Source organism: Cellulosimicrobium funkei (assembly GCF_004519295.1).
Classification (GTDB): Bacteria; Actinomycetota; Actinomycetes; order Actinomycetales; family Cellulomonadaceae; genus Cellulosimicrobium; species Cellulosimicrobium funkei.
In genome coordinates this window covers 396,924-454,468 of the sequence record NZ_SOZH01000005.1, presented here as the reverse complement: position 1 = coordinate 454,468, position 57,545 = coordinate 396,924, and the positions used below count along the sequence as shown (strand labels likewise).

General features: G+C 74.3%; 50 protein-coding genes and 4 tRNA genes (2 of these 54 cut by a window edge). 34 read left to right on the top strand and 20 right to left on the bottom strand.

The features are described 5' to 3' along the window. From E1O70_RS20120 to htpX, 8 genes are all read left to right on the top strand, one after another. A protein-coding gene (locus E1O70_RS20120) for an FHA domain-containing protein (protein WP_061268518.1) crosses the window boundary here: on the top strand, positions 1–537 show its end. Its footprint begins 1,173 nt before the window's first position; 537 of the gene's 1,710 nt are visible here — the last part of the coding sequence; its start codon lies beyond the left edge, outside the window; the stop codon is at positions 535–537. Then, positions 534–2,327 carry a serine/threonine-protein kinase gene (locus E1O70_RS10690; protein ID WP_061268517.1) on the top strand — a complete coding sequence of 598 codons (1,794 nt, stop codon included), beginning with the start codon at positions 534–536 and terminating at the stop codon, positions 2,325–2,327. The genes E1O70_RS20120 and E1O70_RS10690 overlap by 4 nt, the downstream gene beginning before the upstream one ends. Continuing rightward, entirely contained in the window at positions 2,324–3,025 is a 702-nt protein-coding gene (locus E1O70_RS10685; protein ID WP_043654136.1) for a hypothetical protein, read from the top strand. The genes E1O70_RS10690 and E1O70_RS10685 overlap by 4 nt, the downstream gene beginning before the upstream one ends. 103 nt (positions 3,026–3,128) lie before the next feature. Further along, positions 3,129–7,607 (top strand): FtsK/SpoIIIE domain-containing protein, encoded by a 4,479-nt coding sequence (locus E1O70_RS10680; RefSeq protein ID WP_061268516.1) that lies wholly within the window; start codon positions 3,129–3,131, stop codon positions 7,605–7,607. Between the two features lie 135 nt (positions 7,608–7,742). Further along, entirely contained in the window at positions 7,743–8,015 is a 273-nt protein-coding gene (locus E1O70_RS10675; RefSeq protein WP_021482523.1) for a WXG100 family type VII secretion target, read from the top strand. 131 nt (positions 8,016–8,146) lie between these two features. Further along, complete coding sequence (locus E1O70_RS10670; RefSeq protein WP_051876672.1) at positions 8,147–8,620, top strand: LpqN/LpqT family lipoprotein; 474 nt, start codon at positions 8,147–8,149, stop codon at positions 8,618–8,620. 217 nt (positions 8,621–8,837) lie between these two features. After that, positions 8,838–10,250, top strand: a complete 1,413-nt coding sequence (locus tag E1O70_RS10665; RefSeq protein ID WP_034653179.1) for an FAD-dependent oxidoreductase — start codon at positions 8,838–8,840, stop codon at positions 10,248–10,250. Positions 10,251–10,483: 233 nt separating this feature from the next. After that, the gene (htpX, locus tag E1O70_RS10660; RefSeq protein ID WP_021483666.1) at positions 10,484–11,368 is read left to right on the top strand and encodes a zinc metalloprotease HtpX; all 885 of its coding nucleotides are present in this window, start codon (positions 10,484–10,486) and stop codon (positions 11,366–11,368) included. 44 nt (positions 11,369–11,412) lie between these two features. Here htpX and E1O70_RS10655 read toward each other — a convergent pair whose 3' ends face one another. The 3 genes from E1O70_RS10655 to rarD are packed head-to-tail and all read right to left on the bottom strand — an operon-like array spanning position 11,413 to position 13,978. After that, positions 11,413–12,384, bottom strand: coding sequence for an HAD family hydrolase (locus E1O70_RS10655; RefSeq protein ID WP_306303328.1), 972 nt, complete (start codon positions 12,382–12,384; stop codon positions 11,413–11,415). 5 nt (positions 12,385–12,389) lie between these two features. Continuing rightward, complete coding sequence (locus E1O70_RS10650; protein ID WP_061268515.1) at positions 12,390–12,884, bottom strand: YajQ family cyclic di-GMP-binding protein; 495 nt, start codon at positions 12,882–12,884, stop codon at positions 12,390–12,392. A 56-nt stretch (positions 12,885–12,940) separates the two neighbouring features. After that, positions 12,941–13,978, bottom strand: a complete 1,038-nt coding sequence (rarD, locus tag E1O70_RS10645) for an EamA family transporter RarD (protein ID WP_082774647.1) — start codon at positions 13,976–13,978, stop codon at positions 12,941–12,943. 130 nt (positions 13,979–14,108) lie between these two features. On the opposite strand from rarD, the gene E1O70_RS10640 reads away from it, so the two are divergent. From E1O70_RS10640 to E1O70_RS10615, 6 genes are all read left to right on the top strand, one after another. Beyond that, positions 14,109–14,190 (top strand) — tRNA-Tyr (locus E1O70_RS10640). Between the two features lie 167 nt (positions 14,191–14,357). Further along, positions 14,358–14,430 (top strand) — tRNA-Thr (locus tag E1O70_RS10635). 61 nt (positions 14,431–14,491) lie between these two features. Continuing rightward, positions 14,492–14,568 (top strand) — tRNA-Met (locus tag E1O70_RS10630). Positions 14,569–14,654: 86 nt separating this feature from the next. Next, positions 14,655–14,825: a 50S ribosomal protein L33 gene (rpmG, locus tag E1O70_RS19895; protein ID WP_021482899.1), complete on the top strand. Its 171-nt coding sequence runs from the start codon at positions 14,655–14,657 to the stop codon at positions 14,823–14,825. Between the two features lie 28 nt (positions 14,826–14,853). After that, positions 14,854–15,312, top strand: a complete 459-nt coding sequence (locus E1O70_RS10620; protein ID WP_061268514.1) for an FAS1-like dehydratase domain-containing protein — start codon at positions 14,854–14,856, stop codon at positions 15,310–15,312. Further along, the gene (locus E1O70_RS10615; protein WP_021482901.1) at positions 15,309–15,743 is read left to right on the top strand and encodes a MaoC family dehydratase; all 435 of its coding nucleotides are present in this window, start codon (positions 15,309–15,311) and stop codon (positions 15,741–15,743) included. Before E1O70_RS10620 ends, E1O70_RS10615 begins: the two co-directional genes overlap by 4 nt. A gap of 88 nt (positions 15,744–15,831) precedes the next feature. Here the strand turns inward: E1O70_RS10615 and E1O70_RS10610 are convergent, their stop codons facing one another. Next, positions 15,832–16,863 carry a hypothetical protein gene (locus tag E1O70_RS10610; protein WP_061268513.1) on the bottom strand — a complete coding sequence of 344 codons (1,032 nt, stop codon included), beginning with the start codon at positions 16,861–16,863 and terminating at the stop codon, positions 15,832–15,834. Further along, on the bottom strand, positions 16,860–17,474 hold the full coding sequence (locus tag E1O70_RS10605; protein WP_370670917.1) for a SigE family RNA polymerase sigma factor: 615 nt from the start codon (positions 17,472–17,474) through the stop codon (positions 16,860–16,862). The genes E1O70_RS10610 and E1O70_RS10605 overlap by 4 nt, the downstream gene beginning before the upstream one ends. Positions 17,475–17,635: 161 nt before the next feature. Here E1O70_RS10605 and E1O70_RS10600 point away from each other — a divergent pair, with 161 nt between their 5' ends. Further along, entirely contained in the window at positions 17,636–19,165 is a 1,530-nt protein-coding gene (locus E1O70_RS10600; RefSeq protein WP_061268512.1) for a YyaL domain-containing protein, read from the top strand. A gap of 9 nt (positions 19,166–19,174) precedes the next feature. Here the strand turns inward: E1O70_RS10600 and E1O70_RS10595 are convergent, their stop codons facing one another. Further along, positions 19,175–20,317 (bottom strand): LacI family DNA-binding transcriptional regulator, encoded by a 1,143-nt coding sequence (locus E1O70_RS10595; protein WP_061268511.1) that lies wholly within the window; start codon positions 20,315–20,317, stop codon positions 19,175–19,177. Between the two features lie 192 nt (positions 20,318–20,509). Here E1O70_RS10595 and E1O70_RS10590 point away from each other — a divergent pair, with 192 nt between their 5' ends. From E1O70_RS10590 to E1O70_RS10580, 3 genes are all read left to right on the top strand, one after another. Beyond that, positions 20,510–21,994, top strand: a complete 1,485-nt coding sequence (locus E1O70_RS10590) for an MFS transporter (RefSeq protein ID WP_240696661.1) — start codon at positions 20,510–20,512, stop codon at positions 21,992–21,994. Next, entirely contained in the window at positions 21,991–23,304 is a 1,314-nt protein-coding gene (locus E1O70_RS10585) for an MFS transporter (protein ID WP_061268524.1), read from the top strand. Before E1O70_RS10590 ends, E1O70_RS10585 begins: the two co-directional genes overlap by 4 nt. Positions 23,305–23,366: 62 nt before the next feature. Beyond that, on the top strand, positions 23,367–24,584 hold the full coding sequence (locus tag E1O70_RS10580; RefSeq protein ID WP_061268523.1) for a UDP-N-acetylmuramate dehydrogenase: 1,218 nt from the start codon (positions 23,367–23,369) through the stop codon (positions 24,582–24,584). A gap of 87 nt (positions 24,585–24,671) precedes the next feature. Here E1O70_RS10580 and E1O70_RS10575 read toward each other — a convergent pair whose 3' ends face one another. The 3 genes from E1O70_RS10575 to E1O70_RS10565 form a co-directional block, all read right to left on the bottom strand. Beyond that, on the bottom strand, positions 24,672–25,658 hold the full coding sequence (locus tag E1O70_RS10575) for a L,D-transpeptidase family protein (protein ID WP_240696660.1): 987 nt from the start codon (positions 25,656–25,658) through the stop codon (positions 24,672–24,674). 156 nt (positions 25,659–25,814) lie between these two features. Further along, positions 25,815–26,210: a GntR family transcriptional regulator gene (locus tag E1O70_RS10570; protein WP_061268510.1), complete on the bottom strand. Its 396-nt coding sequence runs from the start codon at positions 26,208–26,210 to the stop codon at positions 25,815–25,817. Beyond that, on the bottom strand, positions 26,203–27,171 hold the full coding sequence (locus E1O70_RS10565) for a hypothetical protein (RefSeq protein ID WP_128957548.1): 969 nt from the start codon (positions 27,169–27,171) through the stop codon (positions 26,203–26,205). Before E1O70_RS10565 ends, E1O70_RS10570 begins: the two co-directional genes overlap by 8 nt. 123 nt (positions 27,172–27,294) lie before the next feature. Here E1O70_RS10565 and E1O70_RS10560 point away from each other — a divergent pair, with 123 nt between their 5' ends. Together E1O70_RS10560 and E1O70_RS19890 are read left to right on the top strand one after the other, a co-directional pair. Next, positions 27,295–28,623 (top strand): protein kinase family protein, encoded by a 1,329-nt coding sequence (locus tag E1O70_RS10560; protein ID WP_061268508.1) that lies wholly within the window; start codon positions 27,295–27,297, stop codon positions 28,621–28,623. Positions 28,624–28,687: 64 nt separating this feature from the next. Further along, on the top strand, positions 28,688–29,080 hold the full coding sequence (locus E1O70_RS19890; protein WP_009861934.1) for a hypothetical protein: 393 nt from the start codon (positions 28,688–28,690) through the stop codon (positions 29,078–29,080). A 72-nt stretch (positions 29,081–29,152) separates the two neighbouring features. Here the strand turns inward: E1O70_RS19890 and E1O70_RS10555 are convergent, their stop codons facing one another. Genes E1O70_RS10555 through E1O70_RS10545 form a run of 3 tightly spaced genes read right to left on the bottom strand, consistent with a single transcriptional unit; the run spans position 29,153 to position 31,820 of the window. Further along, positions 29,153–29,827: a response regulator transcription factor gene (locus tag E1O70_RS10555; protein WP_061268507.1), complete on the bottom strand. Its 675-nt coding sequence runs from the start codon at positions 29,825–29,827 to the stop codon at positions 29,153–29,155. Next, the gene (locus tag E1O70_RS10550) at positions 29,824–31,452 is read right to left on the bottom strand and encodes a sensor histidine kinase (protein ID WP_082774645.1); all 1,629 of its coding nucleotides are present in this window, start codon (positions 31,450–31,452) and stop codon (positions 29,824–29,826) included. Before E1O70_RS10550 ends, E1O70_RS10555 begins: the two co-directional genes overlap by 4 nt. 41 nt (positions 31,453–31,493) lie before the next feature. Next, positions 31,494–31,820: a hypothetical protein gene (locus E1O70_RS10545; protein WP_061268506.1), complete on the bottom strand. Its 327-nt coding sequence runs from the start codon at positions 31,818–31,820 to the stop codon at positions 31,494–31,496. Between the two features lie 122 nt (positions 31,821–31,942). Between E1O70_RS10545 and E1O70_RS10540 the strand changes: the two genes are divergently transcribed. Next, the gene (locus E1O70_RS10540) at positions 31,943–32,713 is read left to right on the top strand and encodes a methyltransferase domain-containing protein (protein ID WP_061268505.1); all 771 of its coding nucleotides are present in this window, start codon (positions 31,943–31,945) and stop codon (positions 32,711–32,713) included. A 49-nt stretch (positions 32,714–32,762) separates the two neighbouring features. On the opposite strand, the gene E1O70_RS10535 is transcribed toward E1O70_RS10540, so the two are convergent. From E1O70_RS10535 to E1O70_RS10515, 5 genes are all read right to left on the bottom strand, one after another. Further along, positions 32,763–33,782, bottom strand: coding sequence for an adenosine deaminase (locus E1O70_RS10535; protein ID WP_061268504.1), 1,020 nt, complete (start codon positions 33,780–33,782; stop codon positions 32,763–32,765). A gap of 102 nt (positions 33,783–33,884) precedes the next feature. Next, positions 33,885–34,550 carry a response regulator gene (locus tag E1O70_RS10530; protein ID WP_082774644.1) on the bottom strand — a complete coding sequence of 222 codons (666 nt, stop codon included), beginning with the start codon at positions 34,548–34,550 and terminating at the stop codon, positions 33,885–33,887. Continuing rightward, entirely contained in the window at positions 34,547–35,869 is a 1,323-nt protein-coding gene (locus E1O70_RS10525) for a sensor histidine kinase (protein WP_082774643.1), read from the bottom strand. The genes E1O70_RS10530 and E1O70_RS10525 overlap by 4 nt, the downstream gene beginning before the upstream one ends. Beyond that, on the bottom strand, positions 35,856–36,713 hold the full coding sequence (locus E1O70_RS10520; RefSeq protein WP_061268503.1) for an ABC transporter permease: 858 nt from the start codon (positions 36,711–36,713) through the stop codon (positions 35,856–35,858). The genes E1O70_RS10525 and E1O70_RS10520 overlap by 14 nt, the downstream gene beginning before the upstream one ends. Then, positions 36,710–37,720 carry an ABC transporter ATP-binding protein gene (locus E1O70_RS10515; protein WP_082774642.1) on the bottom strand — a complete coding sequence of 337 codons (1,011 nt, stop codon included), beginning with the start codon at positions 37,718–37,720 and terminating at the stop codon, positions 36,710–36,712. The genes E1O70_RS10520 and E1O70_RS10515 overlap by 4 nt, the downstream gene beginning before the upstream one ends. 205 nt (positions 37,721–37,925) lie before the next feature. On the opposite strand from E1O70_RS10515, the gene E1O70_RS10510 reads away from it, so the two are divergent. The 5 genes from E1O70_RS10510 to rplA all read left to right on the top strand — a co-directional run bounded on the left by E1O70_RS10510 (position 37,926) and on the right by rplA (position 40,787). Further along, positions 37,926–37,998: transfer RNA gene (locus E1O70_RS10510), tRNA-Trp, on the top strand. A 160-nt stretch (positions 37,999–38,158) separates the two neighbouring features. Next, positions 38,159–38,386: a preprotein translocase subunit SecE gene (gene secE / locus E1O70_RS10505; protein WP_034653782.1), complete on the top strand. Its 228-nt coding sequence runs from the start codon at positions 38,159–38,161 to the stop codon at positions 38,384–38,386. 114 nt (positions 38,387–38,500) lie between these two features. Next, positions 38,501–39,358, top strand: coding sequence for a transcription termination/antitermination protein NusG (gene nusG, locus E1O70_RS10500; protein WP_061268502.1), 858 nt, complete (start codon positions 38,501–38,503; stop codon positions 39,356–39,358). A gap of 96 nt (positions 39,359–39,454) precedes the next feature. Continuing rightward, positions 39,455–39,886: a 50S ribosomal protein L11 gene (rplK, locus tag E1O70_RS10495; RefSeq protein WP_021482529.1), complete on the top strand. Its 432-nt coding sequence runs from the start codon at positions 39,455–39,457 to the stop codon at positions 39,884–39,886. Between the two features lie 184 nt (positions 39,887–40,070). After that, on the top strand, positions 40,071–40,787 hold the full coding sequence (gene rplA / locus E1O70_RS10490) for a 50S ribosomal protein L1 (protein ID WP_034653773.1): 717 nt from the start codon (positions 40,071–40,073) through the stop codon (positions 40,785–40,787). A 116-nt stretch (positions 40,788–40,903) separates the two neighbouring features. Here the strand turns inward: rplA and E1O70_RS10485 are convergent, their stop codons facing one another. The 3 genes from E1O70_RS10485 to E1O70_RS10475 form a co-directional block, all read right to left on the bottom strand. Beyond that, positions 40,904–42,199 carry a glycosyl hydrolase family 18 protein gene (locus E1O70_RS10485; RefSeq protein ID WP_061268501.1) on the bottom strand — a complete coding sequence of 432 codons (1,296 nt, stop codon included), beginning with the start codon at positions 42,197–42,199 and terminating at the stop codon, positions 40,904–40,906. Positions 42,200–42,409: 210 nt separating this feature from the next. Continuing rightward, on the bottom strand, positions 42,410–42,964 hold the full coding sequence (locus E1O70_RS10480) for a hypothetical protein (RefSeq protein WP_061268500.1): 555 nt from the start codon (positions 42,962–42,964) through the stop codon (positions 42,410–42,412). After that, positions 42,961–43,368, bottom strand: coding sequence for a DUF4383 domain-containing protein (locus tag E1O70_RS10475; protein WP_021483202.1), 408 nt, complete (start codon positions 43,366–43,368; stop codon positions 42,961–42,963). The genes E1O70_RS10480 and E1O70_RS10475 overlap by 4 nt, the downstream gene beginning before the upstream one ends. A 354-nt stretch (positions 43,369–43,722) precedes the next feature. Between E1O70_RS10475 and E1O70_RS10470 the strand changes: the two genes are divergently transcribed. The 8 genes from E1O70_RS10470 to E1O70_RS10435 all read left to right on the top strand — a co-directional run. After that, complete coding sequence (locus tag E1O70_RS10470) at positions 43,723–44,358, top strand: RNA polymerase sigma factor (protein ID WP_034653623.1); 636 nt, start codon at positions 43,723–43,725, stop codon at positions 44,356–44,358. Next, a complete protein-coding gene (locus E1O70_RS10465) occupies positions 44,355–44,852 on the top strand; it encodes a hypothetical protein (RefSeq protein WP_034653625.1) in 498 nt (165 codons plus the stop codon). Before E1O70_RS10470 ends, E1O70_RS10465 begins: the two co-directional genes overlap by 4 nt. Positions 44,853–44,996: 144 nt before the next feature. Beyond that, positions 44,997–46,784, top strand: coding sequence for a S8/S53 family peptidase (locus E1O70_RS10460; protein WP_061268499.1), 1,788 nt, complete (start codon positions 44,997–44,999; stop codon positions 46,782–46,784). A gap of 11 nt (positions 46,785–46,795) precedes the next feature. Beyond that, positions 46,796–49,366, top strand: a complete 2,571-nt coding sequence (locus E1O70_RS10455; protein ID WP_061268498.1) for a CHAT domain-containing protein — start codon at positions 46,796–46,798, stop codon at positions 49,364–49,366. Positions 49,367–49,634: 268 nt separating this feature from the next. Beyond that, positions 49,635–50,165, top strand: a complete 531-nt coding sequence (rplJ, locus tag E1O70_RS10450) for a 50S ribosomal protein L10 (protein WP_021483443.1) — start codon at positions 49,635–49,637, stop codon at positions 50,163–50,165. 114 nt (positions 50,166–50,279) lie between these two features. Continuing rightward, the gene (rplL, locus tag E1O70_RS10445; RefSeq protein ID WP_021483444.1) at positions 50,280–50,669 is read left to right on the top strand and encodes a 50S ribosomal protein L7/L12; all 390 of its coding nucleotides are present in this window, start codon (positions 50,280–50,282) and stop codon (positions 50,667–50,669) included. A 535-nt stretch (positions 50,670–51,204) separates the two neighbouring features. Continuing rightward, entirely contained in the window at positions 51,205–54,717 is a 3,513-nt protein-coding gene (gene rpoB, locus E1O70_RS10440; protein WP_061268497.1) for a DNA-directed RNA polymerase subunit beta, read from the top strand. Positions 54,718–54,833: 116 nt separating this feature from the next. Continuing rightward, positions 54,834–57,545, top strand: partial view of a DNA-directed RNA polymerase subunit beta' gene (locus tag E1O70_RS10435; protein ID WP_061268496.1) — the 5' portion only. It continues 1,170 nt past the right edge of the window; only the first 2,712 of its 3,882 coding nucleotides appear in the window; its start codon is at positions 54,834–54,836; its stop codon lies beyond the right edge, outside the window.

The window sequence follows — 57,545 nt, the reverse complement described above, 5'->3', positions numbered from 1 at the left end:
GCGGCCCAGGAGCCGGCGGTCGAGGACGCGCCCGTGCCGCCCCCGGTCCCGTCCTTCAGCCCGCCGCCCGCACCGGGGCAGCAGCAGATCCTCGCGCGCACGTGCCCCGAGGGGCACGCGAACCCGCCGTCGCGCGACACGTGCGCCGTGTGCGACGCGCCGCTCGACGGCGACGCCGAGCTCGCCGTGCGCCCGCCGCTCGGCCGGGTCGTGGTCTCCACGGGGCAGACGCTCGAGCTCGACCGGCCCGTCGTCGTGGGCCGTCGCCCGCGCTCGCCGCGCACGCAGGCCGCGGAGCTCCCGCGCCTCGTCACGGTGCCGAGCCCGCAGCAGGACATCTCGCGCTCGCACCTGGAGATCACGCTCGAGGGCTGGCACGTGCTCGTGAGCGACATGGCGACGACGAACGGGACCACGCTCCTGCGCGGCGGCCAGCCGCCGCGGCGCCTGCACCCGTCCGAGCCGGTCCTCGTGGTGGACGGCGACGTCGCCGACCTGGGCGACGGCGTGACCCTGCGCTTCGAGGGGATCCGGTGAGCAGCAAGCGCGCACCGTCCCCTCCACCGGAGATCCGCGGCTTCGAGTACGTCTCGCTCATCGGTTCGGGCGGGTTCTCGGACGTCTTCCTGTACCAGCAGCAGCGCCCGCGCCGCCGCGTCGCGGTGAAGGTGCTGCTGCACGAGTGGTCGAGCCACTCGCAGCGCGCGGCGTTCGACGCCGAGGCCGACCTCATGGCGACGCTCTCGACGCACCCGTCGATCGTCACGATGTACGAGGCGGACATCGCGGACGACGGCCGCCCGTACCTCGCGATGGAGTACTGCTCGCGGCCCAACCTCGGCGCGCGCTACCGCACCGAGCGGCTCCCCGTCGCCGAGGCGCTGCGCACGGCCGTCCAGATCGCCGGTGCCGTCGAGACGGCGCACCGCGCCGGGATCCTGCACCGCGACATCAAGCCCGCGAACATCCTCGTCACCGAGTACGGGCACCCCGCGCTCACGGACTTCGGCATCTCGTCCACGGTCGACGACGCGGCGCGCGCCGAGGGCATGTCCATCCCGTGGTCGCCGCCGGAGTCGTTCGCGGAGCCCCCGCGCAGCGGCATCGCGACGGACGTCTGGGCGCTCGCCGCGACGACGTACACCCTGCTCGCCGGGCGCACGCCGTTCGAGGTGCCCGGCGGGTCGAACTCGAGCGCGAACCTCATCTCGCGCATCGAGGGCTCGCCCCTGCCGCCCACGGGCCGCACCGACGTCCCGGCCTCGCTCGAGCGCGTGCTCGCGACGGCGATGGCGAAGAACCCGGCGTCGCGCTACCCGACGGTCCTCGCGTTCGCGCGCGCCCTCCAGCAGGTCCAGAACGAGCTGTCGTACGCGGTGACGCCGATCGACCTGCTCGACGACTCGGGCCACGTCCAGGAGGAGGAGCCGGACGACGACGCCGGGACGCGCCTGCGCCAGGTCGTCTCGATCGACCCGTCCGGGACCGGGACGTCCGCGGGGCCCGTGGCACCCGGCCGCCCGACGCAGCCGACGACCCCGCTGCACACCGCCCCGCCCGGTGCGTGGCCCGGGCAGACCGTCGCCCCGGGCACCGCGCCCGGGCAGCCGGCGCCGTACCGCCCCCAGGTGCCGTACGCGCCCGCCGCGTGGGACCAGGGGCCCTCGGCGGGGACGTCCGGCACGGTGCCGACGACCGCCGTCGGGCAGGGCGGCGCGCCCGTCGCGGAGCTCACGGACCCCTCGCGGCTGTACCCCGGCCCGCGGCGTCCCGGTGGCTGGGGGACCCCGCCCGTCGAGGACACCGTGCACCGGACCGCCGGGCCGGACCAGGCGCCCGACGACGCGTCCCCGCAGGAGCAGCGCTCCGGCCGCGGTGCGCTCTGGGCGACGGTCGCGGGCGTCGTCGGCGTCGCGGTCGCCGTCGGGGGCTTCTTCCTCCTGCGGCCCGACGCGACGCCGGACGACACGGAGACCACCGCGGGCGGCGAGAGCTCGGCCGCGCCCGACGACGACTTCGTCCCGTCCGACAACCTCGGCGACCTCGTGCCCCCGGTGAACGACCTCGTCGGCACCTACGACCCGGCGCGCGAGGTCGCGACGTTCACGTGGGCCTACGACTCGGACAAGGCGCTCGAGGACGACTCCTTCTGGTGGCGCAAGATCGACCCGATCGAGGAGACGCCGTTCAAGGAGAACTTCGACAAGACGTCGGTCGAGCTCCGGGCCAAGCCCGGCGAGCAGGTCTGCGTCGAGGTCATCGTCGACCGGGACGGCAAGGTCTCGGCCTCGCCGCAGAAGGCTTGCGTCACGGGGGAGGCGGCATGAGCGAGCTGGCGGTCGAGTTCTGCGGCGAGTGGTTCCGCCCGTCCACCGACGGCGACCCGTTCGACATCGGGCGCGACGGGGACCTCGCGATCGAGGACAACCCGTACCTGCACCGGCGCTTCCTGCGCATCGCGCACGAGGGCGGCATCTGGTGGCTCGCCAACGTGGGGTCGCTCATCTCCGCGACGGTGTGCGACTCCGGCGGCGGCGTCCAGTCGTGGCTCTCCCCGGGCAACCGCCTGCCGATCGTCTTCCCGACGACGTCGATCGTGTTCACCGCGGGGCCGACGACGTACGAGATCACCGCGCAGCTGCGCGGCGCGCCCTACCAGGAGATCCGCTCGGAGGACCCGGAGGCGGGCGGCGCGACGACGATCGGCATGATCACGTTCACGACGAGCCAGAAGCAGCTCATCGTGGCGCTCGCCGAGCCGATGCTGCGGCGCGACGGCACGGGCCTGTCGGAGATCCCGTCGTCCGCCGCGGCGGCGGCCCGGCTCGGCTGGGCGACGACGCGCTTCAACCGCAAGCTCGACAACGTGTGCGACAAGCTCGACCGGATCGGCGTCAAGGGCCTGCGCGGCGGGCCCGGCGCGCTCGCGACGAACCGCCGCGCGCGCCTCGTCGAGTACGCCGTGGCGTCGCGCCTCGTGACGGCGGCCGACCTGCCCCTGCTCGACCTGACCGACGACGGCTGAGCCCGCCCGCTCCTGCGAGCGCGCGCCGCGCGCTCCGGTCGGTCGCGCCCGTCGACCGCTCGCCGTCCGCCGCTGACCACCCGGACCCGAACGAGGAACTCCCGTGCGAATCAAGCTCACGCTGCACCGCCCCGACGCCAGCACGACGAACGTCGCCGTCACGGCCGACGCGACGGCGTCGGTGCGCGACGTCGCCGAGGCGCTGTTCGCGGGCGACCCGACGCGCGCGGGCACCGCCGTGCCGGACCGGCTCACGCTGCAGGTCGGTACGTCGCCGTCGGGCAGCGGCCAGGGCCGCGTGCTGTCGCCGACGAGCGACCTCGTCGAGGCGGGCCTGCGGTCCGGCTCGACCGTCTCGATCGTGCGGGTGTCCGAGCAGTTCGACTCGCCGGGCCAGGACCGCGGGGCCGCCGTCGCCGTGCTGCGCGTGCTCGAGGGCCCGGACGCGGGGCGCGAGTTCTCGCTGCCCGTCGGCACGAGCTACCTCGGGCGCGACCGCAACATGGACATCCGCCTGAGCGACCCGCAGGTGTCGAAGCGGCACGCGCGCATCACGGTCGGCGAGACGATCGAGATCACGGACACGAACTCCGCGAACGGCCTGGTCATGGGCGGCCAGCGGATGCTGCGCTCGACGCTCACGTCCGCGGACACCGTGACGATCGGCTCGACCGTGGTCTCGGTCGTCGCGCTGCACCGCACGACGAGCCTCGCGCCGACGAGCCCGGTCGTGGAGTTCAACCGGTCCCCGCGCGTCGTGGCCCGCTTCGGCGAGCGCAAGCTGCGCGCGCCCAAGCCGCCGCAGCCGCCCGAGCCGCAGCGGTTCCCCTACCTCGCGATGGTCGCGCCGCTCCTCATGGGCGTGATCCTCTACTCCGTCACGCGCAACGTCCTGTCGATCGTCTTCATCGGGCTCAGCCCGATCCTCATGCTCGGCAACTACCTCGACCAGAAGGTGCAGGCGCGGCGCAAGCTCAAGGCGCAGCGCGAGCAGTTCGAGGCCGCCGTCGTCGCGATGCGCGACACGATCGACCGCACGCACGCGGTCGAGCGCGCGGTGCGGCTCTCCGAGGCGCCCTCGGTGGCCGACACGGTCGACGCGGTGCGGCGCCTCGGCGGCCTGCTGTGGACGCACCGCCCGGAGCACGACGCGTTCCTCTCCGTCCGGATCGGTCTCGGCTCCGCGCCCGCGCGCACGCAGCTCGAGCAGCCGAACGAGAACAACACGCTGCCGGAGTACTGGAACGAGCTCGAGAAGCTGCACGCGCAGTGCGCCACGATCTCCGGCGTCCCGGTCGTCGCGCGGCTGCGGACCGACGGCGCGCTCGGGGTCGCGGGGGCGGGCGCCGCGGTCGACGCCGTCGCGCGCGGCGTGCTGGTCCAGCTCGCGGGCCTGCACTCGCCGTCGGAGCTCGTGCTCGCGGCCGTGACGTCGCAGCGCTCGCGCGCGGACTGGGAATGGCTCGAGTGGCTCCCGCACACCGGGTCGGCCCACAGCCCGCTGGGCGGCGAGCACCTCGCCGACAACCCGGGGGCCGCGCAGTCGCTCCTGTCCCGGCTCGAGGACCTCGTCGAGCTGCGCGGCGCCGACCTCGGCACGCACGCCGAGCTGCGCGGGCCGATCGACCCCGAGGAGGGGGAGGACACCCCCAAGCCGGTCCTGCCGACCGTCGTGGTGCTCGTCGAGGACGACGCCCCGGTCGACCGCTCGCGTCTCACGCGCCTCGTCGAGCGCGGCGCGGACGCGGGCGTGCACGTCGTGTGGGTCGCGCCGTCCGTCGAGCAGCTCCCGGCCGCGTGCCGCACGTTCGTGCTCGTGGACACCGTCGACACCGCCGACACCCCGGGCGGCTCCGCCGGCGCGACGAGCGGCGAGGTCCGCGTCGGGCGCCTGACCTTCCCCGTCGCGTGCGAGACGGTGGACCTCGCGACGGCGCACGAGGTCGCGCGCATCCTGGCCCCGGTGGTCGACGTCGGCGCGCCCGTCGACGACGACTCGGACCTCCCGCGCTCGGTCTCCTACCTCGCGCTCGCGGGCACGGCGCTCGCGGAGGACCCGAGCCGGCTCATCGACGCGTGGCGCGAGAACGGGTCGCTCACGCCGCGCGACGGCTCCCCGCCGGTACGGCGCTCGGCGCCGACCAACCTGCGCGGGCTCGTCGGCCACTCCGGCACGGAGCCCCTGTACCTCGACCTGCGCACGCAGGGCCCGCACGCGCTCGTGGGCGGGACGACGGGTGCGGGCAAGTCCGAGTTCCTCCAGTCCTGGGTGCTCGGCATGGCCGCCGCGCACAGCCCGGACCGCGTGACGTTCCTGTTCGTCGACTACAAGGGCGGCGCCGCGTTCGCGGACTGCGTGAACCTGCCGCACACCGTCGGGCTCGTCACGGACCTCTCGCCCCACCTCGTGCGCCGCGCGCTCACGTCGCTGCGGGCCGAGCTGCGCTACCGCGAGCACCTGCTCAACCGGAAGAAGGCCAAGGACCTGGCGTCCCTCGAGCGCACGGGCGACCCGGACGCGCCGCCGAGCCTGCTCATCGTCGTCGACGAGTTCGCGGCCCTGGTCAACGAGGTCCCCGAGTTCGTGGACGGCGTCGTGGACGTCGCCCAGCGCGGCCGGTCCCTCGGGCTGCACCTCATCCTCGCCACGCAGCGTCCCGCGGGCGTCATCAAGGACAACCTGCGCGCCAACACGAACCTGCGCGTCGCGCTGCGCATGGCCGACGAGGACGACTCGACGGACATCCTCGGCATCCCCATGGCCGCGCACTTCGACCCGTCGATCCCGGGTCGCGGCGCCGTGAAGACCGGCCCCGGCCGGATCACGCCGTTCCAGACCGGCTACGCCGGCGGCTGGACGACGTCGCGCCCCGAGCGTCCCCGGATCGACGTGCAGGAGATGTCGTTCGGCACCGGGGTGCGCTGGGAGCTCCCGGAGCCCGAGGTCGAGGAGGTCACGGACCCCGGCCCCAACGACATCGCGCGCGTCGTCGCGACGATCTCGCGGGCCGCGACCGAGGCCGCCGTCCCGATGCCGCGCAAGCCGTGGCTCGCCGAGCTCGCGCCGACGTACGATCTCGCGCGCCTGCCCAACCCGCGCACGGACACGATGCTGCTGCTCGGCGTGGAGGACGACCCGAAGTCGCAGGCCCAGCCGACGGTGTTCTACGAGCCCGACCGCGACGGCAACATGGCGATCTACGGCACGGGCGGCTCGGGCAAGAGCGCGACGCTGCGGACGATCGCGGTCTCGGCCGCCATCACCGCGCGCGGCGGCCCCGTCCAGGTGTACGCGATCGACGCGGGCGCGAGCGGCCTGCGGATGCTCGAGGACCTGCCGCACGTCGGCGCCGTCATCTCGGGCGACGACGAGGAGCGCGTCCAGCGCCTGCTGCGCACCCTGCGCGACCTCGTGGACGAGCGGTCCGCCCGCTACGCCGCCGTCCGCGCGGGCAGCCTCGACGAGTACCGCCGGCTCGCCGGCGCGCCCGACGAGCCGCGCATCCTGCTCCTGGTCGACGGCATCGGCGCGTTCCGCGAGTCGTACGAGTTCCGGCCCGCGCACGCGTTCCCCGTGTGGGGCGCGTTCACGGCCGTCGCGACCGACGGGCGCCAGGTCGGCGTCCACGTCGTCGTCGCGGGCGACCGCGCGGCGTCGGTCCCGACGTCGCTCGGCTCGACGATCCAGAAGCGGCTCGTGCTGCGCCTCGCGAGCGAGGACGACTACCTGACGCTCGGCGTCCCGAAGGACGTGCTGTCGCTGACGTCCCCGCCCGGGCGCGGCGTCCTCGACGAGAACGAGGTCCAGGTCGCGGTGCTGGGTGGCGACCCGAACGTCGCGCTCCAGGCGCGCGAGCTCGGCAAGCTTCGCGACGCGATGACGCGGCTCGGCATCCCGCAGGCGCCGGGCGTCGAGCGGCTGCCGGACGGTTTCGCGCTCGAGTCGCTGCCCGAGGTCACGGGCGGGCGCCCGACGATCGGCCTCGACGACCTCGACATCGCGCCCGTAGGGCTCCCCGCGCGCGGCACGTTCATGCTCTCCGGCCCTCCCGGGGGCGGCCGCACGACGGCGCTCGTCACCATCGCGCAGGCCGTGCGCCGGGCGCGCGCGGGTCGGGTCGTGTACCTCTCGCCGCGCCGCACGAGCATCTCCGCGCTCGACGCGTGGGACACCGTCGCGACGTCGCCCGAGGAGGTCGTGACGCTCCTCGAGACGCTCACCCAGGCGATCGAGGGCGGGTCGCTGCGTCCTGGCACGCTCACGGTGCTGGTCGAGTCGGTGACCGAGTTCACCGGCACCCCGGCCGAGCAGCCGCTCGTCGCGTTCGTGCGGGCCGCCACGCGGGCCGAGCAGCTCGTCGTGGGCGAGGCGGAGTCCTCGACGTGGGGCCAGGCGTGGGCGATCGCGCAGCCGTTCAAGGCGGGCCGCACCGGTCTGCTCCTGACGCCCGGCGACCTCGACGGCGACACGCTGCTCGGGACGGGGCTGGGCCGCATCCGCCGCGCGGACTTCCCGCCGGGACGCGGTTTCCTCGTGGTCTCGGGGAGGGCACGCAAGCTGCACGTCGCGCTCCCGCGGTAGCGACGTGACGACCACGGGCACCTCATGGGGACACCTCCCCATCGACGGCGCTCGTGGCCCGATGGTTGAGTACTGCCATCGACAACGGGACGACGTCCACGCAGGGTGGGGGTCGAGACACAGAAGGAGAACACCATGGCTGGTGGCATGTGGGGCGCGAACGTCGAGGAGCTCCGTGGGCTCGGTCAGACGCTGCAGCAGAAGGCGGACGAGATCCGGACGACGATGCAGAACCTGAACTCCCAGATCCAGAGCGTGCCGTGGGAGGGCCCCGACGCCCAGCAGTTCAAGGGCAGCGACTGGCCGGCCGCGCAGACGCAGCTGAACAACGTCGCGCAGACGCTGACGGACGCGGGCCAGAAGGCCACGCAGAACGCGCAGCAGCAGGAGCAGGCTTCGAACAGCTGATCCGGCTGAGCTCCGCCGAGGGCGCGGGACCCCGAGAGGGTCCCGCGCCCTCGGCGTACGCGCGCCCGGGCTCGGGTGCGAGACTGCTGACGCGCCCGGTGGCGCCCACCCCCGACGAGAGGACCTGACGCATGACCGAGCTGCGCTACCCGAGCGACGACTTCCCCGCGCCCGTGGGGGTGCGCGTGGTCGCGCCGGAGAGGTGGGTCCCGCTCCCGCACGTGGGCCTGCCGCTCGCGCTCGGCCGCGAGGTCGACCCGGGGGAGTTCAACCCGAACGTCATCGTCACGGTGTCGCGGATCCGGGCGGAGCAGACGCTCGACGACGCGCACGCCGAGGTGCTCCGCAAGCTCCGGCCGATGCCGCGCCTGCGCGAGCTCGACGGCGGCGAGGTGGACGTCGACGGCCTGCCGGGGCGCTGGCTGGAGGCGTCGTTCAAGGGGGGCGGGGGCACGGTCCTCGTGCAGGCGGTGCGCACCGTCGTGGTCCCGCGCGGCCCCGTGGCCGACCTCGTGCAGACGACGGGGACGTGCACGCTGACGCAGCACCCGTGGGCCGCGGCGGAGATCCGCGCGGTCCAGGAGAGCCTCCGCGTCGACCGCTGACCCCCGGCGTTACATTCGCCCGGACCGCAAGACGGGGTATCCAGCAGGCGAGACCGGTGTCAGGCTGGTCACGGAGGAGAGGGTCCGAGTGAGGCAACCCTCACCCCAGTCGTACAATCGAGAGGTCTCCTGCGGCCGGTACCCACCGGTCGACGCGGAACGGCCCGTCGGCCGCGCGGGAGAGACCCCCGTCCTCGACCGGAAGGCGCCCTGTCCTGTGAGCAGCATCCGTCCACTGCGCGTCGCGATCGTCGGCGCTGGTCCCGCCGGGATCTACGCCGCGGACATCCTGTCCAAGACCGACCTCGACGTGAGCATCGACCTGTTCGAGCGCCTGCCCGCGCCGTTCGGGCTCGTGCGCTACGGCGTCGCGCCGGACCACCCGCGCATCAAGCAGATCATCGTCGCGCTCCACAAGGTGCTGAGCCGCGGCGACATCCGCCTGCTCGCGAACGTGGACTACGGCGTCGACCTCAAGCTGGACGACCTGCGCCAGTACTACGACGCGGTGATCTTCTCGACCGGCTCGATCCGTGACGCGGCGCTCCCGATCGAGGGCATCGACCTCCCGGGCTCCTACGGCGCGGCGGACTTCGTGTCCTGGTACGACGGCCACCCCGACGTCCCGCGCACGTGGCCGCTCGAGGCCCAGCAGGTCGCGGTCCTCGGTGCCGGCAACGTCGCGCTCGACGTCGCGCGCGTGCTCGCCAAGCACGCGGACGACCTGCTGCCGACCGAGGTCCCGCAGAACGTCTACGAGGCGCTCAAGGCGTCGCCGGTCACCGACGTGCACGTCTTCGCGCGCCGCGGCCCGGCGCAGGCCAAGTTCTCGCCGCTCGAGCTGCGCGAGCTGGGCCACGTCCCGGACGTCGACGTCATCGTCTACCCGGAGGACTTCGAGTTCGACGAGGGCTCGATGGCCGCCATCAGCTCCTCGAACCAGACGAAGCAGGTCGTCAAGACCCTCACCGACTGGACGCTCAAGGACCCGAGCGAGAACACGGCGTCGCGCCGCCTGCACCTGCACTTCCTCCACGCGCCGTCGGCCGTCCTCGGCGACGGCAAGGTCGAGGCGCTGCGGACCGAGCGCACGCGTCTCAACGGCGACGGCACGGTGTCCGGGACGGGCGAGTTCCACGAGTGGCCCGTCCAGGCCGTGTACCGCGCGGTCGGCTACTTCGGCTCGCCGCTCCCGGAGATCCCCTTCGACGAGCTCAAGGGCGTCATCCCCAACCGCGAGGGCCGCGTCGTCGACATCGATGGCGAGCACCTCCCCGGCGTCTACGCGACGGGCTGGATCAAGCGCGGTCCCGTGGGCCTCATCGGGCACACGAAGTCCGACGCGTCCGAGACCGTCCGGCACCTCGTCGAGGACGTCACGGGCGCGGGCGACGGCGGCGACGTCGCGGCGGCCGACCTCACGGCGGGCCGCGTCGCGCCGCTCGGCGAGCCCGAGGCCGTCCTGGACTTCCTGCGCGAGCGCGGCGTCGACCCGATCGAGTGGTCGGGCTGGGAGCTCCTGGACGCGTACGAGCGCTCGCTCGGCGAGCCGCACGGGCGCGAGCGCATCAAGGTCGTGCCGCGCGAGGACATGATCCGCGTCGCGCGCGGCCAGTCGCAGGCCGGCTGACCCGGCCCCGGCCGCACGCCCGACGGCGCCCCACCCGCACCCGGGTGGGGCGCCGTCGTCGTCCCGGGCGTGGTCCGGGACCTCCCTCGTCGCGGGTGCCCGACGCCGTCGCCCCGCCCGGGAACGGGACGGTCGCCTCGGGCGTTCATCCAGGTGGGCGTCGGCAGGGTCGGCGCCCGTCGGGCGCCCGGCACACCGCGCGGGCGGGCCCGGGGCGCGGAAGGGAGCACAGCGTGGGGCGTCAGCACTTCAACGGTCTCAAGACGGCGGGCCTGTTCGGCGTCATGTGGGCCATCGTCCTGGGCCTGTGGGCCCTGTTCGGCGCGCGCGCGAACCTGCTGTGGGTGTTCGTCGGCATCGGCCTCGTCACGACGTTCTACGGCTACTGGAACTCCGACAAGATCGCGATCCGCGCGATGCACGCGCGCCCGGTGAGCGAGCTCGAGCAGCCCGCCATGTACCGGATCGTGCGCGAGCTCTCGACCGAGGCGCGCCAGCCGATGCCGCGCCTGTACGTCTCGCCCACCCAGGCGCCCAACGCGTTCGCGACGGGTCGCAACCCGAAGAACGCCGCCGTGTGCTGCACCGAGGGCATCCTGCGCCTGCTCGACGAGCGCGAGCTGCGCGGCGTCCTCGGGCACGAGCTCATGCACGTGTACAACCGCGACATCCTCACGTCGTCGGTCGCGGGCGCGCTCGCCGGGGTCATCACGTCGCTCGCGCAGTTCCTGCTGATCTTCGGCGGCGACCGCGACCGCGGCGGCAACCCGCTCGCGGCGATCGCCATGGTGGTCCTCGCGCCGATCGCGGCGATGCTCGTGCAGCTCGCGATCTCGCGCACGCGCGAGTACGACGCGGACGAGGACGGCGCGAAGCTCACCGGGGACCCCCTCGCGCTCGCGTCCGCGCTGCGCAAGCTCGACGCCGGGACGCAGCGCGCCCCGCTGCCGCAGAACCGCGACCTCGTCGACGTCTCGCACCTCATGATCGCCAACCCGTTCCGCGGCGCGGGCGTCGGCAAGATGTTCGCGACCCACCCGCCGATGGCGGAGCGCATCAAGCGCCTCGAGGCGATGGCCGGCCACGGCCCGGGCTACGGCGGCATCACGTACCACTGACCGGCCCGCACCGGAGTGCAGGGCCTGGAGCGCGGTGGCCGCGCTCAGCGGGCCGTCGTCCTCCTCGGCGCGCCGCGCAGGGCCTCGACGGCGTCGAACAGGACGCGCGCGACGCCGTCGTGGTCGTTCGAGCCCGTGCGGTCGGTCGCCGCAGCGAGCACGTCGGGGTGCGCGTTCGCGACGGCGAACGAGCGCCCTGCCCAGCGCAGCATGGGCAGGTCGTTGGGCATGTCGCCGAACGCCCAGACGTCGTGCGGTTCGACGCCGAGGCGCGCGCACCAGCGCGCGAGCGCGGCGTCCTTGGTGACCGTCGGGGCGAGCAGCTCGGCGAGCCCTGCCGCGCCGGAGTAGGCGAGGTGGGCGCGGTCCCCGACGGCGTCGCGCACGCGCGCGAAGAACGTCTCCTGCGCCGTCGTCTGCCCGTCCGCGACGACGACCGGCTGCGTCGCGGGGGCGTCCTCGACGGGCACGGCGGGGTCGCGCGCGAGGATCTTGCCGACGGGCTGCCGTCCCGCGTCGCCCGGCGCGTCGTCGTGGCCGAGCGTCGTCTCGACCACGGCGACGACGTCGGCGTCGTCGTCCGGCGTCGAGCGGAAGCCCGGGTCGAACGTCGGGCCGTCGACGCGCTCGAACGCGAGGGTGACCCCCGGGACCGCGGTGCGCAGTTCCGCGACGAGCGCTGCCGCCTCGTCGTCCGCGAACCCGACCACGTCGAGCGGGCTCGCGGTCGCGAGGTCCCAGACGGCGGCCCCGCCGAGGCAGATGACGTGCCCGTGCCCGCCCACGACGTCGGCCAGCGCGCCGAGCCAGCGCGGCGGCCGGGCGGTGACGAACACCACCTCGACGCCCGCGTGCTCGGCCGCGCGCAGGGCGGAGCGGGTGCGCTCCGAGACGGTGCCGTCGGAGCGCAGGAGCGTGCCGTCGAGGTCCGTCGCGACGACGCGCGGGAGCCCGCTCGGCGACGCGGCGGGACGGCCCGGCGCGACCGGGCGCGGGCCGCCGTCGGGCACGGTCACGGTGACTACCGGTAGTTCGTGAACTGCAGCGCGACGTCGAGGTCGGCGCCCTTGAGCAGCGCGATGACGGTCTGGAGGTCGTCGCGCGACTTGCTCGTCACGCGCACCTCGTCGCCCGTGATCTGGGTCTTCACGGCCTTGGGGCCCTCGTCGCGGATGATCTTGGTGATCTTCTTCGCGTTCTCGCTCGACAGGCCCTCCTTGAGGGTCGCGACGAGGCGGTACTCCTTGCCCGACGCCTTGGGCTCCTTGTCGCCCGTGTCGAGGGACTTGAGCGAGATGCCGCGCTTGATGAGCTTGGTCTCGAACACGTCGAGGATCGCGAGCACGCGCTCGGCCGAGTTGGCGACCATGACGATCGTCTCGCCGCTCCAGGCGATCGACGCGCCGACGTTGCGGAAGTCGTAGCGCTGCGAGACCTCCTTGGCGGCCTGGTTCAGCGCGTTGTCGACCTCCTGGCGGTCGACCTTGCTGACGATGTCGAACGACGAGTCGGTCATGGGTGGTCCTCTCTCGGGCCGGGAACGGTGCTGGGTCCCACCGTAGTCGAGCGTGCTCAGCGGCGGGCCGCGAGGCGCGTCGCGCGGGCGGTGCGCAGACCGTCGACCGACAGCACGACGAGCGCGAGCCAGACGAGCCCGAAGCCCGCCCACCGCGTCGGCGACATGGGCTCGTGGAACACGAGCAGGCCGAACAGGAACTGCAGCGCCGGGCCCAGGTACTGCAGGAGGCCGACGACGCTCAGCGGCAGCCGCCGGGCGGCCGCGCTGAACAGCAGCAGCGGCAGGGCCGTGACGACCCCGGCGGAGGCGAGCAGCAGCGCGTGCCCGACGCCCTCGGTGCCGAACGTGCCGGCTCCCGTGGCTCCCAGCCACCCGAGGTAGACGAGCGCGACGGGCGTGAGCACCGCCGTCTCGACGGCGAGCCCCGGGAGCGCCTCGACGGTGCGGCCCACACGGTTCTTCACCAGGCCGTAGAGGCCGAACGAGCCGGCGAGGACGAGCGCGATCCACGGCAGGCCGCCGGCGCCGGTGCTGATGACGACGACGGCGGCCGCGCCGACGCCGACCGCGACCCACTGCGCGGGCCGCAGCCGCTCGCGCAGGACGGCCACGGCGAGGAGCACGGTGACGAGCGGGTTGATGAAGTACCCGAGCGCGGCGTCCAGCACGTGGCCGGAGAGGACGCCGTACACGTAGACCGTCCAGTTCGTCACGATGAGGACGGCGGCGACGGCGAGCGTCCCGAGCGTGCGGGGCGACCGGAGGGCGGCGACGAAGCCCCCGAGCTGGCGCGTCGCGGCGAGCAGCACGAGGCAGAAGAGCAGGCTCCACACGACGCGGTGGGCGATGATCTCGAGCGGTGCGGCCGGCTCCAGGAGCGGGAAGTACAGGGGCATCGCGCCCCAGAGGAAGAACGCGCCGGCACCGAGCAGCAGGCCCCAGCGGTCCGTCGGGGCGGGTGCGCCGCGGCCCGTGCCCGACGGCGCGGGTGCCGCGGCGTCGGACGGTGCGGCGGGAACGGACGGGGCGTCCGGGGGCGCGGGCGTCCCGGTGCCGGGGAGGTGGCCCGGCGCGGGGGAGGGGTGGGTCACCGCACCACTGTACGGAGAGGCGCCCACACGCGGATTTCGCACCTGGTCCGCTCGGGCTGTATCGTTGGCTCGCCCGCACGGCAGGGGCTGCACCTGGTGCAGCGACCACCGGCGAGCGACAACTCCACACGGCAGGTTGCCCGAGCGGCCAAAGGGATCTGACTGTAAATCAGACGGCTCAGCCTTCGGGGGTTCGAATCCCTCACCTGCCACCGGAGCGACGGGGCGTCACCCACGGGTGGCGCCCCGTCGTCGTGCCGGTCCGGTGCGTGGGGCGTGCCCCGCGGAGCGCGTCGCCGGGCACGGTCCGACGGCCCGGAAACGGCGGAACGACGCCGATTTCTCTCGGCGCCATGTTCCGTGTAGAGTTTTCCGCGCTGCCCCGATAGCTCAGTCGGCAGAGCGTCTCCATGGTAAGGAGAAGGTCAAGGGTTCGATTCCCTTTCGGGGCTCTGTGGTGACGCGGGGTCGTCTTGCTGGAATACTGCAAGGCGACCTCGCGTTCAGTCACGCGGCGGGGTAGCTCAGATGGTTAGAGCGCACGACTCATAATCGTGAGGTCGCGGGTTCGATCCCCGCCTCCGCTACCACTTTCGACAACCTCGCACGGCGGCCGGCGTCGTGCGACCTGCACAGCACATGCGCCCTCCGGAGGCGCGAGAGGTGGCTCACTACCGTGGCAAGCAAGAGCGCTGACGTTCGCCCCAAGATCACGCTGGCCTGCGTGGACTGCAAGGAGCGCAACTACATCACGAAGAAGAACCGTCGCAACGACCCGGACCGCCTGGAGCTCGCGAAGTTCTGCCCGCGCTGCGGCAAGCACACCGCGCACCGCGAGACCCGCTGAGCCTCCGGCTCCGCACCCGCGACCCGCAGTGAGCGTCAACCTGGCCTACGTCGGCCGCGAGTACCCCGCGAACGCGCCGTACTCGGTGGGGCGCGAGAAGCTGCGCGAGTTCGCGGGCGCCGTCGGCGCCACCCACCCCGTGCACCACGACCTCGTGGCGGCGCGGGGTGCTGGCTATCCGGACCTCGTCGCACCTCCGACCTTCGCGGTCGTCGTCGCCCAGCGGGCGGAGGGGCAGCTCATCGAGGACCCGGAGGCGGGCATGGACTTCTCGCGCGTCGTCCACGCGGACGAGCGCTTCACGCACCACCGGCCGATCGTCGCGGGCGACGAGCTCGTGACCGTGCTGCACGTGGACTCGATCGTCGAGCGAGCCGGCCTCGCGATGGTCACCACGCGCTGCGAGATCGCGGCCCTGTCCGACGCCGGCGCCGAGCCGGTCGTGACCGTCACCTCGACCCTCGCCGTCCGCGGGGAGGGCGCATGAGCACCGACGTCACCCGTCCCGTCCTCGCCGACCTCTCCGTCGGCGACGTGATCGGCACGCGCACGGTCGAGGTCGACCGCGCCCGCCTCGTGCGGTACGCCGGTGCGAGCGGCGACTTCAACCCCATCCACTGGAACGACGCGTTCGCGGCCGAGGTCGGCCTGCCGGGCGTCATCGCGCACGGCATGTTCACCATGGGGGCCGCCGTCGCGCTGGTGGAGGACTGGGCCGGTGACCCGGGCGCGGTCGTCGACTACCAGACGCGCTTCACCCGCCCCGTGCCCGTGCCCAACCCGGGCGTCGCGACGCTCGAGGTGACGGGCACCGTCGGCGCGATCGACGGCGAGGCGGGCACCGTCCGCGTCGACCTCACGGTCACGTTCGAGGGCGCGCGCGTGCTCGGCAAGACGCAGGCCGTCGTCCGCCTCTGACCCGCGGTCGCCCGGGGCGACCACGCGCTCCTGACGCCACGAGGGCGCCGCACCCGGCCGGGTGCGGCGCCCTCGTCGTCTCGAGGACTCAGCAGGTCTTCCAGCAGTCGGGGCCGCCGCTCGCCGGGGGCGGCCCGGCGACCTCTCCCTCGTCGAGATACGTGGTGTGCAGCACGACGTGCTGCAGTGCGGCGGCGCCGTCGCCGTCCGACCCCGCGGTCGGGGCGTCGGCGGTGGGCTCGGAGCCGGACGTGCCGAGATCGACGTCGAAGGTGAGCTCGAGGAGCCGGTGCTCCGCCGTGTCGTAGACGAGCCGCACGATCCGGTTGCTCTGGTCCTGGCCGACCCATTCGAGGCCCTCCCCGGTGCGCCCCTGCGTGTCCTGGACGGCGCCGAGCGGGGTGCTGGCCGCCAGCCCGGTGAGCGTCGCCCAGAGCCCGTCGCGCACGGCGGGCGAGGTGGGGCCGCTGTGCAACAGGTTCCACGTCTTCTGGGCGAGCGCGTCCTCGTTCACGGTCCCGACCTCCGCCCGGACGCTGTCGCGCAGGAGCGCGTCGAGCTCCGCCGGGTCCGTCGGGAGCGTGGCGAGCTCGTCCCAGCCGAGCCGGACGTGCTCCCCGTCGATGACGAGCGACCCGAACGTCGAGCCGGGCGAGGGTTCCATGGCGTCGTCCCCCTCGAAGGCTCGGTACGAGTCGCCCTCCGGATCACGCGCGGTCCAGTACGTGATGCCCTGCGAGCGCTCCTCGGTCCGTCCGTCGCTGGTCGTCTCCGTGCTGGTCGTCAGGGTGCGGACGCGCCAGTACGGCCCGTCGGCCGGGCCGTTGCCCTGCGGCCTCCCGTCGGGGACCGGCGCCGCGGCGTCGCCGCCGCTCGCCGGAGCGATCTGCGACGGGTGCGTGGGACTGGGCTCCGACCAGTAGGACGCCGCACCCACCCCGCCGGCGACGACCGCGAGCGCGCACAGGCCCGAGACCACGGTGCGGCGCCGTCGTCGGCTGCGGCGGGCCGTCGGGAGCACGCGGTCGGTGTCGACGTCGATGCGGGGGGCGAGCGTGTCGACCCGTGCGCGCAGCGCGCGCACGAACGTCTCGTCGTCGGTCGGAAGGGTGCCGGTCATGGCTGCCTCCTGTCGGTCCGGTCGGTGGGGCGGTGGTGCGGCGCGCCGGCGGTGCCGAGGACGGAGCGGAGCTGTCCGAGCCCGCGGGACGCCGTGGACTTCACGGTGCCGACGGAGACGCCGAGGTCGTCGGCGACCTCCCTCTCGCTCAGCCCGACGAGGTGGCGCAGCACGACGACCCGGCGCTGGCGGGCCGTGAGCGTCGCGAGCGCGCGGACGAGGGCGTCCCGCTCGGCGTGCTGGTCGGCCCGGGCGTCGCTCGCCGTCTCGGGTAGGTCGGGCGGAGCGACGAGCACCTCCCGTCGTCGGCGGCGCCACGTGTCGACCCGCAGATTGGCGAGGGTGCGGCGGGCGTACGCGTAGGGATCGCGCTCACGAGCCGTGCGCCAGTGCAGGTACGTGCGGGTCAGGGCCTGCTGGACGAGCTCGTCGGCCAGGTGCGCGTCGCCGCACAGCAGCCACGCGGTGCGCGCGAGCCGGGGAGCGGCGCTCGCCATGAAGTCGCTGAACTCCTGCTCGTGCGACGTGACCACCCGGACGACGGGGAGCAGGGCGTCGGGTGGTGGGCTCTCGTCGGGCTGGTCGTCGGCCGAGAGGGCGATCGCGTTCACGGTCATGACTGTCACACGCGCGAGGGCTCCCGAAGGTTGAGTCTCCGGCGTGCGATGCGGCGCACCGGGTTCGATACGTCTCGCCTCGGCACACCCCTTTCGCCGTGAGAGCGCTCCCACTATGGTGGGTCGCGCCACTCACGACGTCGAAGGAGACGCTCATGACCCAGCTCGACGGCCGCTCTGGACGGCCCGACCTCACCGCGCACGACCCCGGTCCCGCTCGCGGCGTCGACCGACGCACCGTCCTCGCCCTCGGCGGCGCGCTCGCGCTCGCGGGGCTGACCGCGACCCCGGCGGCGGCCCGCTCGGGTGCGACCCTGCCTGCGGCGACGGGCGCCGTCGGGCAGACTGCCGGCGTCCCGGCGCGGGGCCGCGCGGCGTCGGTCCGGCGCGCCCACGGCTTCCTCGCCGCGGCGACCGACGCCTACCCGGAGGTGAACCCCGGCCCGCGGCTCGCGCAGTCCTACGCCGACCAGCTCGGGCTGTTCTCCACCGCGTTCGTCTACGACAACGCCCTCGCGATCCTCGCGACGCTCACCGCGGGGCACCGCCACCTCGACCGCGCGCGGGCGCTCGGCGACGGGCTCGTGTTCGCGCTCGAGCACGACCCCGACCACGACGACGGCCGGCTCCGGCAGGCGTACAACGTCGGTCCCTACACGTTCTACGACGGCACGCCGCAGGAGCACGGGCTCGTGCTCCCCGACGGGACGGCGAACGTCGGGTGGCAGTTCGGCTTCCTCGGGACGGCGGTCGGGGACATGGCCTGGCCGGGCATCGCCCTGCTGCACCTGCACGCCGTGACGCGCGAGCGACGCTACCTCGACGCCGCCCGGCGGATCGGCGAGTGGATCGTCGCGCACACGTGGTCGCAGGCGCCCCTCGGCGGGTTCTCGTTCGGCGTGGACGGCGGCAACGCCCCGATCCCGAACGGCTCGACCGAGCACAACGTCGACTGCGTCGCGTTCTTCCGCCAGCTCGGGTCCGTGACGCGCGACCGGCGCTGGAGCCGTGCCGCCGAGCACGCGCGCGCGTTCGTCGACCGCATGTGGGAGCCCGACGGCGGCTACCTCTACACCGGCACGAACGACGGCACCGAGATCAACCGGGACCCGCTCCCGCTCGACCCGCAGACGTGGGGCTGGCTCGCGCTGCGCGAGCGGCGCTACGCCCGTGCCCTGGACTGGGCGGACGACGCGCTGGCCGCGCGCGACGTCGCGGGCGAGGGGGTGTCGCAGCTCCCCGCGGGCACGGTCGTCGAGGGCGTGACGTTCTCGAGCGCGAGCCTCACGTCGACGGCCTCGTACAACGACCTGCCGGTGCACCCGCAGGGCGTGTGGCTGGAGGGGACGGCGCAGCTCGCGTCGGCGCTCGCGGACCGCGGGGCGCGCGGGCGGGGGAGCCGCGACGACCGGCGGCGGGGGCGCCGGGGCTGCGAGCGGGACGACGACCGGGTCCGCGCCGAGGGCCTGCTGCGGGAGGTCCAGGGCGTGCAGGAGGGCGTCGGCGCCGGTCAGACGGTCGGGGGCGCGCCGCTGCCCGAGCGCGCGGGCGTCGTCGCGGCGTCGAGCCTGCTCGACTCGGGGTTCGGGTTCGGGTACTTCCAGGTCCAGCACGTCGGCGCGACGTCGTGGTACCTGCTCGCCGCGGCGCGCGCGAACCCGCTCCAGCCGGGCCGGCTGGGCTGACGCGCGGGCTCAGGTGGTGGGGGCGGGGCCCGTCGTCGTCCCCACCACCAGCTCGACGTCGAGCTCGACCGTGGTGGGCGCCTCGCCCGCGAGCTGGCGGATGACGGCCAGCCCCAGCTCGGCGCCCTTGCGCGCGAGCGGCTGGTGCACGCTCGTCAGCACGTCGGGGGCCAGCCACGGGAGGTCGAGCCCGTCGAAGCCCGCGACCGAGACGTCGTCGGGCACGCGCAGCCCGAGCTCGCGCGCGGCGAGCAGCGCGCCCGCGGCGAGGAGGTCGGAGTGGGCGATGACGGCGGTCGGCCGGGTCGCGGGGTCGGCCGGCTCGGTCGTCCCGTCGGCCGCGGGGCGGCCGAGCAGGGCGAGCGTGGCGGAGCGGCCGTGCTCGACGAGCGAGGCCTCGGTCTCCCAGCTCGCGACCGGCTCGACGACGTCGCGCACGCCCGCGAGGCGGTTGGCCGTCGGGGTGCGGTCCACCTGCGCGAGCCGCGCGGCGTCGAGCGGTCCGCTGCGGTCGGACGTGTCGAGGGGGAGCGAGACCTCGGCGATGCGCGTGTGCCCGAGCTCGACCAGGTGCCGCACGGCGTCCGCGGTGCCCGCGCGGTCGTGGATGAGGACGAGCGGGGCGCCCTCGACGGGGCGGCCCTCGCCGACGACGACGGGCACGCCGCGCCGCTGGAGCGCGGCGAGCGTCGCGTCGTCCGTACCGACGCCCCACACGAGCACCGCGACGTCCATGGCCGCGCTCTCGACGAGCGGGTCGACGGCGCGTGCGGGGTCGTCGGACGGGATGCCGGGGATGAGCAGCACGCCGAGGCCGTTCTCGCCCAGGGTCGAGACGAGGCCGTCGAGCACCTGGACGGCGACCGGGTCGCGGAACGCGCGGCGGAGCTGGTCGCCGACGACGACCCCCACGACGCCCGACCGGCCCGAGCGGAGCTGGCGGCCCAGCGGGTTCGGTCCGGTGTACCCGAGCTCCTTCGCGGCGTCGAGCACGCGCGCACGGGTCTCCGGGGTGATCGGCCCGGCGCCGGAGAACGCGAGGGAGGCCGTCGAGACGGAGACCCCCGCGAGCTCGGCGACCTTGGCGAGCGTGGGCCGGTGAGCCGGCGCGGCGGGCGCCGCGGGCTCCCGGTTCCCGGGGGTGTCGCTCATCACGCTCCCTGCCTCCCGCGGGCGCGGGATTCTCGATTGACGCGCGGCCAGCGTACCCGCACACTGGTGACCATGCCTCGAATCGATTCGAAGAGCACTCTCGTCCGTCGGATCGAATCGATTCGAGGAGGTGCTGCGCAGTTCCCGTCCGGCCCCGGGTCCGACGCCCGCGCCCTGGCCAGGGCCCGCTGGGTGCTCCTCGGGGTGTTCGCGCTCAACGGCGTCATGATGTCGAGCTGGCTCGCGCGCCTCCCCTCCGTGCGCGACGCACTCGGCCTCGGCCCCGCAGACCTGGGCGTCGTGCTCCTCGCGGGCGCCGTCGGGGCGCTCCTCACGGTCACCGCGGCCGGACCCTTCGTCACGCGGTTCGGCGGCCGGGTCGCGTTCGCCGTCTCGGCGGGCCTGTTCGGCGTCGCGTTCCTCCTGCTCGGGCTCGGTCCCGCCACCGGGTCGGTCGCGCTCCTCGCCGCGGGCATCTTCGTCAACGGCATGGCGTTCTCGCTCGGCAACGTGCCGATGAACGTGGAGAGCGCGGGCATCGAGCGGCGCGTCGGGCGCACGATCCTGCCCCAGTTCCACGCCGCGTTCTCCGTCGGCGCCGTCGTGGGCTCGCTGGTCGGCGCGGCGTGCGCGCACGCCGAGGTGCCCGTCGTCGTGCAGTTCGTCGCGACCGGGGTCGTGGCCACCGTGTGGCGGCTCGCCGCGATCCCCGCCACGGTCCACGACACCCTCCCGACGCGGACCCCCGCGCCCGGCACAGCGGCGCCGGCCCCGGTCGACGCGCTCGGCGACGCCGTCGTCGACGTCGAGACGGCGGGCCTGCGCGCGCGCCTCGCCCGGCGCGGTGCCCGGCTCGGCGCCGCGCTGTCGGCATGGCGCGAGCCGCGCACGCTGCTCATCGGGCTCGTCATCCTCTCGGCCGCGCTCTCCGAGGGCTCCGCCAACGACTGGCTGTCCCTCGCCGTCGTGGACGGGTTCGCCCAGACCGAGGCCGTCGGCGCGGTCGTCTTCGGCACGTTCGTCGCCGCCATGACCGTGATGCGCCTCGCGGGCACGCGCCTCATCGACCGGTTCGGCCGCGTCACCGTGCTCCGCGCGTCGGGCGTCGCGTCGATCGCCGGTCTCGTGCTGTTCGGGTTCGCGCCGACGCTCCCGCTCGCGGCCGTCGGGGTCGTCCTGTGGGGCTTCGGCGCCGCGCTCGCGGTGCCCGTCGGGATCGCCGCGGCGTCCGACGAGCCCCTGCGGGCCGCGAGCCGCGTCTCGGTCGTGTCGGCGTTCTCCTCGATGGCGTCGCTCGCCGCGCCGCCGCTCCTCGGCCTCGCCGCCGAGGCGATGGGCGCGCGCCACGCGCTCGTCCTCATCGTCGCCGCGATGGTCCTCAGCGTCCTCCTCGCGCGCCAGGTCGCACCCCTGGGCACCGCCGCCGCCCGTGCGGCGCGCCCGGCGCTCGGCACCGACGACGCCGCACCCGTCGCGGTGCAGGATGGTCCGGTGGACGTCCTGACCCCCGGCGCGCACGCCCCGGACGCCGTGGGCGGCCCCGCCCTGGCCGACGGCGCCCGTCGTCGCCGCCCGTGGCGCAGCGTCCGCGCGGGGTCCTCCGCCACCGCCCACCGGGCCGCGTCCCGCCGCCCCCGCACCCGCCCGTCGCACCGCCGCGAGGAGACCTCCGCATGACCACCGCCCGCCCCGACCGCCGCGTCGTCGCCCTCGCCACCTGGTCCGTCTTCGCGGTCTTCTTCCTCAACGGGTTCAACTTCGCGACGTGGGCCTCCCGCCTGCCCGCGGTGCGGGACTCGCTCGGCTTCACCGAGGCGCAGATGGGCCTCCTGCTGCTCTTCATGGCGGTCGGGTCGCTGCTCGCGCTGCCGCTGTCCGGGATGGTCGTCCAGCGGCTCGGTGCCTCGAAGGCCGTGACGGTCTTCGCCGTGACCAACGTCGTCGGTCTCGTCACCGCGGTCACGGGCGTCGCGACGGGGGAGGACGTCGTCGTGCGCGTCGGGCTGTTCCTCGCCGGGATCGGCACCGGCGTGTGGGACGCCGCGATGAACCTCGAGGGCGCCGCCGTCGAGCAGCGGCTCGGCAAGGCGATCATGCCGCGCTTCCACGCCGGGTTCTCGTTCGGCACCATGGCCGGCGCCGGCGTCGGTGCGCTCATGGCCGCGCTCCACGTGCCGGTCCAGGCGCACCTCACGGCCGCCGTCGTGCTGAGCCTCGTCGGCGTCCTGTGGTCCGTGCGGTTCTTCCTCCCCGCGGGCAAGGTGGACCACGCGGTCGCCGAGACCGTCGAGGACGCCGCCGGTGCCGACCCCGCCGCAGCGGCCGGGAGCGGGGCGTCGCACGGCACGGGCAAGGACGAGCGCGGGGCCCTCAGCGCGTGGACCGAGCCGCGCACCCTCCTCATCGGGCTCGTCGTGCTCGCGGCCGCGCTCACCGAGGGCGCCGCGAACGACTGGGTGAGCCTCGCCGTCGTCGACGGGTTCGGCACGTCCGACGCGATGGGCGCCGTCGGGCTCGCCGTGTTCCTCACCGCCATGACCGGGATGCGCCTGCTCGGGACGGGCCTGCTCGACCGCTACGGCCGCGTCGCCGTCCTGCGCCTGGGCGCCGCGCTCGCGCTGCTCGGCCTGCTCGTGTTCACGCTGTCCCCGAACCTCTGGGTCGCGCTCGTCGGCGTCGTCGCGTGGGGCATGGGTGCGGCGCTCGGGTTCCCCGTGGGGATGAGCGCCGCGTCCGACGACCCGGCGCGCGCCGCCGTGCGCGTGAGCGTCGTCGCGACGATCGGGTACTCCGCGTTCTTCATGGGGCCGCCGCTCATCGGCTTCCTCGCCGAGCACGTCGGCTACCGCGGGGCGCTCCTCGTGATCGCCGTGCCCGTCGTCGTCGGCCTGCTCGTCGTCGGCGCGACGCGACCGCTCCCCACGGCCGCCGGTGCCGCGGGCCAGCAGGCCGCCCAGGGCGCGGACCGCGCGGGGCGCGCCGACTGACGGGGAACCCGAACTACGCTGGACGGGTGACCTGCGAACCTGCCGCCCCCGTGGACCGTGACCTGCCCGAGATCGTCGGGACCGCCCCGGGGCTGCGTCCCGAGGCCGTCGGGACGCCGTCGCTCGCCGAGCTGACGACGCTGCGCGTGGGCGGGCCGGCGGACCGGTACGTCGAGGCGCACAGCGAGGCGGAGCTGCTGGAGATCGTCCGGGCCGCCGACGAGGCGGGGGAGCCGCTCCTCGTGATCGGGGGAGGCTCGAACCTGCTCGTGGGCGACGAGGGTTTCGGCGGCGTCGTCGTGCGCGACCTGCGGCGCGGGATCACCGTCGACGCGGAAGACTCGTGCGGGGGCGCGAGCTTCCACGCCCCGGCGGGCCAGGACTGGGACGAGCTCGTGGCGCGCGCGGTCGCGGAGGAGTGGGTCGGGGTCGAGGCGCTGTCGGGCATCCCGGGCACCGTGGGCGCGGCGCCGGTCCAGAACATCGGCGCGTACGGGCAGGACGTCGCGGGCGTGGTCTCGACCGTGCGGGTCTGGGACCGCGCGCGCTCGCGGGTGCGCACGCTCGCCCTGGGCGAGCTCGCGTTCGGCTACCGGACGTCGCTGCTCAAGCGCAGCATGCACGTGGACGCCGGCGCCGGGTCCGACGACGACGGCCCCTGGTACCCGTCGCCCCGCTACGTCGTGCTCGACGTGGGCTTCCAGGCGCGGCTCGGGTCGTTGTCGGCGCCGGTCGCGTACCCCGAGCTGGCACGCACGCTCGGGGTCCAGGTCGGGGACCGCGCGCCGAGCGCGGACGTGCGCGCCGCGGTGCTCTCCCTGCGCGCGCGCAAGGGCATGCTGCTCGACGGCGCCGGCCCCGACGTCGACCCCGCGGCGGGGCCCGACCACGACCGCTGGAGCGCCGGGTCGTTCTTCACGAACCCCGTCGTCCCTGCCGAGCAGGCGGACCTGCTCCCGGCCGAGGCCCCGCGGTACCCGGTCCGCACGGCGACCCCGACCCGGACCACCGGCCCGAGCCTCGGCGAGATCGACCCGACGCTCGTGAAGACGTCGGCCGCGTGGCTCATCGAGCACGCGGGCTTCACCAAGGGGTTCGGCGTGCACGGCCCGTCGAGCCTCGCGCGGCTGTCGACGAAGCACACGCTCGCGCTGACGAACCGCGGCGGGGCGAGCGCGGAGGACGTCGTCGAGCTCGCGCGCGCGGTGCGCGACGGCGTCGTGGAGGCGTTCGGCGTCGAGCTCGTGCCGGAGCCGGTGCTCGTCGGCGTCGCGCTCTGACCCGCCCGTCGCTGAGTGCATGATCTCGTCGCGTTCGGACCCCGCCGCCGCGACGAAGTCATGCACTCAGCGCACCGGGGGCTCGGCTCAGTAGACGAGGACGGTGGTGCCGGGGTCGGCGCGCCAGGTGTCCCAGAGCCAGTTCATGGCCGAGTTCGCGACGCGGACGCACCCGTGCGACGCGGGCCACGGCGGGATCGACCCCGAGCCGTGCACCGCGATCCCGCCGGTGAAGAACTTGGGGCGCCACATGTCGCCGAGCTCGAGGCTGGACGAGTGGTTCCCGTCGACCTGCCGGCCTACCTGGAACGTGCCGCGCGGCGTGCTCGCGCGGTAGGTGCGCCCCTTCGCCTCGTACGACTCGCCGTTCCCGGACGACGCGTTGACCACCGTGACGACGCGACCGTCCTCGACGGCGAGCAGGAGCTGGCGGTCGAGGTCGATCTCGACGACCTTGCCCGACCCGCTGCGCGGCTGCGGCGTGACGCCCTCGTCGAGCGCGGCCTGGGTCGCGGGCCCGACGACGCCGTCGCGCGAGAGGCCCGCCGCCTTCTGCAGGGCCCACACGGCCTGCTGGGTGCCGCCGCCGAAGTCGCCGTCGGGCGCGCCGATGAAGTAGCCGAGGTCGGCGAGGCGCTGCTGGAGGGCGACCACCCGCTCGCCGGTCGCCCCGCGCGCGAGCTCGACCGGCTCCGGCGGGGCCTCGGGCGTCGGCGTGGGCGTGGGCTCGGCGGCCGGCGGCGGCGTGCTGGGCTCGGGCGTCTCGGTGGGCGTCGGGTCGGGCTCGGGCGTCTCGGTGGGGGTGGGCTCCGGCGCCGTGGTGGGCGCGGACGGGCTCGGGCTCGTCGGCTCCGGCGAGGTCGGGCTCTCGGAGGCCGACGGCGTCCGCCCGGGCTCCATGTCCGGCAGGCCCGCCTGGCAGCCCGCGAGCGCCAGCGCGGCGGCGAGCGCGGGCACGACGGCGCGCGCGACCACCCGCCGGACGGGCCCGCGACGGCGCGGTGCCGCCGTCGGTCGCGCGCCGGTCGCGGGCGCGCTCGCCGTCGTGGGCGAGCGGACGGTTCCCTGCTCCACCTGGTCCCCCTTCGTCTGCCGCGGCGTCGCCGCGATGGTCCATCATGCGCCGTCCGCCGCGCCCGGTCGGACGACGGCGCCGGTTTCTCGGCGGATCGTGACCCGGTCGTGACGCACGGTCTGTGGCGCCGGTCGGTGCCCGGTCCGTGCCGGAGGTCAGTGCGGCGCGCCCCGCTCCGGGCGGTGCGCGCCGAGCAGCGCGCCGCGCAGGACGTCGACGATCGCGTCGTCCGACAGCCCGGCCTCGCGGCCGGTGCGCACGAGCTCGTGCGCGGCGTGGCGCGCGGCGACGTCCGTGGGGGAGACGCCGTCGGCGACGACCGTCCCGGCCCGACGACGCGTCGTGACGACCCCGGCCGCCTCGAGCTCCCGGTACGCGCGGGCCACCGTCCCGGGGGCGAGACCGAGGTCGGTCGCGAGCGCGCGGATCGTCGGGAGGCGGTCGCCGACGCGCAGCCGCCCGGCCGCGACGTGCGCGACGACCTGGCTCCGGATCTGCTCGTACGGGGCGAGGCCGGTGCGCAGGTCGATCTCGACGCGCAGCTCACCCATCGCGACGCCCGTGCCCCGCGGACGCCGGGGCGGCGACCTCCGCGTCGGGGTCCGGGGCGGGCCGCACGCCGACGGCGACCGCCACGAGGGCGATCACGACGGCGACGACCACGAGCACGACCGCCCCGGGGTAGCCCGCCCGGGCGGCGGCGTTCGCACCGTAGGCGAGCGTGCCGGCCGCGGTGAGCCCGAGCGCGAGCTGGGTGCCGCGCAGGACCCGGTGCGCGGACGCGCGACGCAGCGCGAGGTCCCACCCGGGCTCGACGCGCGGGACGGCGGGGCGGCGCGCGACCAGCCGGAGCACGCCCTCCGCGCCGGCCACGAGCAGCACGGCGCCGGCCGCGAGCCAGGCGCCGTAGAACCATCCGGGGTAGGGGCTGGTCGTCGACGTGACGTCGCCCAGCACGCGCGTCACGGACCGCCCGTCCGACCCGGCGGTGAGGCCGCCGACCGCGGTGAGCACGAGCACGAGGGCACCGAGGGCCCAGGTGAGGCGGCGCAGGCCGCGCGGCGCGACGTCGGGCACCGTGCGCGGGCGCAGCGTGGCCGCCCGGACCGCCGTGCGCTGGCGCGGCCAGGTGCGCTCGCCGACGGCGTGCGCCCCGAGGAACGCCAGGCCGACGAGCGCGGGGGAGAGCCCGACGAGCACGCCCTCCGCGAGGCCGCCGACGGCGGTCGTCACGGCCTGCACGAGGACGGCGCCCACGAGCGCGGCGGCGGTCGCCGCAGCGACGGTGACGGTCGTCGCGTGCCGTCGGGCGGCGCGGCGCACCGGGTCCCCGTCCGCGAGCCCGTGCAGGGCGGGCGCCGGCTCGCGGGTCAGCGCGCGCACGGCGAGCACCACGAGGGCGCCGACGCCCGCGAGCGCGGCGAGGGCGACGACGCTCCACAGCAGGTCGTATCCGGCGGGGAGGAACAGCTCGACCCCGTCCGGCTCCTCGGAGACGCTTTGTATCAACACATCGATACATTCCCACGGACCCGCCCGCGGGTCAAGGGTGGCCGGCGGCCCGGTGCGGACTCGATGAGAGGACTCTCATCGCGCTCTCACCCCCGTTCCACGCGCGCACGGTGCCCTGGGCGCATGACGATCGCCCCCGCCGTCCCCGACCAGCGCGCCTGGCTCGACCTGCTCACCGGTCCCGACGCGGGCGGCCTCCTCGACGCGGCGCTCGGGGCCGACGGCGCCGGGCTCGGCACGTGGCGCGTCCACCAGGTGCACGCGCGCCCCGGTGCGGAGGTCACCGTCGGGTACGACGTCGTCGCCCGCCGCACGCTCCCGGCCCGGCCCGGCGGGGCGGTGGCGTCCGTCGACGCGACCGCGTACCTGCTCGCGACGACCGCGCCCCTCCCGCCCGACGCCGTCGGGCCGGGCGTCGCGCGCCTGGAGGACGGGCCGCGCGTCGTGCACGTGTGGCGGCACCCGGCCGACCCGTTGCTGCCCGCGCTCGCGGCGGCGTGCGACGCGCCCGGTCTCACGCGCCGCCTGGACGACGCCGGCGTGCTCGCCCCGGGCGAGGCCGTCGAGTCGGTGACGATGGTCGCCTACCGGCCGCTGCGGCGCGCGGTGCTCCGCGCCCGGACGCCCTCCCGCACGCTCTACGTCAAGGTCGTCCGGCCCGGCCGGGCGCGCGCGCTCGCGCGCCGCCACGACCTCCTCCAGGACGGGGCCGTGCGCGCCCCGCGGTGCCTCGCCCGGGACGACGACGGCCTCGTGGTCCTCAAGGAGGCGCGCGGCCCGTCGCTCGCGCAGCACCTCGCGGCGTCGGGACCGGAAGCGCAGCCCGAGGCGATCGACCCGCACGAGCTGCTCCGTGCGCTCGACGCGCTGCCGGAGCGCGCGACGACGCTGCGCCGTCGGCCCGCGTGGGCGGAGCGCGTGGAGCACTACGCGACGTCGGCGCTCGCGGTCCACGGTCTCGACGCCGAGCGGGTGCGGCACGTGGCGCGCGCCGTCGGGGACGCGGTCGCGACGCGCGACCCCGGCCCCGTCGTGGCGACGCACGGCGACTTCTACGAGGCGAACGTCCTGCTCGCCGCGGGCCCGGACGCCGTCGACGTCCCGGGGGCGACGGCCCGGCCGCGCGTGGCCGCGCTGCTCGACGTGGACACGCTCGGGCCGGGCCACCGCGTGGACGACCTCGCGTGCCTCGTCGGGCACCTCGCCGTCCTGCCCGCGCTCGCGCCGACCGTGTACGGGGGCGTGGGCGGGCTCGTCGAGCGGTGCCTCGCGGTGTTCGGGACCGCCGTCGACCCGGTGGGGCTGCGCGCCCGGGCCGCGGGCGTCGTGCTGTCCCTCGTGCCGGGCGCGGGCTCGCGCGAGCTCGCGGAGGCCTGGCTCGCGGTCGCGGACGGGCTGCTCCCGCTTCCTGAGAGCACTCTCATGACGACCTCCTCGGCCTCTCACGCGTGAGCGGGAGGCTCGAGACCTGCACGGCCGAGGGGTCGTGCGCACCATCGGACGAAGGAGAAGCACCATGAAGGCACGCAGCGCATGGATCGTCACCGGGGCGCTCGGCGCGGTCGGTCTCGGGGCCACGATGGCCGCCGCCCAGGGCGCGCTCGACGCCCCCGACGAGGCGGTCGTCTCCCCGTCGGTCGAGGTGACGACGTCCGACGCCGCGACGGCCGCGGCGACCGCGTCGGCCACCCCGAGCCCGACGGACGTCCAGAACGGGACGTCGATCACGACGGTCACCGCGGGCTCCGCGAACACGTCCGCGTCGCCCACGACGGCGGCCTCCGCCGTGACGAGCCAGACGGCGAACACCGCCAACACCGCCCCGACGGCCGACACCGCGGGCACCGCGCAGACGGCGAGCACGCCGGCCAGCCCGGTGACGCCGCCGTCGCCGCAGTCCGCGACCTGACCCGGCCCGGGCCTCGCCGCCCGCGCCCCCACGACGCCCGCCCCGGCCCCCGGGGCGGGCGTCGTCGTCGGTTCAGGAGCGCCGCGGCGCGTCCGCGAGGCGGTAGCCCATCCCGCGCACGGTGACGAAGTGCTCCGCGCCGAGCTTGTTGCGCAGGTACCGCACGTACACGTCGACGACGTTGGAGCCGGGGTCGAAGTCGTAACCCCACACGCGCGAGAGGAGCTGCTCGCGGCTGAGGACCTGGCCGGGGTTGCGCAGGAACGCCTCGGCGAGCGCGAACTCGCGCGCGGAGAGGTCGACCTCGCGGTCGGACGTCCGGGCCCGCCGAGTGCGCAGGTCCAGGCTCAGCGCACCGTGCGTGAGCACCGTGACCTCGCCCGCGGGCTCGCTGCGCAGCCGGAGCCGGATGCGCGCGAGCAGCTCCTCGAAGCGGAACGGCTTGGCCATGTAGTCGTCGGCGCCGCCCTCGAGCCCGGCGACGGTGTCCGTGACCGACGTGCGCGCCGTGAGGATGATGACGGGGATCGCGTTCCCGGTCTCCCGCAGCCGGCGCAGCACGGTGAAGCCGTCCTGGTCCGGCAGGCCGAGGTCGAGCACGAGGAGCGCGAAGTCGCCGGTGCTCGCGAGGTCGAACGCCTCGCGGCCCGTCGCGACCGTGGTGCTCGCGTAGCCCGCGGCGCGCAGCCCCTTGGCCACGAACGACGCGATGCGGGTCTCGTCCTCGGCGACGAGGATCTGGCTCACCGGGTGGTCCTTCCGTCGGGGTCGGTGTCGTTCTCGGTGCTGCTCTGGGTGCCGTTGTCGGTGCCGGTCCGGGTGCGGGTCTCGGAGCCCGACCCGGGGTCGTTCGGCCGCGCGTCCGGCGTGTCCGGCGGCAGCTCGGGGGTCGCGGCGGACGGCGCCGTGGGTGCGGTCGGCGCGGTCGCCCCGTACGGGGTCGCGGCGTCGGCCGTCGCGGGGGCCGCCCCCGGGACCGGCACGAGCGGCAGGTCGAGCGTGAACGTCGACCCGACGCCGGGCGTCGAGGCGACGTGGACGCGGCCGCCGTGGCCGTCGGCGATCGCGGCGACGATCGCGAGCCCCAGCCCGGCGCCCTCGGGGTGCGCCGCGCCGGGCGTGGTGGCCTGCGCGAACCGCTCGAAGACCCGCTCCTGCTGCTCGGGGGCGATCCCGGCGCCCTCGTCGCGGACCCAGACGCGCACGCGCGCGCCGTCGTCGGACACGGCCGAGCCGAGCGCGACGGCCGACCCGGGCGCCGAGAACTTCACCGCGTTGGCCGCGAGCTGGAGGAGCGCCTGCGTGAGGCGCTGCGCGTCGGCCCGCACCGCGACGTCCGCGCGCGCGTCGACGAGCCACCGCCGGTCGCCGAGCGTGCGGACCTTGTCGTGGACGTCGTCGAGCAGGCGCCCGAGGTCCGTGTCGAGCGGGCGCACGAAGTCCGGGCGCCCGGCGGTCGCGAGCGTCACGAGGTCGTCCACGAGGCGGTTCATGCGGTCGAGCTCGTCGAGCGCGAGGTCGCGCGTCTCGGTCGCGTCGGTCGCGTCGTGGGGGTCCATGAGCTCGAGGTGGCCTCGCACCACGGTGAGGGGCGTGCGCAGCTCGTGCCCGACGTCGTCGATGAGCCGGCGCTGCGAGTCGAACGCGCCCTCGAGCCGGTCGAGCATGCCGTTCACGGTGCGGGACAGGTCGGAGAGGTCGTCGTTGCCCGTGACCGGGATCCGCGCGGAGAGGTCGGTCTCGCCGATGCGCTGCGCGGTGCGCGAGAGCGTGCGGATCGGGAGCAGGAGCCGGCCGGCCACGACCCAGCCGACGACGCCGATGAGCACGAGCGCGCCGAGCGCGACGACGGCGTACGTGCGGAAGACCTGGGCGAACTCGGCGTGCTCCGCCGAGCGGTCGTAGGCGAGGACGAGTGCCGCGGGCGGCCCGGCGCCGTCCGCCCCGGTCGCCCGCACGGGGGCGACGAGCGCGCGGTAGTCGGCGGTCGCCGTCCCGACCGAGCGCAGCACCACGTGGTCGCCCGCCACGAGCGGCGACAGCGCGGCGACGAGCTCGGCGTCCTCCTCGAGGCGCAGGCGCACGTCCTGCTGCGACACGAGCGGCGTGCGGCCCTCGCGCAGCCCGAGCACGCCCTCGTTCTGCGCGGGCACCGTGAGCTGGATCGACGCGACGACGACGTCCTCGGCGGACCGGAACGGCTCGCCCGTCACGGGGTTGACGCCGGAGCCCGCGATCCGCCGGAGCTCGTTCGCGCTCCGCACGAGGCTCTCGTCGATGCGCGCGTCGAGCTGGCCGCGCTGCAGGAACCACGCCGCGCCGCCCGCGAGGAGCAGCGCGAGCGCGGACAGGCCGAGGAACGCCGCGAGCATCCGGGTGCGGACCGTGAGCCTCGCGCCACGCGCCCGGCGCCTCACCCGTCGCCCCGGTCCGGGCCGTCGCGGTCGTCGTCCTGGTCGTCGGTCGTGTCGGCGTCCGAGTCGTCGTCCTGGTCGTCGCTCGACGGCGGGGCGGGCGTGACGCGGTCGTCGTCCGTGTCGTCGTCGTCACTGTCGCGGTCGGTCGGGCTGGGCGTCGGGGCCGGCGTCGTCGGGGTCGCGGCCGGGGGAGCGGGCGTCACGACGACGGCCACGCCGACGTCACGGTCCTGCGGCCGCGCGGCGAGCGCGCCCGCCGCGGCGGCGCCGGCGAGGACGAGCACGAGCGCCCCCACGAGCCACGCGACGGTCCGGCGAGTCATGGACCCAGTATCGGAGAGCCGGATGAGACGCACATGAGAGTTTGCGCGACGAGCCGGCACGACGCATGTATCTCGATATCAAGATTGTTGACGTCTAGATATTGCGACCGGACGGAGCCGTCATGCCCCGCGACTGGGACCCTGCCCTCTACCTCCGCCACGCCGACGAGCGCACGCGCCCGATGGCCGACCTCGTGGCGCGCGTCCCCGTCGACGCGCGCACGGTCGTCGACCTCGGCTCCGGCCCCGGCCACCTGAGCCCGCTCCTGCACGCACGCTGGCCCGACGCCGCGATCACCGGGATCGACGCGTCGCCGGCCATGGTGGCCGCCGCCCGGCGCGACGCGTCCGCGCCCTGGGTGCGGTACGAGCTCGCGGACGTGCGCTCGTGGGCGCCGCCCGCGCCCGCCGACGTCGTGGTGAGCAACGCGACGCTCCAGTGGGTGCCGGGCCACCTCGACCTGCTTCCCCGGCTCGCCGACCACGTCGCCCCGGACGGCGCGCTCGCGCTCTCCGTCCCCGGCAACCACGACGCGCCGAGCCACCGGCTCCTGCGCGAGCTCGCTGCCCGACCCCCGTACGCGGCGCACGCCGCGGGCGTCGAGCGCCCCGCGGCGCACGACCCCGAGGTGTACCTCGACGCGCTCACCACCCTCGGCTGGACCGTCGACGCCTGGGAGACGACGTACGTCCACGTGCTCCACGGCCCGGACCCCGTGCTGCGCTGGGTCTCCGCGACGGGCGCCCGCCCCGTGCTCCAGGCCCTCCCCGACGACCTGCGCGACGCGTTCGTCGCGCAGTACGCCGCCGCGCTGCGGGACGCGTACCCGGAGCGCGGCGCAGGCACGCTCCTGCCGTTCCGTCGCGTCTTCGTCGTCGCGACGCGCGCGTGACCGCTCTCGTCAGCCCGCCGATCTCCGGCGGCCAGCGCGCACGCGGGCGTCAGCCCGCCGCGAGCCAGTCGTCCACGCCCGCGAGCAGCCGTCGCTTGGTGCCCGACGACGCGCGGCTCGCCCGGATCGACGACCGCGCGAGGTCGGCGAGCTCCGTGTCGGAGAACCCGTGCTCGCGCCGCGCCGTCTCGTACTGCCCGACGAGCCGGGACCCGAACAGCAGCGGGTCGTCCGCGCCGAGCGCGACCTGCGCGCCCGCGTCGACGAGCGCGCCGAGCGGGACCTGCCCCGCCTCCTCGTAGACGCCGAGCGAGACGTTCGACGCCGGGCACACCTCGAGCGCGATCCCGCGGTCCACCACGTCGTCGAGGACGCGCCGGTCCTCCGCCGACCGCACCCCGTGGCCCAGGCGGTCCGGGACCAGCTCGCGCACGACCTCGTGCACGTGGCCGGGGCCCAGGAGCTCGCCGCCGTGGGGCACCGACGCGAGCCCCGCCCGTCGCGCGATCGCGAACGCGCGCGCGAACTCGGCCGTGTCGCCGCGCCGCTCGTCGTTGCTCAGGCCGAACCCCACGACCTCGCCCGCGCCCTCGCCCGCGTACTGCGCCGCGAGCCGCGCGAGGGTCCGCGCGTCGAGCGGGTGCCGCGTGCGCGACGCCGCGACGACCACCGCGACCTCCGTCCCCGTCGCGGCGCTCGCGGACCGGGCGGCGTCGAGCACGATCTCCACGGCCGGGGTGATGCCCCCGACGAACGGCGCGTACGACGTCGGGTCCACCTGGATCTCGAGCCGCCCCGACCCCTCCGCGGCGTCGTCCTGCGCCGCCTCGAGCACGATGCGCCGCATGTCGGCCTCGGACCGCACGCACGCGCGCGCCGCGTCGTACAGGCGCTGGAACCGGAACCAGCCGCGCTCGGTGGGCGGCAGGCGCAGCGGGTCGCCGTCGACGAGCGCGTGGGGGAGCCGCACGCCGTACTGCGTGGCGAGGTCGCGCAACGTGTCGGGCCGCATGGACCCCGTGAAGTGCAGGTGCAGGTGGGCCTTCGGGAGCGTCGCCAGGTCTCGCACAGCGGGAGTCTGTCACGGGCGCCCGGCGCCCGCCGTCGGACGCGGGCCGACCACGGCGCAGGTCCCGCCGCAGGTCGGGGGTGCCGACGGCGCCCGCGCGCGTCACGCCCCGGGGAGGAACCCGCGCTGCATCGCGACCGTCACGGCGGCGGTGCGGTCGTCCACGCCGAGCTTGGCGAAGGCCCGCAGCAGGTGCGTCTTCACGGTCGCCTCGGCGATGAACAGCTCGCGTCCGACGGCCGCGTTCGACAGCCCGCGGGCCACGAGCCGCAGCACCTCGACCTCCCGGTCCGTGAGCCGCTCCGTCCCGCGCACCGACGTCACGAGCCGCGTCGCGACGCTCGGCGCCAGCACCGTCTGCCCCCGCGCCGCGGCGCGCACGCCCGCGACGAGCTCCTCGCGCGGCGTGTCCTTGAGCAGGTAGCCGGTGGCGCCCGCCTCGACGGCCCGCAGGATGTCGGCGTCCGTCTCGTACGTCGTGAGCACGACGACGCGCGGCCCCGCCGCCCCGCGCCCGCGGCCCGGTGCGCCGAGGATCGCCGCGGTCGCGCCCACGCCGTCGAGCACGGGCATCCGCAGGTCCATGAGCACGACGTCGGGCGCCAGCTCGCGCGCGAGCTCCACCGCCTGCGCGCCGTCGCCCGCCTCCCCGACCACCGCGAGGTCCGGCTCGGCGGCCAGCATCCCCACGATGCCCGAGCGCACGACCGGGTGGTCGTCGACCACGAGCACCCGCACCGCGCCGTCCCGGCCCGTCGTCCCCGTCACCGCACCGCTCCTCGCCTCGTCGGGGCTGTCCGGCCTGTGCCCACGCCCGTCGCGGGCAGCCGCACCGCGACGCGCGTCCCGCCGCCCGGCGCGGGCCCGACCTCGAGGCTGCCGCCCTCCGCGGCGACGCGCTCGCGCATGCCCCGCAGACCGTAGCCCTCGGCGGCGTCGTCGGGCAGCCCGCGACCGTCGTCGCACACCTCCAGGAGGGTCCCGTCCGCGTCGTGGCGCAGCACGACGCGGACCGCGCCCGCCCCGGCGTGGCGGCGCACGTTCGTCAGCGCCTCCTGGGCCGAGCGCAGCAGCACCACCTCCTCGGCGCTCGACAGCCCCGGGACGTCGTCGGCCGCGAGGTCCGCATGCGTCCCCGTCTCCTCGGTGAAACGCGTCGCGAGGCGGCGCAACGCCTCCCCGAGCGTGCTGCCCTGCAACGGGGCCGGCGCGGAGGCCGCGACCAGCGCCCGGGCCTCGGCGAGGTTGTCGCGCGCCGTCGACTCGACGAGCGCGAGGCGCTCGCGCGCCGCGTCCGGGGCGCCCCGGTCCAGGTCGGCGCCCGCGGCCTGCGCCAGCATGACGACGCTCGTGAACCCCTGGGCGAGCGTGTCGTGGATCTCCTGGGCGACCCGCTCGCGCTCCGCGAGCACGCCCGCCTCGTGGTGCGAGCGCGCGAGCTCGACCTGCGTCGCGCGCAGCGCGTCGACGAGACGCGCGTGCCGCTCCGACTGCCGCATCGTGTGCGCCGTCCACAGCCCGAGGCTCAGCGCGAACGCGAGCGCGACGCCCATCTGCGGCGCGGCGCTCGCGATCTCGTCGGGCTCGACGCGCCCCGTCGCCGGGTCGAACGCGAGCGCGAGCGCGGTGCCGGCCGCGAGCGCGACGCACAGCACGACCTGCGCCCAGAGGTGCTCCGAGAGCATCCAGATCTGCGTGAAGACGGCGAACAGCAGCAGCGTGCCGAGCGCGTCCTGCCCGACGACGACGAGCGTGCCCGCGATCGCGACGAGGAGGTAGAGGTGCGCCGGCACCTGGGCGCGCGTGCGGGCCGCGCGCCGCCCCCACGCGAGGTAGGCCAGGAGGATCGTCCCGAGCGCGGCGAGCGACACGAGCAGGGCCGTGCCGGCGACGCCTGCGGTGAGCAGCGCGAGCGCGCTGAGCACGACGATGACGTAGAACGCCACGTCCCACCAGCGCACGTCGCGCGCCCAGGTGCCGTCGAGCTGGGCCGTGGCCGCACCGTCCCTGGCCCCGTCCTCGCCCCCGGCCCGGTCCCCGGCCGCGGGGAGCCCGCCCGCGGGCGACGGCGGGTCAGCCGTCGTCACGGCGCCGCCACCGGAACGACCGCGCGCCCACCACGAGCCCCAGGACCAGCCATGCAACCAGTACAGCAGCGGTCGCGCCGTGCTGCCACGACCCGGACGGCTCGAGCGCCGCGGCCTGCTCGGGGAGGAAGACCGAGCGCATCCCCTGGGCCATCCACTTGAGCGGGAACACCGAGGCGACGGTCTGCATCCACGCGGGCAGCGCGAAGAACGCGAAGAACACCCCGGAGATGAACTGGAGCACGAGCACGACGGGCGTGACGACCGCCGTCGCGGAGCGGCCCGAGCGCGGCAGCGACGAGAACGCGACGCCGCACACGGCGCCCGCGGCGCACCCGAGCACGAACACCCACGCGAACGTCGTGAGCCGGGTCGCGGCGTCGGGCATGTCCCAGGGCATCGGGACGTCGTACACGACGGCCGCGAGGAGCAGCAGGAGCGCCGTCTGCACGATCGAGGTCGCGAGGACCAGGCCCACCTTGCCGTAGAAGTACGCCGACGCGGGCAGCGGGGTCGCACGCAGGCGCTTGAGTGTGCCGTCGTCGCGCTCGACCGCGATCGAGATCGCGAGCGACTGGAAGCTCGTGAGCATGACGCCCGTCGCGATCATGCCCGGCAGGAAGTACTGCGCGAAGGGCACGGAGTAGCCCGCGTCACCCTGGTCCTGCCCGTCGAACACCGTCGCGAAGATCGCGAGCATGATGAGCGGGTACGTGAAGATGAAGACGACCGCGTCGCGCTCGCGGAAGAACCCGCGCAGCTCGGCGCGCGTGCGTTCGATGCCGAGGCGGGCGGCCCCGGGCAGAGCGGCGCGCAGGGCGCGCGTGGTCGGGGCGACGGTCACGGTCGGGCCTCCTCGGGGACGACGACGGTCGCGTCGTCGGGCGTGCGGGCCGCGGCGGGTGCGCCGGGCCGGTCGGGGGCGGGCGCCGGGTCGCTCGACGCGACCGGCTCGCCGATGAGCTCGAGGTAGACGTCCTCGAGGCTCGGGCGCGTCACCTCGAGCCCGGGGACCTCGCCGTCGGGGTACTGCGCGGCGAGCGCCGCGACGACCGCGGTGGGGGAGTCCGTGCGCTCGGAGCGCCGGGTGCCGCCGTCGAGCCACCGCACGACGGGACGGCGCGCCTCCGCGCCCCCGAGGCGGTCGGGCGCGTCGAGCGCGACGACCTGCCCCGACCGCACGACGGCCGCGCGGTCGGCCAGGTAGGCCGCCTCGTCGAGGTAGTGCGTGGTGAGCAGGATCGTCGTGCCGTCCTCGCGCAGCGACCGGACGAGCGCCCAGAACGCGCGGCGGGCCTGGGGGTCGAACCCCGTCGTGGGCTCGTCGAGGAACAGCAGCTCCGGCCGACCGACGATCCCCAGCGCGACGTCGAGCCGTCGGCGCTGCCCGCCGGAGAGCTGGCGCGTGCGCGTGCGGGCCTTCTCCCGCAGCCCGACGGCGTCGATCACCTCGTCGGGGTCCCGCGGCGTCGGGTAGAACGTCGCGAAGTGCCGGACGAGCTCGGCGACCGTGAGCTCGGCCTGGTCGCGCGAGTCCTGGAGGACGACGCCGAGGCGCGCGCGCCAGGCGCGGCCCGCGGTCTGGGGGTCCTCGCCGAGCACGCGGACCTCGCCCGCGTCCCGGCGGCGGAAGCCCTCGAGGATCTCGACCGTGGTGGTCTTCCCGGCGCCGTTGGGGCCGAGGACCGCGAAGATCTCGCCGCGCTCGACGCGCAGGTCGATGCCGTCCACGGCCTGCTTGGGCCCGTAGCGCTTGCGCAGGCCGCGCACGTCCACGGCCGGTCCGCTCTGCCCGGCGCCGGGGCCGGAGCCGGCGCCGCGGGGGCCGGCGGGGAGGGGTGTCGTCGTCATGGGACCAGCGTGTCGGCGCGGGCCCCCGGGCCGCGACGCCCGTTCGTCCGGACCTCGTGTCCACCGATCGGTGGACGGTGGTTCGACCAGGGGCGCCGCGTCGCGTACAGTGATCCCTCGGTGGTTGACGCCCGCCACGCTGGTCCGCGCCCGTGAGACGACTTTCGTCCAGGGAGCGGGGCCGCGCGGGGCGCCGTCGGCACGAAGGGTAGTGGCGCAATTGGTAGCGCAGCGGTCTCCAAAACCGCAGGTTGCAGGTTCGAGTCCTGTCTACCCTGCACGGCGTGGCTCTCGCGGGACCTTCCCGGGATCCGCGCGCGGCCCGGCACCGGGTCGCACCGAGGGTTCGAGCAGGTCCCGTACGTGAGCGATGGGGAAGATCGAGTGAGCGAATCGCCGTCAGAGGCCGTGGGCGCAGGCGGTGCACGCGCCGACGAGGTGAAGAAGAAGGGCGGTCCGTCCGCGGACAAGAAGCCCAACGTCTTCGCGCGCATCGCCCTGTTCGTGCGCCAGGTGGTCGCCGAGCTCCGCAAGGTCGTCACGCCGACGCGGTCCGAGCTCATCACCTACACGACGGTGGTCCTCGTCTTCGTGGTCGTGGTCATGGCGTTCGTGACCGTCCTCGACCTGGGGATCGGCCAGGCCGTCCGGTGGGTCTTCGGCTAGCGCACGACCTTCCCCGGCCAGGCCGGGTCAGCACGGCAGCCGGCGCCTCTCGGGGCGCCGTCGGCGCTTCCAGAAGAAGTCTTCGAGCAGTTCGTTGAGAAAGCAGGTTCGTTCGTGTCCCAGGAGTCGCTGGACCAGACGGAGAACGTCGACCCGACGCAGCCCGAGGGTGCCCAGGACGACGTCGACGAGACCACGGACGTCCCGGCGGTCGACGGAGCCGACGAGGCCCTCGACGCCGCTGACGAGGCCGACGACGACGCGACGGACGACGCCGCTGACGAGACCGACGACGCGGCGGACGACGACGAGCCGTCGGACGACGACGAGGCGGACGAGATCCGCCCGGCCGACGAGGACGGCGACGTCATCGAGGACCCGGTCGCGGAGTTCAAGCGCACGCTGCGCTCGCAGCCGGGCGACTGGTACGTCATCCACTCCTACGCGGGCTACGAGAACCGTGTGAAGGCCAACCTGGAGAACCGCATCCAGAGCCTGAACATGGAGGACTACATCTTCCAGATCGAGGTCCCCATGGAGGAGGTGGCCGAGATCAAGAACGCGCAGAAGAAGATCGTCCGACGCGTGCGCATCCCCGGCTACGTCCTCGTGCGCATGGACCTCACCGACGAGTCGTGGGGCGCCGTGCGCCACACGCCCGGTGTCACCGGCTTCGTCGGCCACACCCACCAGCCGGTGCCGCTGACGCTCGACGAGGTCTTCTCGATGCTCGCGCCGATGCTCACCCCCGCCCCGGAGGCCGGCAAGCCCGCGCAGGCCGCGGCGAAGGCTCCCGTCGAGGTCGACTTCACGGTCGGCGAGTCGGTCACCGTCACGGACGGCCCGTTCGACACGCTGCCCGCCACGATCTCCGAGATCAACGTCGAGAACCAGAAGCTCAAGGTCCTCGTCTCCATCTTCGGCCGGGAGACCCCGGTCGAGCTGTCGTTCAACCAGGTCGCCAAGATCTGACGCGCGGGCGGCCCGAGCCGCCCCGCGTGAGCGCAGCACTGCAACCGGGTCATCGCCCACGGCGTCGGCCCACGAGAAGAAAGCCAGGGAAGAGTCATGCCTCCCAAGAAGAAGGTCTCCGGCCTCATCAAGCTCCAGATCCAGGCCGGTGCGGCGACGCCCGCGCCGCCGATCGGCCCCGCGCTCGGTCAGCACGGTGTGAACATCATGGAGTTCTGCAAGGCCTACAACGCGGCGACCGAGTCGCAGCGCGGCAACGTCATCCCCGTCGAGATCACGGTCTACGAGGACCGCTCGTTCACCTTCGTGACGAAGACCCCGCCGGCGGCGGAGCTCATCAAGAAGGCCGCGGGCGTGCAGAAGGGCTCGGCGACGCCGCACACCACCAAGGTCGCGAAGATCACCGCGGACCAGGTGCGCGAGATCGCCCAGACCAAGCTCGAGGACCTCAACGCGAACGACCTCGACGCCGCGTCGAAGATCATCGCCGGCACGGCCCGCTCGATGGGCATCACTGTCGAGGGCTGAGCAGAGCGAGCGCGGAGGTAGGACGAGCGCCAGCGAGTCCTGCCGGAGCGTGAGCGGCGCTCGGCCCGAGCAGACCATGCGTCGGGCCGAGCGTGGCAACATCGGAAGTGTCCGTCCACGACCGTGGGCGGCAGTGGCAGGGTCCGCGCGGACCCGCTGACCACGACTGCAGAAGGAGAAGCAGATGGCAACGCGCAGCAAGGCGTACCGCAACGCCGAGGAGAAGATCGACCGCGAGCGTCTCTACGCGCCGCTCGAGGCGATCCGTCTCGCCAAGGAGACGTCGACCGTGAAGTACGACGCGACCGTCGAGGTCGCGTTCCGCCTCGGTGTCGACCCGCGCAAGGCGGACCAGATGGTCCGTGGCACGGTCAACCTCCCCCACGGCACGGGCAAGACCGCCCGCGTCATCGTCTTCGCGAACGCGGCGAAGGCGGAGGAGGCCCGTGCGGCCGGTGCCGACGAGGTCGGCGGCGACGACCTGATCGAGAAGGTCGCCGGCGGGTACACCGACTTCGACGCCGCCGTGGCGACGCCGGACCTCATGGGCAAGGTCGGTCGTCTGGGCAAGGTGCTGGGCCCCCGTGGTCTCATGCCGAACCCGAAGACCGGCACCGTGACGATGGACGTGGCGAAGGCCGTGTCGGACATCAAGGGCGGCAAGATCGAGTTCCGTGTCGACAAGCACGGCAACCTGCACTTCATCATCGGCAAGGTCTCGTTCGACGAGAAGGCGCTCGTGGAGAACTACGCGGCGGCCCTCGAAGAGGTCCTGCGTCTCAAGCCGTCGTCCTCGAAGGGCCGGTACATCACCAAGGCCACGCTGACGACGACGATGGGCCCCGGCATCCCGCTGGACCAGTCCAAGACGACGAAGCTGCTCGAGGACGACGCCGCCTGACGGCAGTCCTCCCCGCGGACGGTCCTCCGTCCGCACCACGCACGACGGCGCGGCACCCGACCAGGGTGCCGCGCCGTCGTCGTCTCAGCAGGTCGCCCGAGGGTCCGCCGGCCGGGTCAGCAGGCGCCGAGGTCCTTCCAGACGCCCCACTGCCCGCTCTGCGCGGGGTTCTCGTTGGTGGTCCACCACTTGGCCTCGTAGGTGCGGCCCTGGTGGGAGACGCGGGCGCCACCGGTGTAGACGGCGGAGGCCGACCACGCGGTCGCGGTGCAGGTCCCGGGGTTGGTGGGGTTCGTCGGGTTGGTGGGGTTGGTCGGCTCGGTGGGGTTGGTCGGCTCCGTGGGCGTGGTCGGACCGCTCGCGAGGCGGCCGCCGATCACGGACGCGACCTGGTAGCCGTTGGTCTTGTCCCAGTTGATCGACCAGGTCATGACTCCGCCGATCTTGCCGTACGGCTTCGCGGGCTTGAAGGCGCCGCAGCCGGTGCCGACCTCGAGGCAGTCGACGGCCTTGACGACGTTCGCGAGCGGCTGGTAGCCGCCGCCCGCGGCGCGCGGCACGGCCGGTACGCCGATGCCCACCTGGTCGGGGCGCAGGCCCATCTCGAGCTGGATGCAGGTGAGCGCGGTGAGGAAGTCGACCGTGCCCTGCGAGTAGACCTGCTGGTTGCAGCCCATCATCGAGCCGGAGTTGTAGTACTGGGTGTTGACGATCGTGAGGATGTCCTTGATCGCGAGGGTGAGCTGGTAGTACCCCATGCTCGTCGCCTGGTAGTCGATCGTCTGCGGCGCCATGGTGAGGATCAGGCTCGGACCGACCTTCGCCGCGAGCTGGTGGAGGGCGCTCGACATGTACGTGGCGTTGATGCCGTGCTCGAGGTCGATGTCGACGCCGTCGAACCCGTACTTCTGCATGAGCGCGTACGTGGTGTCGGCGAAGTTCTTCGCCTCGGTCGCGTTCGAGACGATGACGTTGCCCTTCTCCCCGCCCACGGAGATCACGACCTTGCGGCCCTGCGCCCGGATGGCCGCCACGTCCGCCTTGAACTGGGCCTCGGTGTAGCCGCCGAGCTCCGCGCTCGCGAGGTTGAACGTGATGCCACCGGGCGTCCCGGCGAGGTTGTCCGCGAACGCGATCGCCACGAGGTTGTACGCCTGGGGGACCTCGGACAGGCGCATCGTCACGGAGCCGTTGTCGAAGTTGTGCCAGTAGCCGGTGAGCCACTGCGTGCTGCCCGACGGCGCGGCGGCGCTCACGGGAGCGGCGGGCGCGGCCGACGGCGCCGCGGCGGTCGCGGGCGCGGCGGCGAGCGCTCCGCCCGCGACGACGGTCGCCGCGGCGACGACGGAGGCGAGGGCGCGCAGCGCGCGCCCGGTGAGGCCGCGCGTGCGGCCGGGGAGGACTGTTCTCACGGAGGTGCTCCTCGTGCTCGGGCGGGGCGCGTCGTCGCGCCTCGCCGGTCCGCACCCGCGGTGTGGGTGCAGGGGTCGCTCCCGACGCTAGGCCCGGTGCCCGCCGCGCGGCATGAGGGATTCCCCGGAACTTCGGGCCCCGCGGTTACGGGAGAACTCGTACCCTCCGGGCGGCGTGGCGCCGCGCCGGGGGCAGCCGCCGTCGGGCCCTCACGGCGCGGTGCCGGGCCCGCCGTCGTGGGCCGGGCCGTGCCCCGGCAGGTGCCCCAGGACGGGCAGGTGGGACCCGTGCGGCACGGCGTGCCGCGCGGCGTCGGTCCCGCCGAGACCGAACGTCGCGACGGCGGCGACCATGACGGACACCGAGAAGAGCGCGACGAGCCGCGCCCCGGCGCGCGCCGGCGGGCCGTCGGCGGGGACGCGCGCCGGGCGGGCGAGGACGCACGCCGTCGCGACCCGCAGGGCGGCTGCGGCGGCCGCACCCGCGGAGAGCGGCACGCCGGACGCGACGGGCACGGCCACCCCGGCGATGGTCGCGACGAGGAGCAGGGCGATCCCGGCGCGCGGGACCGCCGTCGGGCGCCCGGGCCGCGGCCCGCGGGCGAGGAGCACGAGCGCGACGACGAGCTCCCCGGCCCCGGTGGCCAGCGCGAGCAGGCCGGACGGCGCCGGGAACGCGCCCCGGACGAGCCCGAGGTCGACGATCCCGGCGCCGAGCAGCGCGAGCGCGGCGCCGACGCGGCGGGTCGGGACGGGCGTCGTCATGCCGTGACGGCGCGGCCCGCGTCCTCGCGGTCCGCGGCGAGCCCGACGCCGAGGAGCAGCAGCGCGCTGGCGAGGTGCAGCACGTTGTCGGCGCCGTTGAGCGCGATGATGTTGGCGCCGGTGTCGACGAGGAACAGCCCCACCACGCCGACGAGGAGGTACACCGCGCCGATCGCGACGTTCGTGCCGCGCGCGGCCCGGACGCTGCGCGACGCGAGCAGCAGCGCCGCCCCGATGCCGAGGTGGACGATGTTGTGCAGGGGGTTCACCTCGAACAGCAGGAGGTTGCGGCCCTCGGTGGCGGCGAAGCCGACCCCCGACGTCACGACGAAGCCGGCGAGGCCGACCAGCAGGTAGACGGTGCCGAAGACGGCTGCGAGCAGGCGGTTCGGGGACGAGGTCATGGTGGTCTCCGCTCGGTGGTCGCGCGGCCTCTCCGCGCGTCGCCCCGGGTTCGGAGCGGTGCGGGATCCGGACGGGTCCGCCGGTGCGGGTCCGGGACAGGGATCGCTCCGGACGGAGCCGACCGCGATGTATCAGACGGGCGGTCCGCCCCTCTCGTCCGGGTGGAGGAGCGCCGACCAGACGCTCCCGCCCGTGTGCCGGAGGGACGAGATGCGACGCAACCGCACGAGCCGGGAGGGGTGTGACCAGTGACGATGGTTGTCGACCCCACCGGCCCGGCCGTAGAATCAGGCGCTTCCGGGGACCCCCCGCTGATGCCTGACCGGACGAGCGTGCCGAGGACAGTGCGCCCCATGACCAGAACGACCGACGAGGTGGCCGACACCGGCGAACCGGGCCTCAGCCTGGGGGACCGGGGTGCGTTCGCGCTCCTGGAGTACCGCGACGGCCGCCCGGAGGCGCTCGGTGACTTCGTCCGCGAGGCCTCCCCCCTCCTGTGGCACACGGTGCGCGCGCAGGGCGTCGAGCGCGAGCAGGCCGACGACCTCGTCCAGACGGTGTGGGTCGCGCTCGTGCGCAACGCGATGACCATCAAGGAACCGCACGCCGTCCTCAAGTGGCTGCTCATCACGGCCAAGCGCGCGGCCTGGGAGGCCGTGCGCAAGCACCGCGACGAGGCCCGACGGCGCACCGAGCTCCCGGACGACACCGACGAGGGCGTCCCCGAGCTCCCGTCGGGCGACCCGACGCCGGACGTCGAGGTGCTCCGCAACGAGCGCGACCGCTCCCTCTGGGCCGCGCTCGACCGGCTGCCGGAACGCTGCCGCCAGCTCCTGCACCTCGTGTCGCTCGCCGACCGTCCGGACTACAAGGCCATCTCGGCCGCCATCGGCATGCCCGTCGGGAGCATCGGCTCCACGCGGGGCCGCTGCCTCGCCAAGCTGCGCGACATCATCGACGACCAGGGGGAACCGTGGGAAGCATCATGAGCACCGAGCCGACGCACAGCCCCGACGAGCCGCTCGACGCCGTCGACCTCGCCCTCCTGGCCGACCTCGCGCGGATCGCCGAGGAGATCGACCCCGTCCCGGACGGCCTCGTCGAGCGGTCGCTCTTCGCGATCACGCTCGCCGGGCTCGAGGCCGAGGTCATGGAGCTGGAGTACGTCCAGGCTCCCGCGACGTCCGTGCGCGGCGACGCGCCGCCCGTCGAGGCGCGCACGATCACGTTCACGTCCGAGTCCGTCACGGTGATGATCTCGCTGTCCCCGACGGACGACGGCCGCATCCGCATCGACGGCTGGGCCGCCCCCGCGACGGCGCTGCGCGTCGAGCTGCACCGCCCCGGCGTGGTGAGCGAGACGACGAGCGACGACGACGGCCGCTTCGTCTTCGAGGCCGTCGACCGCGGCCCGGCGAGCCTCGTGGTCCGCCGCGCCGACGGGGCCGGCGGTGCCGTGAGCACGCCGGTCGTCGAGCTCTAGCACCCGGTGGGCCGCGGGCGACGCCCGCGGCCTACCGACCGCAGCACCAGGAAACCCTTCCCCCGCGCAGCGCTGCGCGGGCGGTCGCCCGTCGACGACGACGCGCGCGGCACCGGACGAACGTCATCTCCCGAGGAGGAGCACGTGAGCGAGACCCCTGAACCCCCCGCCGCGGCGGACCCCGGCTTCTTCGGCGACCGGCCGAGCCGGCTCCAGTGGCGCACCCGCACGATCGACCCGGTCGCCGCGCAGCGTCGCGCCGGGCAGCAGTCCCCGCACCCGACCTGGTACGTGGGCGACCGCATCCTCATCCCCGAGTCGCCGTTCGACCGCGAGGGGAACCGCTCGCTGCGGTGGCTCGAGCGCGCGGCCGAGCGTCTCGGCCTCCGCGTGGAGGTGCAGCAGGAGAGCATCGACGACGCCGAGCTCGTCCGTGAGGCGGGCCTCGACCCGGAGACGACGACCGACCTGCTCCGCACGTTCGGCTACTCCGTGCGCCTGCGCTACCGCGACGACGCCCAGGGGCAGCTCCCGGACGCCTGGCACCTCGTCGAGGAGCTGCGTGGACGGCTGTGCCCCGACGACCGGCACAGCCCGCGGCTCGCGCTCGACCACATGGTCGCGCCGACCCCGTTCATCGGCGGCCAGCCGTACACCCAGCCGTTCCCGTACACGCAGCCGCACCCGTACACCCAGCCCCACCCCTACACGCAGCCGCACCCGTACACCCAGCCCCACCCCTACACGCAGCCGCACCCCTTCGCGGGCACCGCGGAGTACTCCCTGCCGGGCTCGGGCGGCCGCACGCCCGTGAGCTGGATCGGGCCCGTGCCGCGCCGCGCGCTGCCCGCGGGGGACACTCCGTGGGTCGCGGGCGACGGTGTCCGTCGCCCCGTCGTCGCCGTGCTCGACACCGGCGTCGGCGAGCACCCGTGGTTCGACGACGACCTCGAGACGCGCGGCACGATCGTCGTGCGCGACCCCGAGCTGCTCGGTCAGCCGCTGTCGACGCTGCCGCCGACGGAGTACCCGTACGAGGACCCGGAGATCGGCGGCGTGTCGGTCTCGCCCCTCACCGGTCCGCTCGACCCGGTCGCGGGCCACGGGACGTTCATCGCGGGTCTCGTGCACCAGCTCTGCCCGGACGCCGTCATCCTCGCCCCGCGTCTCTACGGCGGGTCGGGCGTCGTGCCGGAGCGCGACCTGCTGCGGACGCTGCGCCGCGTGCTCCTGTGGCACGTGCTCGGCCTGTCCGGTCACGACGGCTACGCGCCGATCGACGTCCTCGTGCTCTCTCTCGGGTACTACCACGAGCGCCCCGAGGACGCGGACTTCGACGCCCCGTTCGGGGCGCTCATCCGCGCGCTGCGCCGGTACGGCGTCGTCGTCGTGGTGTCGTCGGGCAACGACGGCCAGACCCGCCCGACCTACCCCGCGGCGTTCGCCCCGCGGATCAACAGGAAGGCGGAGCCGCCCGTGCCGCTCGAGGGGGTGACGCTGCTCCTCGACGAGCCGCCGGTCCTCACGGTCGGTGCGGAGAACCCGGACGGGACGGTGTCGCTCTTCAGCAACGACGGCCCCTGGATCACGTGCACCCGCCCGGGCGCGGCCCTCGTGTCCACGATCCCGCGCACGATCGACGGCGCCGTCGCGCCCTCGCGCCACGTGCCCGAGCTCTGGGGCCCGGGATACCGCGCCACGATCGACCCCGAGGGGTTCCAGGGCGGGTTCGCGACGTGGAGCGGGACGTCGTTCGCGGCACCCGTCCTCGCGGGCGAGCTCGCGGCGTCCCTGCTCGAGCGGATCGGCGACGACCCGACGGACCCGGACGTCCTGCAGCCCGGCCAGGGCGCGCCGGACCGCTGCGCCTGGCTGTGGCCGTCCATTACCCTGGCGACGGGTCTGGTCCCGACCCCGGGTGACGACGCATGAGGTGATGAGCGGTGGTGCGCAGCGGCCGGGAGGTGCTCGAGGCCCGGCTGGCCGCTGCGCAGGCCGTGAACGCGCGCGGCCAGCACCGGCGCGCGAGCCGCGCGTTCGCGCAGATCGTCCAGGACGTCGACGCCGCGGGCGAGGGCGCGAGCCGGGACGACGCCTACCTGGCCGCGCGCGCCCTGCTGGGGCTCGCGCTCGCCGAGTTCGAGCTCACGGGCGACGTCGACGGCGCCTACGAACGGCTCGCCGAGGTCGAGGCGCGCGGCGCCGCGCTGGCCAGGCGCGACCTGGCCCTCGTCGTACGGTCGCAGCGCGGGCTCCTGCGGCTGCGGACCGGCGACGTCTCCGCCGCGCTGGACGAGCTGGAGACGGCGGCCGAGGTCATCGACGACGCGCGCCCCCTCGACGCGGCCGTCCTGCTGCTCAACCTCGGCTCCCTGCGCCTCGAGCTGGGCGACGCCGAGGGGGCGAGCCGCGACCTCGACGACGCCGTCCACCGGGCCACCGCGCTCGGGGACGAGCTCCTGGTGTCCAAGGCCCGGCACAACCTCGGGTACGCGGAGTACCTGCGCGGCGACCTGCCGGTCGCCCTGCGCGCCATGGACGAGGCCGCGGCGCAGGCGCCGGACCGGCACGCCGCCGTCGGGCTCATCGACCGCGCGCAGGTGCTGCTCGACGCGGGCCTGCTCACGGAGGCGGACGAGGCGCTGAGCGAGGCGCGCGAGCACCTCTCCCGCTACCGCATGCTGCGCGACCTCGCGGAGGTCGAGCTGGTCCGGTCGCGCGTTGTGCTCGGCCTGCGGCGGTACGCCGAGGCGCGGCGCCTCGCGCGCTCGGCGTCGCGCCGGTTCGACCGCCTCGGCAACAGGCCGTGGGTGCTGCGCGCCCGCGTCGCGGAGCTCCAGGCGGCGCTCACCGAGCACCGCGCGACCCCCGTGGGCCCGGCGCGCGCCCGTCGGCACGCGACCTGGGCGCTCGACCTCGCGCGCGACGGCGAGACCCTGGGCAGCGTCTCGGGTCTCGGGATCACGGTCCCCGCGCGACTCCTCGCCGTCGAGTGGCTCGTGTCCGCGGGCGACGTGCGCGGTGCGCAGGAGGTCCTGCGGGCCGTGCCCCCGCGGCTCGGCCGCGCGCCGCTCCCCGTCCGGCTCCAGCACGAGGCGGTCCTCGCGCAGCTCGCGTTCGTGGCCGGCGACCGGCGCGCCGGCGTCCGCGCCGTGCGGCGCGGCCAGGCGGCGCTCGCGGACCACCGCGCGCGGCTGGGGTCCGTGGACGCGGTGACGGCGTCCGCGGTGCACGGCGTGCGGCTCGGCAACGTCGACGTCGAGGCCGCGCTGCGCACCCGGCGCCCCGGGACGATCTTCGACGCCGTCGAGCGTGGCCGGGCGGCGTTCGCCGGGACGGGCCGCGTGCGCCCGCCGGCGGACCCGGTCCTCGCGGACCTCCTCGCCGCCGCCCGGCGCGAGGTCGAGGCGGCCCGCGCGCTGGGGGCGCCCTCGGACGCGGCCAGCCTCGCGCGCCGGCAGGACCACCTCCAGGCGGCGCGGCGCCTCCAGGACGACGCACGACGGCGCTCCTGGCAGCACGGGGGAGGGGCCGCGGCCCCGGTCCCCGCGTCGGAGCGGCGGCTGCGCGCCACGCTGGCCGACGCCGGGTCCGACGCGGTCGTGGCCGACCTCATGCTGGACGGCGACGACGTGCTCGCCGTCCGCGTCAGCGCCCGGGGTTCTCGGCTCGTGCGCCTCGCGTCGCGCGCAGCGGTCGCCGAGCAGGTGCGTCGTGCGCGCGCGGACTTCGCGGTCCTGTCGAACGTGCTCATCCCGGTCCCCATGCGCGAGGCCGCCGTCGGCTCGCTGTCCCGGACGCTGGCCGCGCTCGACGACGCGCTCGTCGTCCCGCTCGAGGCGGACGGCGACCTCCACGTCGCTGCCCGCGACCTGCTGCTCGCGCTGCCGTGGGCCTCGCTGCCCTCGCGGCGCGGGCTGCGCACGTGGGCGAACTCGTGGGTGGACCTGCGTGACGGCGAGCCGGTGCGTCGGACGGACGAGGCGCTCGTCGTCGCCGGACCGGGCCTGCGCTTCTCCGGCGCCGAGGCGAAGCTCGTCGCGTCCGTGTGGGAGGGGGCCGAGGCGCTCGCGGGGGAGGAGGCGACGTGCGAGGCCGTCGTCGACGGCCTGCGCACCGCGGGGGTCGTGCACCTGGCCGCGCACGGCACGCACGAGACCGACAACCCGTTGTTCTCGTCGCTCCGGCTCGCCGACGGCCCGCTGTTCGCGCACGAGCTCGACGGCACCGACCTGCACGGTGTGGTCGTCGTGCTGTCGGCGTGCGAGGTGGGGCTCTCGACGCCGCGCATCGGCGGCGAGTCGCTCGGCCTGACGAGCGTCCTGCTGCGGCTCGGCGCCCGCGCGGTGATCGCGAGCGTGGCCCCGCTGCGCGACGACGTCGCGGCGCGCGTCATGCCGTCGCTCCACGCCGAGCTGCGCGACGGCGCCATGCCGGGGACGGCGCTCGCCCGGGCGGTCGCCGACGAGCCCGAGCCGGTACCGCTGGTCTGCTTCGGCCCGCTGGTGCTCTGACGGCACGGGCCGCGGTTTGGAGCACGCGACGTCGTCCCGTAAGATCAGCGTGTACCCAAGACCGCCGGTCGTCCGACGCTGCCCGCAGACTCCGTCTGCAGGACGTGACGGACCGAAGTCCCGCCCACGAGGTGGAGGCCAGCGCAGGTAGCGAATCGACGACGTCCGCCCGGCCCCGCCGCGCGTGCGACTGCGAGCCCCGCGCCTGCGCGGGGCTCTTTCTCGTCCCGGGACGGACGCCGGTGGTACCACCACCGGAAGGATTGCCATGGCGAGGCCGGACAAGGCAGCCGCAGTCGCCGAGATCTCGGACAAGTTCCGCGACTCGAACGCTGCCGTGCTGACCGAGTACCGCGGGCTCACCGTCGCGCAGCTCAAGCAGCTGCGTCGGTCGCTCAGCGGCAACGCAACCTACGCCGTGGTGAAGAACACGCTGACCGCTATCGCGGCCAAGGAGGCCGGTGTCGAGGGACTCGACGCCGACCTGCAGGGCCCGTCGGCAATCGCCTTCGTCACCGGGGACCCGGTCGAGGCAGCCAAGGGTCTGCGTGACTTCGCCAAGGCGAACCCCGCGCTGGTCATCAAGGGCGGTGTCCTCGACGGGCGCCCCCTGACCGCCGCGGAGGTCACGAAGCTCGCGGACCTCGAGTCCCGCGAGGTCCTGCTGGCCAAGGCGGCCGGCGCGATGAAGGCCAAGCTCTTCCAGGCTGCCTACGTCTTCACCGCGAACACCGCCCAGGCCGCCCGCGTCATCGATGCCCTGCGTCAGAAGCAGGAATCGGAGGGCGCTGCCGCCTGATCCCGCGCCCGGGGCACGCCCCGGTCTCGTGATCCACGCAGCGCAAGCACACACCCCGCTTCTGGCAGGCCCGCACCGGGCCGCTGCCGAGCACCGACCGAAAGGAACGCCATCATGGCGAAGCTCAGCACCGACGAGCTCATCGAGCAGTTCAAGGAGCTCACCCTCATCGAGCTCAACGAGTTCGTGAAGGCCTTCGAGGAGACCTTCGAGGTCACCGCCGCCGCCCCCGCCGCCGTCGCGGTCGCCGCCCCCGCGGGTGGCTCGGGCGACGCCCCGGCCGAGGAGGAGAAGGACGAGTTCGACGTCATCCTCGAGGCTGCCGGCGACAAGAAGATCCAGGTCATCAAGGAGGTGCGCGCGCTCACGTCCCTCGGCCTGAAGGAGGCCAAGGACCTCGTGGACGGTGCCCCGAAGCCGGTCCTGGAGGGCGCGAACAAGGAGACGGCCGAGAAGGCCAAGGCTGCCCTCGAGGGCGCCGGCGCCACGGTCACCCTCAAGTGATCGCACCGGTCCCGTCCTGACGGGACCGGTCGCACGCCGCACGAGGCCCGCACCCCGCCCGGGGTGCGGGCCTCGTCGTTCCCCGGCGGCGGCGCCGGGCGGGCAGGAGGGCCCGGGGGCGGCCCCGCGGCGTCGCGCCGCGTCCCGGGGCGACCGGGATCCGACGGCGTCGGCGCACCGGCTTCACGGAACGGCCACGAGTGTGCCACCATGTGCGGGTCGACGACGCAGGACAGCGAGGTCGACAGCAGCAGGTTCAGGCCCGCACGGCGGGCCGGAGGACGGGCGACGAGGCCCGTGCGAGTACCGGCGAGGCGCGCAGCGCCCGCGTCCGGGCGGGGGAGTGCGCCCCGAGGTTGTGTGGCGACGCCTTCTTGGGGTATGCTCACGCTTTGCGCTGTCCTGTGCCCCCGATCTCATATACCCCCGACCCCCTCGACGACGTACGTGCGCGTCCGCGAGGTGTCGTGGCGGCGGTGATCGTGTCCAGCCCGGCCGGTGCAGCGTTCTTTCGATCTGCAGGGAAGGACCCCTCTTGGCTGCCTCGCGCACCCCTTCTGCTCCGTCCGCCGACGCCATCGCGAACCGCACCGCATCGCGTCGCCTCTCCTTCGCCAAGATCTTCGAGCCGCTCGAGGTCCCCGACCTGCTGGGCCTCCAGACCGAGAGCTTCGACTGGCTGCTCGGCAACGAGGCGTGGCAGGCGCGCGTCGCCGCCGCGGCCGAGGCCGGGCGCCAGGACGTGCCCTCGACGTCGGGTCTCGAGGAGATCTTCGAGGAGATCTCCCCGATCGAGGACTTCGGGTCCTCGATGTCGCTGTCGTTCTCCAACCACCGCTTCGAGCCGCCGAAGTACACGGCCGACGAGTGCAAGGAGAAGGACTTCACGTACGCCGCGCCGCTGTTCGTCACCGCGGAGTTCGTCAACTACAACACCGGTGAGATCAAGAGCCAGACGGTCTTCATGGGCGACTTCCCGCTCATGACCGAGCGCGGCACGTTCATCATCAACGGCACCGAGCGCGTCGTCGTCTCGCAGCTCGTCCGCTCGCCCGGCGTCTACTTCGAGCGCGCCGCCGACAAGACGAGCGACAAGGACATCTTCTCCGCAAAGATCATCCCGTCGCGCGGTGCCTGGCTCGAGTTCGAGATCGACAAGCGCGACGCCGTCGGCGTGCGCGTCGACCGCAAGCGCAAGCAGTCCGTGACCGTGCTGCTCAAGGCGCTCGGCCTCACGGAGTCCGAGATCCGCGAGCAGTTCGCGGACTTCCCCTCCGTGCTCGACACGCTCGAGAAGGACCACGTCCACACGCAGGACGAGGCGCTCGTCGACCTCTACCGCAAGATCCGCCCGGGCGAGCCGCCGACGGTCGAGGCCGGCCGCGCGCTCCTCGAGAACTTCTACTTCAACCCGAAGCGCTACGACCTCGCGAAGGTCGGCCGCTACAAGGCGAACAAGAAGCTCGGCATCGACGCGCCGCTCAGCGACTCCACGCTGTCGGTCTCGGACGTCGTCGCGACGATCAAGTACCTCGCGGCGCTGCACGCGGACCACGCGAGCATCCCGGGCACGCGCAACGGCGAGGCCGTCGAGGTGCGCGTCGAGACGGACGACATCGACCACTTCGGCAACCGCCGCATCCGCGCCGTCGGCGAGCTCATCCAGAACCAGGTCCGCACGGGCCTGTCGCGGATGGAGCGCGTCGTGCGCGAGCGCATGACGACGCAGGACGTCGAGGCGATCACGCCGCAGACGCTCATCAACATCCGCCCGGTCGTGGCGTCCATCCGCGAGTTCTTCGGCACGTCGCAGCTCTCGCAGTTCATGGACCAGAACAACCCGCTCGCGGGCCTGACGCACAAGCGTCGTCTCTCGGCCCTCGGCCCGGGTGGTCTCTCGCGCGACCGCGCCGGCATGGAGGTCCGTGACGTCCACCCGTCGCACTACGGCCGCATGTGCCCGATCGAGACCCCTGAGGGTCCGAACATCGGTCTGATCGGCTCGCTCGCGTCGTACGGGCGCATCAACCCGTTCGGCTTCATCGAGACGCCGTACCGCAAGGTGACGGCGGGCAAGGTGACCGACGAGGTCGTCTACCTCACGGCCGACGACGAGGACCGCCACGTCATCGCGCAGGCGAACCAGACGCTCAACGCCGACGGCTCCTTCGCGGACGAGCGCGTGCTCGTGCGCACCAAGGGCGGCGAGGTCGAGATCGTCCCCGGCGCGCAGGTCGACTACATGGACGTCTCGCCGCGCCAGATGGTCTCGGTCGCCACGGCGCTCATCCCGTTCCTCGAGCACGACGACGCGAACCGCGCCCTCATGGGTGCGAACATGCAGCGCCAGGCCGTGCCGCTGGTCCGCTCCGAGGCCCCGCTCGTCGGGACCGGCATGGAGTGGCGCGCGGCCGTCGACGCGGGCGACGTCGTCGTCGCGACGAAGCCCGGTGTCGTCACCGAGGTCTCGGCCGACCTCGTGCTCGTCGCGAACGACGACGGCACGACCGGCAGCTACCGGATCGCGAAGTTCCGCCGCTCGAACCAGGGCACGAGCTACAACCAGCGCGTGCTCGTCGACGAGGGCCAGCGCGTCGAGCCCGGCTCCGTCCTCGCGGACGGCCCGGCGACCGACGAGGGCGAGCTCGCGCTCGGCCGCAACCTCCTCGTGGCGTTCATGTCGTGGGAGGGCCACAACTACGAGGACGCGATCATCCTCAGCCAGCGTCTCGTGCAGGACGACGTGCTCTCCTCGATCCACATCGAGGAGCACGAGGTCGACGCGCGCGACACCAAGCTCGGCCCCGAGGAGATCACGCGGGACATCCCGAACGTCTCCGAGGACGTCCTGGCGGACCTCGACGAGCGCGGCATCATCCGCATCGGTGCCGAGGTCGGCGCGGGCGACGTCCTGGTCGGCAAGGTCACGCCGAAGGGCGAGACCGAGCTGACCCCGGAGGAGCGCCTCCTGCGCGCGATCTTCGGCGAGAAGGCGCGCGAGGTGCGCGACACGTCCCTCAAGGTGCCCCACGGCGAGTCCGGCACGGTCATCGGCGTGCGCGAGTTCAACCGCGAGGACGGCGACGAGCTGCCCGCGGGCGTGAACCAGCTCGTGCGCGTCTACATCGCGCAGCGCCGCAAGATCACGGACGGCGACAAGCTCGCCGGCCGTCATGGCAACAAGGGCGTCATCTCCAAGATCCTGCCCGTCGAGGACATGCCGTTCCTCGAGGACGGGACGCCGGTCGACGTCGTCCTCAACCCGCTGGGCGTCCCCGGTCGTATGAACGTGGGCCAGGTCCTCGAGACCCACCTCGGGTGGGTCGCGAAGCAGGGCTGGGACATCTCGCTCGCCGAGGGCAAGGACCTCTCCTGGAAGGAGAACGTCCCCGAGATCGCCGCGACGTCCGAGCCGGGCCGTCCCGTCGCCACCCCGGTGTTCGACGGCGTCCACGAGGACGCGCTCACGGGCCTGCTCTCGACGACGATCCCGAACCGCGACGGCGACCGCATGGTCGGCGCCGACGGCAAGGCGCGCCTCTTCGACGGCCGCTCCGGCGAGCCGTTCCCCGAGGCCGTGTCGGTGGGCTACATGTACATCCTCAAGCTCCACCACCTGGTCGACGACAAGATCCACGCGCGCTCGACCGGCCCGTACTCGATGATCACCCAGCAGCCGCTCGGTGGTAAGGCGCAGTTCGGCGGTCAGCGCTTCGGCGAGATGGAGGTGTGGGCCCTCGAGGCGTACGGCGCGGCCTACACGCTCCAGGAGCTCCTCACGATCAAGTCGGACGACGTGCCCGGTCGCGTCAAGGTCTACGAGGCGATCGTCAAGGGCGAGAACATCCCCGACTCGGGCATCCCGGAGTCCTTCAAGGTCCTCCTCAAGGAGATGCAGTCGCTGTGCCTGAACGTCGAGGTGCTCTCGAGCGACGGCGTGTCCATCGAGATGCGGGAGTCGGACGACGACGTGTACCGCGCAGCCGAAGAGCTCGGCATCGACCTGTCGCGCCGCCCCAACGCGGCGTCCAGCGTCGACGAGATCTGATCTCGGGCAGGTGGGAGCGGGTCACCCCGCTCCCACCGACGACCCCCACACCAACCGTCTTTTTGGCGTCGGGGCCGGCCACGGCCGGTCCCGGCAGGCGAAGGAAGTAGGACAACTTGCTCGACGTCAACGTCTTCGACGAGCTGCGTATCGGCCTGGCCACGGCCGACGACATCCGTGCGTGGTCGCACGGTGAGGTGAAGAAGCCCGAGACCATCAACTACCGCACCCTCAAGCCCGAGAAGGACGGACTCTTCTGCGAGAAGATCTTCGGCCCCACCCGGGACTGGGAGTGCTACTGCGGCAAGTACAAGCGCGTGCGCTTCAAGGGCATCATCTGCGAGCGCTGCGGCGTCGAGGTGACGCGCTCGAAGGTGCGTCGTGAGCGCATGGGCCACATCGAGCTCGCCGCGCCGGTCACGCACATCTGGTTCTTCAAGGGCGTGCCCTCGCGCCTCGGCTACCTGCTCGACCTCGCCCCGAAGGACCTCGAGAAGGTCATCTACTTCGCGGCGTACATGATCACCTCGGTCGACGAGGAGGGCCGCCAGGAGGACCTCCCGAACCTCCAGAACGAGATCGACCTGGAGAAGAAGGAGATCGCGGACGCCCGCGACAACGACATCAACTCCCGCGCCCAGAAGCTCGAGGCCGACCTGGCCGAGCTCGAGGCCGAGGGTGCCAAGGCCGACGCGCGCCGCAAGGTCCGCGACTCGGCCGAGCGCGAGATGGCGCAGATCCGCAAGCGCGCCGACGCCCAGCTCGACCGTCTCGAGCAGGTGTGGGACCGCTTCAAGAACCTCAAGGTCGCCGACCTCGAGGGTGACGAGATGCTGTACCGCGCCCTCCAGGACCGCTACGGCACCTACTTCGAGGGCTCGATGGGCGCCGCGGCGATCCAGAAGCGTCTCCAGGACTTCGACCTGGAGGCGGAGGCCGAGTCCCTGCGCGAGACCATCCGCTCGGGCAAGGGCCAGCGCAAGACGCGTGCCCTCAAGCGCCTCAAGGTCGTCAACGCGTTCCTCACCACGACGAACTCGCCCACGGGCATGGTGCTCGACGCCGTCCCGGTCATCCCGCCGGACCTGCGCCCGATGGTGCAGCTCGACGGTGGCCGCTTCGCGACGAGCGACCTCAACGACCTGTACCGCCGCGTGATCAACCGGAACAACCGCCTCAAGCGTCTCCTCGACCTGGGTGCGCCGGAGATCATCGTCAACAACGAGAAGCGGATGCTCCAGGAGGCCGTGGACTCGCTGTTCGACAACGGCCGCCGTGGTCGTCCGGTCACCGGCCCGGGCAACCGCCCGCTCAAGTCCATCTCGGACATGCTCAAGGGCAAGCAGGGTCGTTTCCGTCAGAACCTGCTCGGCAAGCGCGTCGACTACTCGGGCCGTTCGGTCATCGTCGTCGGCCCGCAGCTCAAGCTGCACCAGTGCGGCCTGCCGAAGCAGATGGCGCTCGAGCTGTTCAAGCCGTTCGTCATGAAGCGCCTCGTGGACCTCAACCACGCGCAGAACATCAAGAGCGCGAAGCGCATGGTCGAGCGTGCCCGCCCGGTCGTGTGGGACGTGCTCGAAGAGGTCATCACCGAGCACCCCGTGCTGCTCAACCGTGCACCGACGCTGCACCGCCTGGGCATCCAGGCGTTCGAGCCGCAGCTCGTCGAGGGCAAGGCGATCCACCTGCACCCGCTCGTCTGCGCCGCGTTCAACGCGGACTTCGACGGTGACCAGATGGCCGTCCACCTGCCCCTGAGCGCCGAGGCGCAGGCCGAGGCCCGCATCCTCATGCTCTCGAGCAACAACATCCTCAAGCCGTCGGACGGCCGTCCGGTGACCATGCCCTCGCAGGACATGATCATCGGTCTGTACCACCTGACGAGCGACCGCGAGGGTGCCGAGGGCGAGGGTCGTGCGTTCGGCTCCGTGGCCGAGGCGATCATGGCGTTCGACCAGGGCACGCTGGACCTCAACGCCCGGGTGAAGATCCGCATCACGGACCTCGTCCCGCCGGTCTCCGGCTTCGAGGCTCCCGAGGGCTGGGAGGAGGGTCAGCCGATCCTCTTCGACACCACGCTCGGTCGCGCGCTGTTCAACGAGACGCTCCCCGTCGACTACCCGTACGTGAACTCGGTCGTCGACAAGAAGCGCCTCTCGGCGATCGTCAACGAGCTCGCGGAGCGCTACCCGAAGGTCGAGGTCGCGGCGTCGCTCGACGCGCTGAAGGCCGCCGGCTTCCGCTGGGCGACCCGCTCGGGCGTCACGATCGCGATCTCCGACGTGGCGACGCCCAAGGAGAAGGCCGTCATCCTCGAGCAGCACGAGGAGCGCGCGCTCAAGGTCCAGCAGCAGTACGACCGTGGTCTCATCACGGACGACGAGCGCCGTCAGGAGCTCATCGAGATCTGGACCCAGGCGACGGACAAGGTCGCGTCGGTCATGCGCGAGAACCTCGAGGCGAACGACCGCAACACCGTGTACCGCATGGTCGGTTCGGGTGCGCGTGGTAACTGGATGCAGGTCCGTCAGATCGCCGGTATGCGCGGTCTCGTGGCGAACCCGAAGGGCGAGATCATCCCGCGCCCGATCAAGTCCAACTACCGCGAGGGCCTGTCCGTCCTCGAGTACTTCATCGCGACGCACGGTGCCCGCAAGGGTCTGGCGGACACCGCGCTGCGGACCGCCGACTCGGGCTATCTCACGCGTCGTCTCGTGGACGTGTCGCAGGACGTCATCGTCCGCGAGGAGGACTGCGGCACCGAGCGCGGCCTGACCCTGCCGATCGCCGAGGAGCTCGCGGGCAAGCTCGTGCGCCACCCGAAGGTG

Excerpts from the sequence above, each read along its gene's own strand:
- E1O70_RS10465 (WP_034653625.1), top strand. The coding sequence starts at position 44,355 with ATGAGCACCGAGCCGACGCACAGCCCCGACGAGCCGCTCGACGCCGTC.
- E1O70_RS10685 (WP_043654136.1), top strand. The coding sequence starts at position 2,324 with ATGAGCGAGCTGGCGGTCGAGTTCTGCGGCGAGTGGTTCCGCCCGTCC.
- E1O70_RS10615 (WP_021482901.1), top strand. The coding sequence starts at position 15,309 with ATGAGCACCGACGTCACCCGTCCCGTCCTCGCCGACCTCTCCGTCGGC.
- rplL (WP_021483444.1), top strand. The coding sequence starts at position 50,280 with ATGGCGAAGCTCAGCACCGACGAGCTCATCGAGCAGTTCAAGGAGCTC.
- E1O70_RS10545 (WP_061268506.1), bottom strand. The coding sequence starts at position 31,820 with ATGACTCGCCGGACCGTCGCGTGGCTCGTGGGGGCGCTCGTGCTCGTC.
- E1O70_RS10675 (WP_021482523.1), top strand. The coding sequence starts at position 7,743 with ATGGCTGGTGGCATGTGGGGCGCGAACGTCGAGGAGCTCCGTGGGCTC.
- rplK (WP_021482529.1), top strand. The coding sequence starts at position 39,455 with ATGCCTCCCAAGAAGAAGGTCTCCGGCCTCATCAAGCTCCAGATCCAG.
- E1O70_RS10595 (WP_061268511.1), bottom strand. The coding sequence starts at position 20,317 with ATGAGCGACACCCCCGGGAACCGGGAGCCCGCGGCGCCCGCCGCGCCG.
- rplJ (WP_021483443.1), top strand. The coding sequence starts at position 49,635 with ATGGCGAGGCCGGACAAGGCAGCCGCAGTCGCCGAGATCTCGGACAAG.
- E1O70_RS10610 (WP_061268513.1), bottom strand. The coding sequence starts at position 16,863 with ATGACCGGCACCCTTCCGACCGACGACGAGACGTTCGTGCGCGCGCTG.
- E1O70_RS19890 (WP_009861934.1), top strand. The coding sequence starts at position 28,688 with ATGAAGGCACGCAGCGCATGGATCGTCACCGGGGCGCTCGGCGCGGTC.
- rplA (WP_034653773.1), top strand. The coding sequence starts at position 40,071 with ATGGCAACGCGCAGCAAGGCGTACCGCAACGCCGAGGAGAAGATCGAC.
- E1O70_RS10480 (WP_061268500.1), bottom strand. The coding sequence starts at position 42,964 with ATGACGACGCCCGTCCCGACCCGCCGCGTCGGCGCCGCGCTCGCGCTG.
- E1O70_RS10600 (WP_061268512.1), top strand. The coding sequence starts at position 17,636 with ATGACCCAGCTCGACGGCCGCTCTGGACGGCCCGACCTCACCGCGCAC.
- E1O70_RS10670 (WP_051876672.1), top strand. The coding sequence starts at position 8,147 with ATGACCGAGCTGCGCTACCCGAGCGACGACTTCCCCGCGCCCGTGGGG.
- E1O70_RS10585 (WP_061268524.1), top strand. The coding sequence starts at position 21,991 with ATGACCACCGCCCGCCCCGACCGCCGCGTCGTCGCCCTCGCCACCTGG.
- E1O70_RS10475 (WP_021483202.1), bottom strand. The coding sequence starts at position 43,368 with ATGACCTCGTCCCCGAACCGCCTGCTCGCAGCCGTCTTCGGCACCGTC.
- E1O70_RS10550 (WP_082774645.1), bottom strand. The coding sequence starts at position 31,452 with ATGCTCGCGGCGTTCCTCGGCCTGTCCGCGCTCGCGCTGCTCCTCGCG.
- E1O70_RS10470 (WP_034653623.1), top strand. The coding sequence starts at position 43,723 with ATGACCAGAACGACCGACGAGGTGGCCGACACCGGCGAACCGGGCCTC.
- E1O70_RS10540 (WP_061268505.1), top strand. The coding sequence starts at position 31,943 with ATGCCCCGCGACTGGGACCCTGCCCTCTACCTCCGCCACGCCGACGAG.
- E1O70_RS10570 (WP_061268510.1), bottom strand. The coding sequence starts at position 26,210 with ATGGGTGAGCTGCGCGTCGAGATCGACCTGCGCACCGGCCTCGCCCCG.
- E1O70_RS10650 (WP_061268515.1), bottom strand. The coding sequence starts at position 12,884 with ATGACCGACTCGTCGTTCGACATCGTCAGCAAGGTCGACCGCCAGGAG.
- E1O70_RS10560 (WP_061268508.1), top strand. The coding sequence starts at position 27,295 with ATGACGATCGCCCCCGCCGTCCCCGACCAGCGCGCCTGGCTCGACCTG.
- E1O70_RS10515 (WP_082774642.1), bottom strand. The coding sequence starts at position 37,720 with ATGACGACGACACCCCTCCCCGCCGGCCCCCGCGGCGCCGGCTCCGGC.